Raw genomic sequence first — 57,671 nt, 5'->3', positions numbered from 1 at the left:
GTGCATAGTCGCCTCTACAATAATCACCGCCCCGTCTACAATCAAACCAAAGTCAATAGCCCCCAGACTCATCAGGTTTCCGGAAACGCCAAATACATTCATTAGTGAAATTGCAAACAGCATAGCCAGAGGAATCACTGATGCGACCACAATACCTGCTCTGAAATTACCCAGAAATAAGACCAGTACAAAAATGACGATCAAAGCACCTTCAATCAGATTCTTTGCTACAGTACCTATTGCACGGTCAACCAAAGCACTTCTATCCAGAAACGCCTCTATAACAATACCATTAGGGAGGGTTTTATTAATCCGCGCTATCTTCTCTTTGACCTGTTTAACAACATTATTAGCGTTTGAGCCTTTGAGCATCATCACAATCCCACCAACCGCTTCTCCCTGACTTTTAGCTGTTGCACGGGTCAATGCCCCATAACGTATCGCATTTCCAATTCTGACATTGGCAATATCCCGGATTAAAACAGGGATTCCTGTACTTGTATTCCTGACTACAATTTTGTTAATGTCTTCTATATTCCCAACTAACCCTTCACTACGGATAAAATAGGCATTAGGTTTTTTATCAATATAAGCACCTCCCGTATTTTGATTATTTCTTTCCAGCGCTTTAAAGACATCACTGATACTTAAATTATAACTATTCAGTTTATTGGGGTCCATTGCAATTTCATATTGCTTTAATAATCCACCAAAACTATTTACCTCGGCAATTCCGGGCGTGCCCAGCAGCTGGCGCCTGACAATCCAATCCTGAATACTGCGCAGTTCTCTGGCATCATAAGTCTTTTCAAATCCCGGTTTTGCATGAACTACATATTGATAAATTTCACCCAACCCGGTCGAAATAGGTGAAATTTCAGGATTTCCAATTCCCTGGGGGATATTATTTTTAGCTTCCGACAGTTTTTCATTCACCTGTTGTCTTGCCCAATAAATATCCACATCATCGTGAAAAACAATCGTTACTACAGATAATCCAAACCGGGAAATAGAACGTACCTGCTCAATTTCAGGGATGGTAGACATGGTTTGTTCAACAGGAAAAGTGATTAAGCGCTCTACTTCTTCTGAGGCCAGAGAGGGGCTTAACGTAATAACCTGTACCTGGTTATTGGTAATATCCGGTACAGCGTCAATCGGTAATTTTTTTAGCGAATATACCCCCCACGCAATCAGCGCAAGGGTAAACAGGCCAATCACCAATTTATTGTGAATAGAAAATTTTATGATCTTACTTAGCATATCATTTTTTATAATGAGATATCAAAAGATAATTCCCAAACGGAATAGCCTAATCCTTTGATAAAAGCATTGATAGAATTATTAAATAATAACAGAACTATATCATGCCGGAAGCATGTATAGAAAAATAGAAATGATTAAGAAAGTAATTGTGGTGGCTGCCAGATCGGAAGATCTACAGTAATAAACTTCCCGGCTAAATGTACAGGACGTACAGGTATGTGGTCAGCAAATGGAGTTGAAATCACTAATGCGTCTTTAATTACAGATGCTGTAGAACAGCAGGCACAATTACAAAATGGACTGCAATTATCATTGTTTCTTTCAGAATGATGAGCCTGTTCAATTTTAGTACTTCCATTCAAAGTGGATATAGCATCACCGCATGGAACTAAATTCAATGCCAGTACTAATATGATCCCTATGAATGCTAATAATCTCATATAATTGATGAGGCGAAGGTAATAAAGAAATCAGCTAATTGTATAAATTAATAAAACTATGCAATCAGATTGCAGAAGAATTAACCACAGATTACAGAAGAATAAGCCATATAAATATTATATTTATAAAATCTCAGGTCAGATATGGAGCTTTCGCAAAACCCGAAACCACGCAAAAAGAAATTCTGGAAATTTTTAACAGTACTAGGTCCGGGTTTAACTACAGGTGCCGCTGATGACGATCCATCAGGAATTGCAACCTATTCCCAGACAGGGGCACAATTTGGTTACGGACAATTATGGACTGCACTTTATATGCTTCCATTTATGATTGCTGTACAGGAAGCCTGTGCAAGAATAGGAATGGTTAAAGGGAAAGGAATTGCAGCCGTTGTAAAAGAACACTATAGCCGCCCCGTACTTTATGCTGTTGTAGGTCTGGTTGTGGTAGCCAACACCATAAATATTGGTGCAGATATTGGCGCAATGGCCTCAGCCGCGCAATTATTAATTCCTGTACATTTTGTGGTATTAACCCTGCTTTTTACCGCTATCATTCTCTTACTGGAAATATTTACAAATTATAAAACCTATTCCAGGATTCTTAAATGGCTTGCAATCTCTTTACTTGCCTATCCAATTACCGTATTTATTGTAGATCAGCCCTGGCCAACCGTATTAAGGGCTACTATAATTCCTCACTTTGAACTTAATTTCGCCTTTGTATTTATCATTACCGGTGTTTTGGGAACAACCATTTCACCTTATATGTTCTTCTGGCAGGCTTCCCAGGAAGTAGAAGAAGAAAACGGCAGGCATCCTATCAAAGACGGCAGACTGATTAGCTGGAAACGTATCAGAAATATGCGTATTGATAATACAGCGGGTATGCTCATCTCTGAATTTACGACCTGGTGTATTTTACTGGTGGGCGCAACAGTATTACATGGAAGCGGTGTAAGAGATATCAATACCGCAGCAGATGCAGCCAAAGCGCTGGAACCATTAGTGCATTCCTTTCCTAACTCTGGTTTTCTGGCCAAGCTTATCTTTTCTATCGGTATAATTGGTTTAGGACTACTAGCGGTACCAGTACTTTCCGGATCAGCAGCTTATGCAGTATCTGAAGCATTCAGCTGGAAAGCAAGTTTAAATCTAAAATTAGGAAAAGCCTACGGATTTTATGGCGTGATCATCGTAGCGACACTGATTGGTTTAGCCATAAATTTCATAGGTATTGACCCCGTTAAAGCATTGGTTTATGCAGCTGTATTAAATGGCGTTGCAGCAGTACCGCTCTTATTTCTCATTGGCAGAATTGCAATGAGTAAAGAAATAATGGGCGAATATAAAAGCGGTTTGCTTTCCAATATCCTGGTATGGATAACCTTCATTGCCATGGGGGCTGCCGCTGTTGCAATGTTTTACACTATTTAAGTATATTTATCCTATTGACATCCAACTTTATGATCAGAATTAAACTCTTCCTTTTTATTATTGCTTTATCTTTCTCTACCCATGCACAGAATATTCAGGATACGGCCAAAAAGGATCAGCAAAATATCAATGAGGCTTTACTATTAAAAGATCAGCAACAGCAAAAAATTGATTCACTAGTCAAGATCCAGTTAAAAAATGAACTCCAGTCCGCTGCAGGCAATAGTAAAAAAACCACAGAACTGGAAAATAAACTTCGTCAGATTGCCATTAGTGACTCTTTAAGAAAAATTCATCAGCTGGAAAAAATACAGGTCCTGAAGAAAAATGCAAAGGGATACCCTGTCATTCTCAATACAGACACTTTATTTTACATCTACGTCCGGACCGGTTCTTTTAATGCCATGGAAAGAGCAGATGCGATTTCAAAAAAGGTAGAAAAGCTTTATGAAGATCCTTTCTACAAAGCAGATTCGCTGGTTATCAGTCCAAATGAAGACAGTTATGACCTGGTTTATAAAAACAACGATATTTTAATGTCAGTAGCAAATCTCGATGGTTTATGGTTTGCCAAAAGTAACGAGGCTTTAGCTAAAGAATATCTGCAAACCATCAAACAAAGTATTGATGCCGAAAGGAAGGCAAACAGTCTGGTCAACTGGCTTAAAAGAATAGGACTTGTGCTGCTGATTATTGTTCTGCTGACAGTTATCATTTCCATCATCAACTTTCTTTTTAAAAGGACAGCTTCATTTTTATCTTCTAAACGAGAAAGTTACCTCAACGTCTTAAAGATTAAAAACATTAAAATATTTACACCAGAACATTTTGAGAAGGCCCTGCTCAGATTAAATAATATCATTCGCATTGCAGTAATTATCCTTATTATTTATCTTTCTCTGCCTTTACTGTTCAGTATTTTCCCCGAGACTGAGGCCTGGACAGGTACATTACTAGGCTGGATATTAAGCCCGATGAAGGCTGCTTTGAATGCAGTAGCACATTATCTTCCTAACCTGTTCACTGTAATTGTAATTTATTTAATCTTTAAATATGCAATCAGGGGAATCAAGTATTTCTTTTACGAAATCAAACTGGGTGAGATTCAGCTTCGTGGATTCCATGCCGACTGGGCAATACCAACATTTAATATTCTGAAATTTGTGCTTTATGCATTTATGCTCATTCTTATTTTCCCTTATTTACCGGGGTCTGGTTCTCCGGCATTTCAGGGTGTCTCTGTATTCTTAGGGATTTTGATTTCTCTGGGTTCATCGAGCGCAATAACCAATATCGTAGCAGGGCTAGTTATCACCTATATGCGCCCTTTCAGGATTGGAGACAGGGTAAAAATCGGAGATGTTACAGGCGATGTACTGGAAAAAACGATGCTGGTTACCAGAATCAAGACCATTAAAAATGAAGATATAACAGTTCCTAATTCTATGGTACTTTCCAGTAGTACCATAAACTATTCAAGCCATACCAAAAAAGAAAGCCAGGGCTTAATTGTACATCAGACGCTTACTTTAGGCTATGATATCCCATACAAGGATATATACGATATGTTAACCAGAGCTGCATTAAAAACTGAATATATCCTGGAAGACCCAAAACCTTTTGTATTACAAACCAGTCTGGATGATTTTTATATATCCTATCAGATCAATGCCTATACCAAAGAAGCAAATAAGCAGGCTGCGATATACAGCAAAATGTTTGAGAACATTCAAAATGAATTTAACGCTGCAGGCATAGAAATTATGTCTCCTCATTACCGCGCTACCAGAGATGGAAGTGCGCCTGCAATGCCACCTGCTACCAAATAAACAGCTATTTATTTAATGTATTTACTTAACACAGGATCTTGTGCCGGATTATGAAAACCAAAAATGATCCGGTCTTTAAAAGCCTGGATATTCATGGCCACTAAATCGTTGGCGATTGTCTTTGAGCCCCGGATAAAAGTGTATTGATAGATCATATCACCCTTTTTCCAGATATAATGACGTGGACAAGTGATATATTCACCGAACTCATCCTTAAATATCTTAAAATCAGTTGCAGGAAGTTTTTTTGATAATAATTGTGCAGTACCATCATTTAAAGAAAGTGTATCAGTGACTATTTCATCAGGCTTACCTAACATTTCCTTGAGTTTGCTCAGCACTTCAAAGGTCCTGGTTCTGTCCGGATGGCAATTATAAAAAGCTATTTTATCTTTATAACTGATAATTCTTCCACCAGCATCCGGTTCTAAAGAAAAGCCGGAGAAACGAATCTGCGCTGCATCGCCAGCTTCTCTCAAAGTATAAATCGTGCAGACTTCACCATTATCTTTAAGTTCAAGACGCACTTTATCCCCATTTTTCAGAATCTCAAAATGTCCCTTCTGCTGCTCAACAGCGGATATATTTAATTTGTCAAGATACTGCCCTGCAGGCCGGTTAAAATCTATTTGTGAAAGATCTAAACTTTGAGCACTACAACTCATTAGAATAGATGCAGTCAGCAGAACAAGAATATTCTTCATAAATATCTTTCTTACTTATAATAACTTTGAGTCTTTATCTGTTTGAATGGTACTTCACTATCCTTTAATTTCAGTTTAACAGTTACGTCCGATTTTTCCTTATCCACAGTAATCACCAGTTCACCCTGCTCATTTTCCTGAAGCTTAGAGAAAACTGCAAAAGCTTCACTTTCATCAAATTTAACCCCGGTCCGCAGCTCTCTGTTTTTATCATCAAGCCAGTAAACACTCAGTTCTTCAATCACGGCAGATGGTTTAAAAGTAATCTTAGCCAGATTTTCACCAAAAACAAAATCTCTTTCTTTATTAAAATAATCCAGATCAATACGTGTTACTTTGGCATTACCCTGAAATGAAGGTTTCCAGTTATAACGCTTACGTAATCCAGCCCAGTAATTAAAAGGAATACTGTGGTTTTTGATCTGATCTTTAACAGTATCAGAAAGATCTTTGATCACATCATTGATATAAGGATCAAAACTACCTTCCAAATCGGGGTAAACCTTTTTCCAATCCAGATCAGCAATTGTTTTAGCTTTATAATGACCTATCTCTACCTGTTTATTTCTAACCCCGCTTAGCCATAGCACAACATCCCCACCAGGGGCCATGCCAACTTTTATCATTTTATAAGTATCTTTTCCACCTTCAATATCACTGGGATAACCAGCAGCTAAAAGTGAATCAATTTTCCTGGTGTCCAATTCAAATTTACCAGTATAGTTCTTCTTTTCAGTGAAAGAAATCCAGGTAATTTCAAGGGTATGAGGTGCTTCTTTTAATTTATCACCTGCAATATTAACAGAACCTACTTCTCCCCAGCCAATATCAACCGCCCTGCCATCAGGGATGTAAATACTGCCTTTGTCACCATAATAGAAATTCCCTTTATAAACTTGTACCGGGTAATTTTCAGGAGCACACTCTGTAGGTATCCAATCGTATTTCTTCATCTTTTCCTGACATGAACTTATAGTAAATGAACTAATTGATAATAGCAACAAACATATTCTCTTCATATATTCAGCTTGATCTTTTATTAAAAACGTCTCTTTCCCTCTCTCCATTTTCATTGATATTCGGCTCCTTGCCGACACCATCCCAGCTGGATGAAAAATGAAGAAATTTATTCCTTAACTCATAAAGCATTTTAGCATCCTTTTCTGTCGCTGCGTATTTATCAGCCGGATAAAAGCCTCTGTCAACCATCCTTTTAATAGAATTCAGCTGATTCGCATCATTAAATACCATAGACGGCGCGGTATTAGCAGCATAAGCCTGCAGACGCTTATAAACATCTATCAAAGTCCATTTTGTATTTTTCAAAGGTATTGCAGGTATTTTATAGGTATTATTATTTATTAATTTTTGTACAAAATCACAGGTACTCAATCCCATTTCAAACATTAAATGCAATGGGATAAGACTATATTTATTACTTAACCTCCTATTACCTATCAATTTATAAGGCTGATCATTAGTCATTTGTTCTGACCTGTACCAACCCTGGCTGATCAACCTGCTTTTTTCAGCGTCAATCAATTTTTTCCGGTTGATAAAGGAAAGCATTTCTTCAGCCAGTGAAACCTCTTCAAGTTCATTATCTACATAACTTCCTCCAATATCCGAGTGAACACCTGGCAAGGAAAGTTCAGTCCCTTTAGTCACTGAGGTTAATTCGAATAACCGGCGATGCTCATCTGCAGCTGTTAAATGAACTATCTTTGAAGCCTTGTTAACTGCATTGAGGTCTAATTCAGTCACATCATTACTATGGACCAGGCCATAGGCAGAAACGGTATCAAACAGGCCGGCAAATCTGATATTTACAAAATTTACTTTGAGCCCTGCCTTCTCCATTTCAAGACCAAAGTGCCCTCTTGAAGGCAGTTCTTTCTTAGTTACAGGTTTTCTGTCAGCATCAAATATTCTAAAATCCTTTGGATTTCCATTTCTACGGGCTGTATAAGAAGCTTTTGTAATTTCATGTACAAAATTTCTTGCAGCCGCAGCCCCCCTGCTAAAACCAAACACATCAACCGTTAATGTTCCGATATTTTTCTGTGTTTTGGCCTGTATAGTTTTTACAAGATTCTCACATCCTACTCTTACTTTTCCTCTGACACCTTTATCACCGGTAGCAAATCCCATATCCGTAAGATCATCGTATTCACCATCCTCAGTTCCGATCCCTTCAATGTACAGCGAAAAATATAAAGTCTCCTGCTTGTACATTTTCTCCAGATTATCTACATTCGTTCTATCATTTTTGTAACTGGTATTATCCTGCCACTTAAACTTCCAACCTACAGATTTGTAATAATTTGACGACTTACTATCTGATGCATAATCGATATTTTTCCTGTTATTTCCTGTACCGTCAAAAAACATTCCAACAGTTATATTCACTAAATCATCTTTCGTAACTCCTTTTTTCGGCTCCCCATATACAATACCGTCTTTAGAATTTTCTACAATCTTATTCGACGCATTGGTATGGATATTATTAGCAAAGGCAGTATACTCCTGAGAAGCCGATTCCCTGATCGTTCCATTGGATATCTTAATGATATTACCTTTTTGAATCATCGTTAAAACAGGTTACTTTTTTCTCCACTATTGTTATTGATAGTTTTCGCTGCATGTTTAGTCACACTCCCGCCAGTACTGTTATAAGAAAGTTCTGCGGCGGCAGTTTTTGTAATATTTGTAGCCTCACTTTGATAAGCATCCAAAGCTATTTCTGTAATATTTGCTGCATTCAGTGAATAATCAGCTCCAACATTCGTATGGCTATTCACACCTACCTGAGTGCTCATATTACTTCCAACCATTGTGGACATGTCTTTACCCACCTGTACATCCAGGTTCTGGGCCACATTAATCTGCATATTCTTAGCATTCAGCGTCATATTTTCCAGCGCAGTAATGGTAATATTATTTCCTGCGGTATCGATATGAATAATATTCTTATTGATATCCGTAATTGTGATCCCATGCCCCGAAGGCCCGTCATTAAACTCCACTAAATGGCCGCTTCTGGTCGCAATCCTTTTTAAATGATTGGCATCAGAACCACCAGCTCCGGTAGCCCCATGAAAAAGGCTTCCCATTACAAAAGGTCTGTCCGGGTCATTGTATCTGAAACCAACAATCACCTGGTCGCCCACCTCCGGAATAAATACATATCCCCTGTTTTTAGAAAACGGTTCACTTGAGCCCCCATCCGGAGTCAATACCCTGATCCAGTCCGTAGTTGCATTATTTTGCTGCCATAACATCTGCACTTTAACCCTCCCCGTTTGAGAAGGATCATTGTTATCTGTCACAATAGCTACCTGCGACTCCGCCTGAGGCACCTGAACACGCTCTACTGTAAGCACCTCTGTATCTGCAGGGACCCCTTTAAACGAATTGGTATATCTGCTTAAACCATCAATATGGTGTGTAATTTCCGTGATCAAAAACTTACTCAGAGAATCCTGATTAAATACCCCCGAATCATTTTTACGGGAAACATAAACATCAGCTATGCTCCCTATATTCAATGCCGTATTGGTACTTTCACCAGTAATATCCGATAAATTAGAAGCCATTGCGGCCTTATGTTTCTCAGCAAGTTTACCCAGCTGACTTTTATTTTCTACCCTTGGTTTAACCGGATTATTTACATGATTATCAAAAACAGAAGAAGATTGCTGAAAAGCATGCTGAGAAAAACCATTCAGGCCTTCTACATGTCCCGGATCTTGTGCATCCAGCGTACTATTTTCTTCAGAACGATAAGAATAATAAGAGAAGCCCATAGGCAGGATACGAACCGCCATATTCATAACGTTCAGATTCTGACCATGTACCAGTTTAACAGACTTCTGTTCAGCTGGCTTACCAAAATGCAGTACACGGCCATCATAATAAAAGAACTCTCCGTATTCTGAACTTAGCCTGTTGATAAAGCTGAAATTACTCTCTTTAAATTGTGTTATATATTTTAGGTTCTCCTGATAAGAAGGTTTGATAGCAAAGTCCATATCATTCCCGGCAACACCAGAAGTAACTTTCTTTACGATATCATCCAGTTTCATATCACTAAAAGAAAGCATGTTTCCACCACTTTCCAGCAAAATAGTCGGAGAATATCCTTTGATGATCAGATTACCTCTTAAGCCATGACTCTGAGAAAGGTTTACTTCACAAACTATCCCTTTAAAAGCTGTATTACCATGATCGATACTCATAATAAAACTCTTACCAATCCACGATTTGGACTGGTCTATTTTGAAAGAACCTGTTTCTTCGATGACATCCTGGTTAATGATGAGTTCAAATTCGTGATGACGATTAAATGCCTGGGTGATCTTAAGAGAATTAAAATGAACAATCTCTTTATCATCAATATGTATTTCCAGATTAATTTTCTTTTCCATTACTTGGATACCTGTGGTTTTAAGGTTGATTATATTTTTGATCCCGATTCCAGAGAATCCTTATCTTTTGCCAGAATAAGATACCTTAATCCAAAAAATAATTTTATAATTAAGGCCGCAAAACAAGAAGATTTGCGGCCTTACAAGATTTAGGCTTTTGGCCAGTCGTTAGTATGTTCTGCATTGCCAAGCTTAAGCTTACGTGCAGATAATACAAAACTTAAAGTCATCGGTGTTTTATCATTTACAGCTATACCTTCATTGTACTGAATGATATAACCGTCTTCAAATGATAATTCTTTCATCTTTGCATCTTCCTCACCTTTTTTGAAAGTAATTGTTCCAGACAAAGGTTTATACTGGTTGTTCACCATTGATTCAATAACAGATGTATCTTCTGTTGATTCGATTTCAACATGAATTGTTCCGCCATACACACCTGATGATGGACGGCCTTTAGCGTCTACATCTCTATTTAATGAAAAACTGCATTGCAGCACATCAAACTCTTTTGATCCTAGAGTTAATCTGGTTTTAAAAGCCATGGTAATATTTTATTGTAAAAATTTGTTAATTGATTAACGCAATAAGATTAAATATCGGTAATATTTAGCTTTATACTAAAAAGGATATTAAAATTTTAAAGGCTAATTACGCTTTAGGCCAGTCATTTGTATGCTCTGCATTGCCAAGCTTTAATTTACGGGCTGAAATCTGAAATTTCAACGTCATTGGGTTATCCCCTGTGATTCTGATTCCTTCTGAATACTTAACGATGTATCCATCTTCAAAGTGAACTTCTTTCATCTTTGCATCTTCCTCAGATTTTTTAATCAGCAATACACCTGCAAGAGGTTTATACTGATTATTTACCATTGCTTCTACAACTGAAGTATCTTCAGTTGATTCGATTTCTACATCGATCGTACCGCCATACACTCCGGAAGAAGGTCTTCCTTTTGCATCTACATCGCGGTTTAGGGAATAAGCACAATGAAGTACGTCGTACTCCTTGCCCGAAAAGGTTAATCTTGCTTTGAAAGCCATAACTTTAATTTTTGGGTGAAATATTTATTTATTACTACACAGATAATAACAAAAAGTTTGCCATTATTGCCAAAAAGCCCTCAATACAGGGTCAGGGCCTATTTAGCCGGTCAAGAAATAATTAATTGCTGATGAAGCTTAAATCTGTCTGTAGATTGGTACAAATAAATAAGTCTGCCCAACAGGTATTACCTGTGGCAGACTTATCAATTAAAATACCTGATTAAGCTTTAGGCCAGTCGTTTGTATGCTCGGCATTACCGATTTTCAACTTACGCGCTGATATCACAAAACCTAAAGTCATTGGAGTATTGTCATTAACGGCAATCCCCTCATTGTACTGAATGATATAACCATCTTCGAAAGACAGTTCTTTCATTTTTGCATCTTCTTCACCCTTTTTGAAAACGATAGTTCCCGAAAGTGGTTTGTACTGGTTGTTCACCATTGATTCGATCACCGAAGTATCTTCAGTTGATTCTACTTCAAGATGAATAGTCCCACCATAAACTCCTGATGATGGACGACCTTTTGCATCTACATCTCTGTTTAATGAATAGCTGCACTGCAACACATCATACTCTTTTGAACCTAAGTTCAGTCTGGTTTTAAACGCCATGATAATTTTTTTTAATGTTAAACGGTCAATTACAATTAAGCCTTAGGCCAGTCATTAGTGTGTTCTGCATTACCCAGTTTTAATTTACGGGCAGAGATCTGGAACTTCAATGTCATTGGATTGTCTCCAGTGATATTGATTCCTTCTGAATACTTAACGATGTATCCATCTTCAAAATGAACCTCCTTCATCTTTGCATCTTCATCAGATTTTTTGATGAGCAAAGTGCCGGTTAAAGGTTTGTACTGATTGTTTACCATTGCTTCAACAACTGAAGTATCTTCGGTAGATTCGAGTTCAATATCGATCGTTCCACCATAAACTCCGGAAGAGGGTCTTCCTTTTGCATCCACATCACGGTTTAGAGAATAGGCACAGTGAAGCACATCGTACTCCTTGCCCGAAAAGTTTAATCTTGCTTTGAAAGCCATAACTTTTAGTTTTAGGGTTATTATTTATAATTATCAGGACAACAGCAAATACTTTGCCAAATCACCTTATAATCAATGAGATAAAATAAATCTGCCAAATAACTTTCAAAAAAGCTTTAATGCTTAAATAATCTTTGTTCCAAAGGCCTCCAGCTTCCTTAACCACTTCTTACTGTATTCGTTATCCAGCGAATAAAGCTGTCCGATAGTGTTCGTTAAGACTGGATGAAACCGGCAGTTTTCAAAAATGTTTCTTTTAATAGACAGGTAAGTAATTTTCTTGTCTTGTTTCCAGTACTCAAAAGTTTCCTGGTCAAGAATAGATACTATCCTGGCAGATTTACCACTAAAATTATTATTTATTCCTTGTTGTGCCGAATGGAAAACCTGGTTAGGCATAAACAGCCTGTCGAAAAACCCGGTAATCCTGGTAGGAATAGAAGATAAATAAACCGGGCAGAACAAGACCACATGATTTGCCCACATGATCAGCTCAAGTGCACGTTTCAAATCAGGCTCCAGTTCAGTTACCCTGTTATTAAATTGTTTATTAGAATTAAAGATCAGATCAACAATCGCAATTTCTTTAATATGCGCGCCGGCTTCTTTAGCCCCTTTAACATATGCCTGGATCAAATAACTTGTAGCAGCAGTCTTTTCAGGATCACCATTTATGATCAGTAGTTGTTTCATTTATTTGCGGGCCTATGTGAGTTGAGACGCTAAAATATGAAGAAATTGTTAAGCGAAGAAATGTGAGCTCACATATAAAAAAATATCCGGCTCAGATCTGTGTAATCTGTCCGGATATTTTTAGAAATTGTATTAACCAGGCTGTTTCTCAGCAGCAAAACAGGTGATTACTGTTGTGCGTATTCTGAACTCCAGGTCGTTTCCTCATCTTCACCTTTTTGTCCGTCAAGCTTCACAACAAAGCTTTTTGCAGGAAAATAAGGCGTAATATGGATATCTAAATGGATCTTATCTTTTTGCAGTTCATCACGCTCAAAACGCATGATTTTAAAACGCTCAATCAAACGCTCAGGCCCCTGGATACCATCCAGAAACTTAACAATCTGTCCACGCAGATCCTGTTCAGTTTTTGAAGTCCAGTTCTCAAAAGCTCTTCTGTTTAAGAAGTCAAAAAGCACTTTAGTAACATAATCAAATACACGTACAACAGAATAAGTCTGTAAACCAATATTATCTCCATTAAACAGCGTCTTGGCAGAGAAGGCCATTACTTTGCCATACTCATTCACCATTGGTACTAAACCAATACGCTCTAAATGCGAAATTTCACTCTTTTTAAGATCAAATTTGACCCCATCCACATCATTGATTGCACCATGTTTCTTACCAGCAGTTACCTGCGACATCAGCGTATAGTACATTTTCCCGGCCAGTGCAGCAGAACCCGGGATAGTCAAATCATCCTCTTCACCCACTTCACTCACCTTTCCCCTGCCTACTAACCAGTTACAAGTCATAATCACATTCGACCTGAAAGCGTCAGCGCCAGTTAAATTAGCCGCAGTAAATAAATCAATAACATCATCAGGCTGATCCAGATCGGCAAAATCCGTTACCAGCATTGCTTTATTTTCATAAGCTACCTTACCCCATTTCTCTACTACTTTATTAGAGCCCATATAACCCGGAATAACCATTAAAGAATAGTTTTCACGTAAGTCAAGACGGTCATATTTTTGTTTCAGCTCATCACTTACAAAATCTACAAATCTTGGATTGTCCAGGTCCTTAATCTGATCCATAGAAGCATTCAGCAACACTACATTTTTCAGTTTGTCTGCCTCAGTATTCTGATAGAACAGATTCACAGAACGGTAAGCCTGCTCCAGCTCTCTTGTACTTTCCAGTGCAGAAGCAATATTTTTATTCAGGTTTTCTTCTGCAGCCAATAACTTTTCTGTACTTTTTGTAGTCATCGATGCTACAGAATCAGAGTCTTCCAATACATCAATCCACAATTGAATTTTCTTCTTTAACTCTTCTCTTTCTTTTTTCTTTTCATCTCCGGTCAGGAAAATCTGTTTTCTGGCTTTTCTTTCAGGGTTTAAATTTTGTAAACCATCAACAGTTGCTTCCAATAAATCGAAACCACCAACTCTTGCTAATTTATCTAAACTCTCCTGGAGAGACAGTTTCCCCTTTTCTTCCTTTTCTGCGGTTTTAAAACCTGCAGCCTGGGAATTATCTTGTGCTATTTTTTGTTCTTCTGGAGTTGCCATAATATTTTTTATAATCTACCTATGTAATACCTGATCTATTTATTCTCTTCTAACTCCGCTACGAAATTTTTCAAAGCACTGATAAAAGCATGTTTTGTTTCTGCATCGTCCAGCGTAGACTTCAGCGTTTTGTTAGATTTAAGCTGTTTGATCACATTTAAAGACATCTCACGCTCAATATTGATATTATTAAGGTGCGTACTCTGATTAATGATACTTTTCACAGAAAAATCGCCAAGGTTATTAAAATGCAGCGTTTCTGATACTGGTAAACCATCCTGTCTTTCAAATCCGACGTTAACTTTAGGTTTATAATGATTAAAGACCTCCTGTACAGTTTTTAAACCCTCTACTTTTTCAGGCTTGATCGGTTCATTATCCGTTAATTTTTGTATAAACAGCGTTTTATTATGGGCGATATCTGCGAATGCTTCAGAAGTATCTATCTTTCTTTCGTTTCCGCCAATTTCATAGTTAAACATAGTATTGATATTTAAGGGTTTAAGATCTATTATTAATAAAAATATTGATTTAAATTTTAAAAAACAGTATTTGCCTATAAATTGTTTTCTAGTTCAGTAACAGGACTTTGCTCAATTATTTCCCATTCCAGCCTTTCTTCCGTCTGGTGCTTCTTAATCACGATTGTACTGCCCTTTTTTAATGCTCCAGAAATAATATATTTAGAGATAGGCCTTCTCAACTCATTACGGATCACGCCTGATAATTGTCTTGCACCATATTTAGGCGTAAATCCACTCAGTGCAAGCATTTTTGTCGCTTCTTCTTCAATCTCAAAAGTTATTCCCTGTTTATGTAAAGCATCAATCAGACTTTTCAGCTGAATTTCGAATATCCTCACCACATTACTTTCATTGATTGGAGCGAATGGTACAATCTCAGAAAGGCGTGCTAAAAACTCCGGCCTGAACTGACGGGACATAATCTCCATTAACTGCTGTGAAGTAGGGATTATACCCTGTGCCACCTGCTCAGCAATCCATTCACTTCCAATATTAGAAGTAAATAAAATCAGTGAATTAGAAAAATCCCCTTCCTTACCTAACCTGTCATGCATATGCCCTTCATCCAGAATCTGTAAGAAAGTATCAAATACAGAAGGATGTGCTTTTTCAATCTCATCAAACAACAGTACCGAATAAGGCTGTTCCCTGATCTTATTCACCAGCATCCCCCCTTCTTCATAACCCACATATCCCGGAGGCGCACCATATAACAATGCTGCAGAATGTTCTTCCTTAAACTCGGACATATCAAAACGGATCATTGCCTTTTCATCATTAAATAAGAATTCAGCAATAGATTTCGCAAGCTCCGTTTTTCCTGTTCCTGTAGGCCCTAATAAGAAAAACGAACCTATGGGCTGTCCTTTCTTGTTTAACCCGCTCCTGGATTCCAGAATAGCATCAGAAACAGCTTTCAAAGCCTGATCCTGTCCAACTACCCTTCTTTTCAGGAAAGCCTCCATATTCAGCAATTTCTCTTTCTCCTGTGCCTGTATTTTTCCCAAAGGAATACCTGTTTTATAAGACACAATAGAAGCGATATCCTGTTTGGTAACTTCATCCGATTTACGCTCAGACAAAACCTTCAGTGCATCCAGGTTTCTGGTGATATACTGATGATATTCATCGGCTGTCTCAAAAGCCTCAACCTGTGTTTCATCAGTCAGCTGACCTAATAACACCGGACTTACTTTATCCTGTAGCTGGTTATATAACCACTTATAATCCGTTAACTCAGTAATTTCATCAATATCAGACAACTCCAGTTCGGCGAGTGTTTGTGTTAACTCGTCCAATACTTTCTCTGAGGTATCGTTCATCATCTTCATGGCAGCCATAGAGCGGTCCAGCAGATCAAAAGCAGAATCCGGAAGCCTGCGGTCTTTCATATACCTTTTCGCTAACCTCACGCATTCAGGAATCGCATCCGGCTGAACCTTCAGCTGATGATGCTCTTCATACTTCACTGTCAGTTTCTCCAGCATTTTTATAGCTGAAGCCTCATTTGGCTCATTGACCTGCAAAACCTCAAACCTTCTGCTAAAAGCCTGCTCAGGTTCTATGATTTTCCGGTATTCATCAATCGTGGTTGCTCCGATAACAGTAATCTCCCCTCTGGCCAGTTCAGGTTTCAGTAAATTACCTACCCCTCCGCCTATCGGTCCTTTGTTATCCAGCAACGTATGAATCTCATCAATAAATAGTACAGCCTTATCAAAAGCTTTAATCTCTTTTAAGATATTCTTAAGACGGTCTTCAATCTCTCCCTTATAAGAGGCCCCTGCAATTAAAGATCCCAGATCCAGTTCAAAAAGCTGGACACCTTTTAACAGTTCAGGAACATTATCCGCAATGATATCCTGGGCAAAACCATCAACAAGGGCCGTTTTACCAACACCAGCGTCACCAGTTATAATCACATTAGGCTTAGTTCTGCGGCAGAGGATCTCCATAATCATCCTCGCTTCTTTATCCCTGCCAATAATCGGATCTGTTTTACCATCCCTGGCCAGTGCAATCCTGTCAATACAATATTTATGCAGAGAAGTAGTCCCGGTCCCTCCTTTACTTTTTCCCGGAGCTGAGGGAGGTGCGACAACCGATTGCAATTCTTCATCCTTGATATAAAGATCCAGCAATTCTCTTTCCTTAATCGGGAACGACTTCAGCTGATCTGGTTTAAAACCAACTGTAGGTTTACACAAAGCAGTCAGCACACAGATAGGCGTAATTAAATCCAGCCCGACCTTAATTCTGACCAGGTCAGCTTCTTCAAAAACCTTTGCAATTTCAGGGCTCCCTTTTACCTCATCTGCCGAAGAAGATGTTTTTTCCAGCTCTTCAATCCTTACCTCAGCCCATTCACTGATATATTCATCATCTTTCCCAATGGAAGACAAAAAAACTCTCAATCCAACGTCCTTATGCATCAACCCTTTTAAAAGGTGAGCAGCAGTAAATTCAGGATTACGGTATTCTTTAGCGAGGGATTGTGCAATCCGGATCGCCAGCTTTACTGATTCACTAATGTTTGTTAGACTCATAATATCTGATAATAAATTGTTTATTTTACTGCATTTTCATTAGCAGCTGTCTGCACAAAATTCTTTTCTGTGATATAGTAGTAAGTTTTCCCATTGGAATTAAACTGCTGACCAATCTGTGTACCTCTTTTAATCTGTTCATTTGAACTGATCAGGAATTTCAAATAAGCTTCAAAGTCAGCCTGAGGCATTTTGCTCTGGCTTCTTAAATCACCAACTGTATATTTAGTCAATAATTCATTAGACACTGGCAACCCCGTTACCGTCTTCAAATATTTAGCCAGTGTAAACTGTCTGATATTCCCTTTAGAAATATCCATATCCAGCAGGTTGCGCAGAATACTATAATAATTCTTCTGTAGTTTCTTTCTGAAAGAAGACTGATCCGGCTGTAAGTTTTGTCCGATCATCAGCGAAAATATATCACCGATCTGTTTATATTCCATTGTATTCAGAATCAGCGCATATTGGAGCAGATCTTTATTTTTGGATACAATATCAGAATGAACAGAAGAAGTCATATAATATTTGAACCCATTATGCGGCATTTTATCTGCCACCTCATCCCCTACAGGTGCATCTAAACGGCTCTCCACAACCGGCGATAAATTTTTACGTTCAATACCTGTTAACCTGAAAGCACTATCTAAAGAACTCACCTGATTATTAATATCCATATCCGTTTCTTTAATAAAACGGCGCATGGCTATATTCATAGATTCATTGGAGTTCACAGACCCTTTAGTCGGAAACACTACACCACCCTGTATTAAACTGTTTTTAGGATAATCCAGGTAATAAGAAATAGAATCCAGTCTGCTTGTATTATAAGCCTGTGTATTATTCAGCCCTTCACCTCTCACCAAAAATCTTTTCTTCTTATCTGCTGAATAAACAGCAGATTCTGATACCAGTTTTTTAGATTGCAATACAAAATTATTAAACAGCTGGTCATAATCACTATACAGCTGAATAGCCAGTAACCTTGCATCTGCACGCGCAAATTCTTCTGTTAACTGAGATAACCTGTAAGCAGAAGAAGTTTCATTTCCTGTACTTCCAATCAGTACAATCAGGTTAGTTTCATTCTTATGGTTTTTCAGCATATTTAATCCTGCCCTTACCCCATCAAAAACAGGTTCGGCAACAATTCTTCCATTATACCTTTCTGTTCTCTTTGCTTCTGCAGAAAGGAAACCCATTAGTTTTCTGTAATCAGGAGATATCTCAGGCGTACTTAAAATTCCTGCCGCTTCATTTCTGTAAACCACAGCACCATAGCTCACCTTATGTTTCTTACTATAATCATTGAAAATATTTTCGAAGGACTGAATAGTATTGGTTAATCCGGCAAAGTATCTCGACATCGGGCTGCCACCATCTACGACAAAAACCACGTTAATCTGATGAATATTTTTTCTTAAATCCAGATAGGTCAGATAAGACAAAGAAGATCCGTTGATCGTAATCAGCTTATTATTTGATTTATTATAAACATCAGTCGCAACACCCAAAGTATAATTTCCCGCACCATCATCATTCACCACAGGTGCGCTTCTGAGAATAATATCATTTGCAGATAAAAGCGGATCCATATGTACACCGCTCAGTGCTAATGCCACTGAATCACTTTGTTCATAAGAATCTATTTGTTTTGGCGTAATGTATAACCTGTCACCCCAGCTATGCACAGCATCAGCAGCTATCCAGCCATAAATACTTTTTCTTGCACTATCAGTAACCAGCTGATCTTCATTTCCAATCAGATATTTCTTACCATCCTCAGATTTTTTAAAAATATAACTGATCTCGTGCAGCCTGACTTTTGATACTTTCTTTTTAAGCTCAGGAGAACTGTAAACATAAGCTGAATCTGTATTATCATAATAGAACTTAGATTCAGTCATAGGGACTTTACCATTAATAATGGCAATAGATTTTTCAGGATAACCAGATTTGCCGTTAGAATATGACCTTTGCCATAACAGCATTTTTGATTTCGGGATCCATCCGTAGCTAATTGCACTTTTCTTATCATTAATCTTCCGCCCTCTGATCATTCCAGCCTTATACTTAATCAATTTCAGATACCCGTTTTCATCTTTGGAAACATAAAAGGGCTCCATAAAATTCAATTTCTTCATAATCAGGCTTCCACCCGGGGCTGTAGTCGTATAATTTTCGTCCCGGTCAGAGAAAACGATCCAGGGCAAACTGGTTTTACCACCATCATCACTAACATTGGTACTGGCAGATGGCTTAGCATAAGCCTTAGGCATGTATTTTACTTTTTTTCCAAATGCTGCAGGCGATTGTGCCATTACAAAGGCAGTTTGGGCGATGAGTATAGAGAGGGATATAATTCTTTTCATATGTAGTTATTTTTTTACTGTATTCGCCGAATGTTGTTTGATATTTACCAGAGTTGCACAGGTAGAATTTGGGCTGATAGTTAATTGTGCTTCATCAACAACAATTTCGCCCCCGAAAGTTAATCCCATACAGTAAGAATAAAAATCACTTGATTTCTTCACCCCGTCCTGGTCAACAGCAACAGTAACCTTCTCATTGTTACACATATACCTGCGAATCAGGTAATAATAATTTGAATTAAAATCTGCTCCGTTAGCAATGGCCTGTAAACGGGCCCGGATATCGTCAATAACCTTTTGCTCACCTTCACCAGGCACAATCATATCATTATCCAGTTCCGCATTTGGGTCTGTAATAAAAATAGTATGATAAATAGGTCTGTGGCTACGGTCCGTAGTTAATTTAACCATGAATTTCCCGGGGGTATGGAAAGTATATAAAGCAGTCCGGCCTTTTACATCTACCCTGTTTGTTTCTCCGAAAGACCATTCAAACTGATTGGCTTTTCCTTCAGCTTCAACCCTGACCTCTTCATTGACGATGCCAGAAGTTGGCCCGCTGATCGTGACCATCGTATCCAGGGCGGCAATCACAGTATCCCTTACAGTAACCGGAAATTGTTCCTTTAGTTCACCGTCAACTGTTAATCTGACAATATATGATCCTGATTTATTGTAACGGTAACTTCCGTTCTGGGTGGTTAATTTTGCACCATTACCAAATTCCCAAAGCCATTTTTTTGCATTTCTTGTATTATCAGTAAATACAAGATCTTCATTCAGATACATCTCATCTTTTAAAATCCTTGCATCTACATTGCGCTTATCAAAAAAAGAACTTTTAAGCAGGAAAATAAGTGCTGCAATAATCAGGATTGCAATAAAGATGTACAGGAAAATATATCCCTGTGAATTACTGCTTACTGATTTTCCATTAGTAGTATTCGTATCGGCCATATGTTTATATTTTGGTTTGATTTAATAGGTTGATTTATCTTTTTCATCTCACATTAGGCTGGCTGCCTATCGTTTGTCTAAGCTGGCGTGTAGATAGTTTACAATCTTCGAGCGATTTGCTTAACCGGTCTGCGTCTTTGTTATTTCCTTTCAGTTCTCTGCGGTTATAAAACAAATCACTATAAAGCTGGGAGGCCTGAATAAAAGTTTTATAACGTAAATCATAGGCTTTACGGTCATAATTTGATTTAATGGAAGCCATAGAATTTTTGATGTCATTTTCCAGAAAGACTGCCTGAACCCCGGGATCAAAAGTCATAATATCCTTATAGGTCGTATCAATAGTGGCCCTTTGCTCTTTAACAGTTGCTTCAAATTCTGCGTTCTGTTCCAGTTTATCGGCAAGATCCTGCTTGGAAACTACCCGGCCGTTATCATAGTCATAAAACAGCCCGAAACTTAATAATGCGGTGGTGAACAAGAATATCCCAATAAAAAAAAGGAATTGGTCTCTTCGTTCTTTTATACTTAGTTTAATCATAATTACCTGTTAAATCTTCCTCCTCTTATCTTTTTTGCGGCGTTACTATTTGTTTTAAAACAGTTATCCAGTTGAGTTTTCAAATTGTCTATCTGAAACCTGGTTGTAAACAGCGAATCTTGTATCGCTGCCATTTGCGAGACATCATCAGTCATTTTTTTATACAAGAGAAAACTACTTACCGCAGACTTCTCTTTTTTAATAACTTCTTTGATCTTGAAATTTGTATTCTGGATATCTTCAAGCATGATCGCCTGATTATTCATCTCTTCAGAATTAATAGAGGTGTACTTGGATAGCTGTTTAAATCTCAAAAGTATCATATCAAATTTGGTATTGATATCTTTTCTCTTAGCTAAAAGCTGATCGGTTTGTTTAACTTCTTTTTCCAAAAGCTGATACTCAAATCTGGAAGCTGCAAAAAAGAGATAGACACAGAGTACAGCGAATATGGTGAGGAAAATGAAATTAAGAATAAAAAGCCGGTAAGACTTATTCAGTTCCTGAGCGTTTATTGGTTTCATCAAAAATTCTTTAGATCTGAGAGGTGTAAAATTTTAATTATGGTAACATGTTATTTAGATTGCATTAAATGATATGTATCCAAATTCTAAATTTTGGACGCAATATTGATTACCATTAACCAATTATTGTTCCATTTAAGTATTATCATATGTCAGATTTCTTATATAACAAACCATTTCGATTAAAAAATATTCTCGAAAACAAGGATCTGATAGAAGCAGATCTGGGCAAATCCATCTCTCAGAACATAGAGTTAATTATTTTTACACGATTCGGAGAACACAGGCATAACAGGAATTTTGGATGTGAAATATGGGATTTAGACTTCGAGTTAATAGTGAGTGAGACCACATGGGAAGAAAAGTTCAGACAATCTTTGCTCAGATCAATTACAGAATATGAACACCGGTTATATCAGGTTGAAGTAGAAATAAATATGACTGAAGTAGAGAAAAAATTCTCTATGAGAAACGTAACCGAAATCAAGAAAAAAGTCGATATCTCTATCTGGGGAAAGATGAATATAACAGGAGAAAAATATTATTTTAACACAGGCTTATTCCTGAGCCCTCTATCCAGTTAAGGTGCAGTGTTCTATTTTAAGGAAACACTGAACTATTTTATATACAGCACAATAGATAACAAAACCGTTACAATACAATGTACGGCTTTAACAAATACAATTCTCAATTAAATTAGTTAAGTCCTTTCAGCAACAATTACAAATAAGATCATATATAAGCCAGATGAAGAATATATTTTACTCCTCCAAAGACGAAATAAGAAATAGAATTTTAAAAAATGCGCTCGACTATTGGGGTATAAAAAACACAAATGACTTTGATCCGCTGGTTAAATTATTAATTGAAGCCCTCAGTACGGAGCTTTTTAACGTCTCTAATGATGTAAAAAATCTGGAAAACAGAATCCTGGACCGCATTTCCCGTATTCTGGCCTCAGACACCTTAACTACCGCACTCCCTGCACATGCGATCCTGCATGCACGCGCCATTGAGGCCACTGAAATCATAGACACAAAAACCCAGTTCTTTTTCAGAAAAAGGCTTAAAGATAAAACCGAGAACAATGGGGAAAACACATCAGATATATTTTTCAGTCCACTAAAGCCTGTAAAAGTATTTCATTCAGAAATAAGTTACCTGGCCAACGGAAGTAATATATTTAAGATTGATGCTCAGCATAATAAATCTTTACTGACCCATAGTAATCCAGGCCAGGGCCTGGATAAAAACACCCTTTATATAGGTATAGAGAATCCACCTTTATTAACACAATTGCCAGGTCTGAGTTTCTATTTTGACTGGCGTAACTATGTGGTAAGCGACAGCGTTTATGATCTTCTAACTTTATCTCACTGGTCTTTAAATGACCTGCCGGTTAATCTTTCTCTGAACAAATTCTATATAGAATCAGAAAAAAGCATACAATCGCCTTTTGAGAACCAGGATGTTTTAAATCTCATCACAGAAGACGTTAACACCTTTTACACCAACAGGTTCCTCACTGTAGACGAAGAAAATATATTTCCTCAGCAGTCTTATTTACAACTTTACCCAAAAGAGTTTGACCCTGTTTTTCAGGCGGGAGGTTTGTCCAGCTTTAAGAAACCTATACTCTGGATCAAAGTGGTTTTTCCTGCTGCCATTACAGAATCCATGCTAGATGAACTGCATGTCTCCATCAATGCCTTCCCTGTAGTCAATAAAAGAATACATGATTTTAAACACCGCCTGAAAATGATGACTAATATTATGCCCATCAAATTGCAGGATCACGATCAGTTTTTATGTGTCGATTCACTAACAGACAAAGCAGGGAACTCCTATACTGAAATTCCGCACAGCCATGATGACGACGCTAACTCAGGCTCATTTTCAATCCGTTACGGAGGCTCAGAAAGATTTGACAACAGAAATGCCAAGGAGATTGTAGATTACCTCTTCGAGTTATTAAGAGATGAGAAAGCCGCATTTTCGGCTTATGGATCTGATTTCTTAAACAGTTCCTTAAAAGAACTGGAACAAAACATCTCCATTATTGAACAGAAAACCAAAGCGCAGCTGGTAACTATTAAAGAACTGCTCAATTATATTATTGTCAAACCTTTAAATAACGCAGACATCCTGTTTCTTGAATTCTGGTCAACAAATGCAGAAATGGGTAATCAGATCAAATCAGGTAGTCATTTACAATCTTTCGAAAGCAGTAAAACAATACCAGAAAGCCTTTTTCTCCTAAGCAATTCAAAAGGTGGAAGATCAAGGTTAAATGCAACAAACAGAGTTCAGGCCTACAAATATGGTCTGACTACAGGAAACAGGCTGGTCACACAATCAGATATTATTAATTTCTGTCATTTTGAATTAGGCAATAAAATAAAGGCAGTAAATATCAGGAAAGGGCTTATACCTGCGCTCAACCCAAAGGAAGGATTTCTTAGAACTACAGATATCATCATCACTCCTGCCCAGCAGAATGGGTTAAATGAAGAAGAATGGAAGTCTATGCTCAGTCTGACTAAATCAAAACTGGAAATCCGCAGCACCATGAACATACACTACAGACTTTTACTGGGCTGATCAAAGCTCAGCTAAAGATAAACCGTATATCCTAAATAGGAATTAGGACTTTCCTCTCCCAGAGATCCCACCTGGTTTTGCGGGGTGGCGACCAGATTTGTAGTCACCTCAGTTTCAACAGGTACAAGATAAGATACAGCAAGATCTATTAAATGGGCATGTGCAGTCCCAGGCATAAAATTGACTAATTTCCTGATATCGACAGGTCCTACATTGATATATACATGTTCTTCATCACTTAAAAAACTACTGCCAATAATAGAATTCAGGCCTAAAGCACCCGATCCCAATCTAAACTGTAATCCCTCATCAATTGGCAAAGACTTCACATTTGTACTTTTCAGAACAGCCTCAACAGGTACTTTAAAAAGTGCAGTCAATAATTGCCCAAGAAACTTCAGATCATTACGTTTTTGATGTATAACCGGCAGAAAATGCATCCAGATGATACTTTGTTCCTTATCAAGCAGCTCAAATTCTTTCCATTCTGCCGCAAAGATATTGGTCAGGTCATCATAGGTAGTTCTTTTATCCAGTCTGTTTTCATAAAGCTGCAATACGGTTTTAAGATAATTAATCTCTGCCTCAAAAGGCATAAAGAATTTTCTGGCATCTCTTTCTTCTATTCTTCTCAGTTGTACATCTTCAACCATTTCCTCTTCAGACATCCCCGCACTCCCTGTTGGAGGGGTATGGAACAGTCCTTCGGGAAGCATATCGTAAAAGCCTTCCTGATTAACCTCTATATTTAAACAATCCTTACGTTTACTATCAGAATAATAAAATGAATAATTACCAATATCTTTTGCATAAGCCCTTTGTTTCGCACCTATAGGGAGAACTGCAATCTGATCTGTATGAAAATCCCCATTTTCGATCAGCTCTGCAACTTTAGTGATAGCTTGAAAATCAGTATTCAAATCGTTCTTTAAATGCAGCCTCTGTTTCATATATTTATTTACGATATAATTAAACTAATATACACTAATAACTATACCATTCTTATTTTGATATATTTAAGGTATTATATTTGTTAAGAGTTAAACAAAAACATCAAGTAGAATTTAATGGACGTTCAATCATTCTTTATCCGATATTTATTATTCCCTTTAATTTTTATTGTATCCGCAGCTTTACTCTCAATTGTAAACAAGAAGAACCAGTTTCTTAATAACAAAAGATTGATTATCGGTATTCTGGTATTAAGCCTGGTACTCGCTTTACCTGGTTTCCTTGGATTTCTGAGCTTCGATTTTATGCCCTGGGGATATATTATCTGTCAGATTTATTATGTGATGGCCGGTACCCTTTTTGTTTACCTGTTCACCAAAAAATATCCAAAAGAATTACTGGATAGAAAGCTTTTTATCATCTTCGGTATACTGGTGGGCTCACTGCTGAGTTTTTACTTATTCCAGCTCGCTTTTAACTGGCTTAGTGAGATTCATTTCGGGTTATGGGCTGCAACAAGCATCCTGACTTTTATCGTTCCTTTACTATTCTGGTGGGCCTATGTAGCACTGATCAGCATCCCAACTGAAATCTATAAGATCTGGCAATATCCGTCAAGCCCTATCAATATTGATATGGATCATTTAGACTTTGACCGTATGCTTGTTCTGGAGCTTGAATTATATAAAAACACAGATGATCCTGAACCTTTACGTGTAAAAGCCAAAGCCCCTGAAAATATGGTATTCGGGAACTGGTTCTATAAATTCATTGAAGATTATAACCTCAAATTCCCTAAAAGCCCTGTGAAATATACCAGTGAAGACAGTGAGTCTTTCAAGTGGATATTTTTTATTAAAACTTCTTTTTTCAGAAAGAATATATTTATTGACCCGGACCATGATATCATGACCAACCGGATCACAGAGAAAGTTACAATTTATGCGAAAAGGGTATCTGAAAATGCCAATAAGCCTGAAACAGTCGGAGACGAATCTATTTTCATATAATTAAACTACTATGATTTCACCACTAAAATATAAACCCGTTAACTGGGTGGATGGGATGAAACTATCCAGCAGCCATTTTGTTGCTACAGATCAGTTTAACCAGGACTTTGTGAGAGATGCCAATTCAATATCTTTGAACAACTTTAACTACGGCCTTCTCCCTCCTTTTGTTGGTGAGCGTGTATCACATGATATAGAAATCTCAGAAAAGGCAACAAATCATATTGAGATTAAGGTAAGGCATTGTAATGCCATTACTGCCGAGGGATGCAGAATTGATATTGCAAATACCTCAAATTATGATAACCAGCTTTCTCACAGCCAGTTTTTCAGCAATGAAAACACGGATTATTCCAAAGTTTCGGTTTATAATATCCTGTTGCTGGTCAATCCTTTTGAAAGAGTACCTTCCGGAAGCCCCGATCCGCAGGATAACCCGCCAAGATACCCGGATATTTCAAAGAAATATAGTATTGCAATTCTGCCTGCATCAGAAATAACCCCGAATGCAACAGATAGTTATCATCTTACCATAGGCCAGTTTGTGGTGGAGAATGGCAGAATAGCCATTAATACCAATTATATCCCACCAAGCAGTTCTATTGTCAGCCACCCCGGCCTGATCAGATATTATGAACTGTTCAGCTCATTAATTAACGATCTGCAGCTGGCGGCCTTTAAAATTATCGATAAGACCTCTGCTAAAGATTCCATTACTCCTCTGGGAAGAAATATCCGTTTATTATCTGAAAAGCTGCTGGATTATATCGCACAGATATTTTTCAACTACAGGAATTTAGGTTATCAGCAGTCTCCTGTTCATATTGTAGGTTACTGTTCCAACCTGGCGCATGTATTTTTCACAGGGATCAAATTGATTGAACCCAGGGAAAGAGAAGAAATGCTTAAATATTTCTACGAGTGGCGTGATGTAACTCCGGGAAACTTCGAAGAACTGCTGGCACGTAATATTGAAATGATTTATGATCATCAGAATATCCATACATCAATGTCTGCAATTGAAGAGTTTTTAAAAGTAATGGTAGCGCTCTGGAATAAACTAAGCATGCTTGAATATATAGGTCAGCGTAAAGAAAACATCGTTGTTGCAGAGCAGCAAATGGTACAGCAGGTTCAAACCAAAAGAACCTGGACTTTACTGGATTAAAACTCAAAAAATAAAAGGAGATGAATAACCTTCATCTCCTTCTCAATTCTTATTCGTCTCTTAAACAAGCTATCGGATTTTTCAGCCCGGCCTTTATAGCCTGTATACTAACAGTAACCCATGAGATAAGCAGTGCAAGAAATCCCGCTCCGGCAAAATACCATAACTGCAATTCTATTCTATAGGCAAAAGTAGCCAGCCAGTACTTTGTCAAAATATAACTCAATGGCAATGCGATCAGTATCGATATGATGACCGGCTTTACAAAATCTTTAGATAAGCTATAAATGATTGCCCATTCACTTGCTCCCAAAACCTTTCTGACCCCAATTTCTTTCAGTTTGCGTGCTGCAGTAAAAGAAGCCAGTCCGAATAAACCAAGGCAGGATATCACAATAGCCAGAATGGCGAAATACCTTGATAACAGTGAAATTCTGTTCTCTGCAATATATTGCTCCTGAAAATCCTGATCTAAAAACTTATAGCTGGGATTACCTCCCTGATTAAAATCCCTGTAAAGGTGCAGAATTGCAGCAACGGTATTCTTTTCATGCCCCGCTTTAATCTTAACCATAATCCTGTTCGTATTCTTAGCATTGTATAAGAAAAACATAGGCTTGATTACCTCGTGCATAGATTCAAAATGAACATCCTTCATTACTCCTATAATTTGCAGTTCTTTACCCCATAAAGTAAAGATCTTCCCTATAGGATCTTTCAATCCCATCACTTTTATTCCAGCCTCATTAATGATAACTTTTGTACTATCAGCACCAAACTGACTGGAAAATGCACGGCCATCAGCCATTTCCATTCCCATAGTCTCGATCAGGCCACTATTAAGACCAGCAAACTGGAACTTAATTACCTGTTTCGGATCTCTGCCTTCCCAGTTAAAATCACCAACTGTACCTTTCAGGTCCCCAATAAACCGCTTATCCATACTCGAGGCATTCACTACATCAGGGATATTTTTCAATGCTGTAATGAAAGTTCCCGCATTAGTTTTAAGTTTTCCTTCTGCTTCAATATATAAAACATTATCCTTCTGATAACCAGCCTTCGTATGCTGTACAAATTCAATCTGTTTATAGACAACCAATACAGATACAATCAGGATAACTGAAAGCGTAAACTGAAAGACAACTAATCCCTGACGCGTCCATAATTCTCCTGCACTATGACTTATTTTCCCTTTTAAGGCGGCGGCAGGATTAAAACCAGATAAATACAGGGCCGGATAACTACCTGAGATCAGTCCGGTGAAAATTGTTATCCCCATTAATGCAAGAATAAGCTTCAGATCAAAATGTAAAAACAAATGTTTTCCGGTAACTTCATTGAACTGAGGAAGCAGCAATTCCACAAAAAGTAAAGAGAAAAACAAAGAAAGAAAAGCCAGGAAAATAGCTTCTCCCATATATTGCATCATCAGTGACCCACGGCTGGCCCCCATCACCTTTTTAATACCAACCTCTTTCATCCTGACCGAAGCCCTGGCAGTTGCCAGATTCATAAAATTGACACAGGCAATAATCAGGATAAATACAGCAATCAGAGAAAACAATTTTACGTATTCAATTCTGCCACCGGCCTGTTTCCCATTTTCATATTTATCATATAAATAACTATCTGTATATGCCCTGATGAATAACTCCCTTCTATCCACTCCTTTTGACTGCATAAAATTCTTAATCCTTGAATTAAAAACCTCAACATCTGCACCTTTTTTCAGCACTACAAAGGTATTAGGGCCATGACTTTCCCATTTGCGCAATCCAGATTCCGGCACCATCAGCGGATCTATAGAAACTATAAAATCAAACTTACCTGAAGAATTAGCAGGTATATCTTTAAACACACCCGAAATCAGTGTATGGTTTTCGTTGACCATATCTGAATTTTCCCATGTAACTTCTTTTCCTACTACATCTGTACTATGGAATAATTTCATTGCCATTTGCGCTGAAATAACAATCGAATTCTTGTTATTCAGTACCTGATCAGCATTACCTGAAATTAAAGGATACGAAAACACCTTAAAAAAATTCTTTCCGGCAAAAAGTCCTCCCCCCTGAATACCTGTATTATTTTTCACAGAGAGTTTGCTTGATGCAATCCAATAAGCAGGCGAAACCATAACTGCATCCTCTACCTCTGGCATTTCTTTTAAGAGAGCTTCAGCTAACAGGCCGGCAGTCAGATCGGTAGTATTGATCCCTGCTTCAGTCTTTTCATTCTCCATCACCTGGTAAAGCTGACTTCCTTTCTCCTGAAACTTATCCATTCTGAGCTCATCATTTACCCATAAATAAATCAGTAAAGTACAGGTAAGCCCGGCAGTTAGCCCTACAAGATTAATAAAGAACGAACTCTTATATTTTTTAAAATTTCTATAAATCAGTAACAGATGATGTTGGAACATAATTAATTTAATTTACTGATCTCGTTATAGCCATACTGATGCCATCCTTTAAAAATGACTCAACACAACAAATAGCGCATTTTTAAATATTCAGCTGATCGGAAATGAACAGTTAGTGTCCGGTAATGTTCAAAATCCAAGTTAATCACAAAATCAACACTAAACGATTTTAATCGTTATTTAATGTCGGATTTTTCAAATAAATTTTACCTTTAGTTTTCCTACAGTATTAAGTATTATCATTGTTTAGGTTAAGAAATAAATTCATTAATAATACCCGCATGAATACGATATCATCCATGTTAAAAGATCATGGAACCCTTATACAGATCATTTTATATCTTGTTGTAATTATCTCGATCTGGCTTGCAGAATTTAGTGTTGCACTACACTCCCTGAAAAAAAAGTGGCAGCATACCTGGGGTAACCTGAAATTTATCATGACTGCTCTTCCTATACAACTCACCATGACAGTGATCGTTATATTTGTTTCCGGATGGGTCAGCATTCACCATTGGGGAATTTTATACTTATTGCCTCATAGCCATAGCCCATGGGTAAAATATGTTGCTGGTTTCTTCCTGATGGACTTTTTCGAATATATTTATCATGTAATTATGCATAAAGCGGGGCCTTTATGGAATTTCCATCTGGTACACCATACAGATATCGAAATGGATGTCTCTACTACAGTAAGAGAACATCCCGGTGAAACTTTTGTCAGAGTTTGTTTCCAGATTGTCTGGGTATTTTTAGCCGGTGCTTCCATAGGATTGCTTTTATTAAGACAAACCGTACAGACATTTGCCAATTTAATTGCGCACACCTATTTAAAGCTCCCAAAACGGACGGAGAAAATATGCGGGTTATTATTCATCACCCCTAACCTGCACCACGTACATCATCATTTCGAATTGCCGTATACAGATTGTAATTATGGCGATGTATTTAGTATCTGGGACAGGATGTTTGGTACTTATAAAGAAATGGAAGCCTCAGAGATCCGGTTTGGGCTGGACGTATATCATGGTCACCCGCCTTCCAACTTTTTTCATCTGATTAAATTTCCCTTTTTTAAAAGGAATAAACCTGAATAAATATGTGGTGGATCTATGCTTTATTATCGGCCTTCTTTGCAGCATTAACAGCAATACTGGCAAAAATCGGGATTAAAGGTATAGATTCCAATCTGGCCACAGCCATCAGAACCGTGGTGATTTTATTACTGGCCTGGGCGATTGTATTTTTCAGAAATGATCATCACGGTATTGCCAGTTTGACCAGACAAAACTGGACATTTCTGCTTTTATCAGGATTAGCGACAGGCTTATCCTGGATCTTTTATTTTAAGGCACTGCAAATGGGAAAGGTTTCACAGGTTGCCCCTGTAGATAAGGCAAGTGTAGCCATTGCAATTCTATTATCGGTTATCTTTCTTGGCGAACCGCTCACTGTTAAAACAGGTCTTGCGGTATTATTAATTATTGGCGGAACTCTTATATTGATCTTCTAAATAAGTATTTAAAACCTTTCCATACCAATATTTCCTTTCCTCCAGAATTACTACAGAGTCTATGTGTTTTTTTGCATCAAAAACATCATGAAAAAGACGGCCACCTTAGCCATACTTCTACTCAATTTCTGTGCAGCAGCAGCTTTACAGGCACAAACAAAAACAGGAATCCATTTATTAAACAGCCATAAAGTAAGTGGTGATGAAAGCTGGGATTACCTGCTTGCTGATCATACACAAAACAAATTGTACCTCTCTCATGGTATACAGGTGAATATTATCAATGCGACCACAGGAGATTCAGTCGGTATCATTAAAAATACACCAGGAGTACATGGTATAGCCATTGTTCCGGCCTTAAAAAAAGGATATACTAGTAATGGAAAATCGGGTGATTGTACAGTTTTTGACCTCCATACCAATACGGTATTGAAAAAGATAAAAGTTGGGGATAACCCTGATGCAATTTTCTATGATGATTTTTCAAAAAAGCTATTTGTCTTTAATGGGCATAGCCTGGACGCCAGTATCATTGATCCTGTAAAAGATGAAGTAATTGCAACTATTCCATTGGGTGGTAAACCAGAAACTGGTGTATCTGATGGAAAAGGCAATGTTTATGTCAATCTGGAAGATAAAAATGAAGTTGTATGTATCAATACCCATAATTTTAAAGTGACCGGACGTCACAAACTGGCGGGTGGTGATGAGCCATCTGGTTTAGCTATAGACGGGTTAACATCCCGTTTATTTGTTGGCTGTGCGAACAAAATATTATTTGTTCTGGATGCTGCTACTGGTCAGAAAATAGCTGCTTTACCTATTGGTGAGGGCAGTGATGGCGTTGCTTTCGATCCACAGTTAAAACTTATTTACAGTGCTAATGGAGAAGGTACACTAACAGTAATTAAAGAAATAAATGCCAATAAATTCACTGTACTTGAAAATGTTAAAACCCAAAAAGGTGCGCGGACATTAGCATTGGATTACGAAAGCCATCACATCTTTTTGCCTACGGCAGATTTGAAGCCTGGTGAAGGTAAAAAATCAGGACGTTTTCCAGGAACATTCAGGGTATTGACTTACGGAAAATAAAACAGGTTAAAAGATAAAGAGCGGCAGAAAATCCGGCCGCTCTTTTTACGTTAAACAAAAAATCTATTTAACCCTATAAAACCTTCTGACCATACTTGGTAAAATAATCAATAATAAAGGCAGTGCAATTATAAAACCACCAATCACAGCTATGGCTAATGGCTGATGCATCTGTGCCCCCGCGCCAATCCCTAAAGCCAGTGGCATCAGTGCAATAATAGCTCCCAGTGCGGTCATCAGTTTAGGTCTTAACCTGGTCGATATAGAATAAACAATAGCCTCATCCACAGTTTTATCCTGTAAAGACTCTTTAAACTGTAAAAAAGTGAAGATTGCATTTTCTCCTATAATCCCTACAATCATAATCAGCCCCGTATAACTACCTACATTCAAAGGTGTATGTGTCAGGAATAAAGCCAGGTAACTTCCTGAAATCCCCAGTAAAGAAATCGTAAGGATAATAAATGCGATCCTAAAGTCCTTAAAAAGAAACAAAATCACACTGAACACCAATAAACTTGAAGCTACCAGGATCGTTAACAGTTCTTTGAATGACTGTTGCTGCTCTGCATAGGCTCCCCCATATTCAATATGATAACCAGCAGGCAAATTAACCTTAGATCCGATCACTTTTTGAATATCTGTCATCACACTTCCCAGGTCTCTGGATTCCAATCTGGCGGTTACCACACCTATAGATTGTAAATTCTCTCTCTTAATTTCAGCATCTCCCGCTTTGATGCCCACCTGTGCAAGATTCTGAATAGGTACAACACCACCACCAGGTAAAAACAATTGCAGCTTACTGACATCTGTTATACCAAACTGCTTCGCACCGGGATAAATCATCCGGATCGGCGTAAGCTGTTGCTGATCATACACATTACCAATAACATTTCCCTGTAAAGCATTCTGGACCTGAAACTGAAAATCTCCCGGTGTAATTCCGTATTGTGCAAGCAGTGCGAAATCAGGCTGTATATTTAAAGAAGGCCCCGCGTTAACAATTCCGTTAAACACATCTGCAGTCCCGGTAACCTTTGCTACCAGTTCGGCAACCTGCTTTGATAAAGCTTTTAACTTATCCTGTTCATTACCAAATATCTTAACCTCAATAGGTTGGGTAGAACTCATTAAATCACCCAGCATATCCCCTATTACCTGCCCAAAATCAACTTTTAACGCTGGTTGAGAAGCCAGTATTTTAGATCTGATATCACTAATCACCTCATCTGTACTTCTTTTCCTGTCTGGTTTCAACTGGATCAGATAATCACCAGTATTAGGTTCAGTAATAAAAAAGCCCATTTGTGTACCCGTTCTACGGGAATAAGTCTGTACTTCTGGTATTTTGACAATTAGTTTCTCTACCTCCCTGAGCATTCTGTCAGTTTCAGCAAGAGAAGTACCCGGAGGGGAATTATAATCAACTACGACACTTCCCTCATCCATTTCCGGTAAAAATCCAGTTTCCAGCCCTGGAAGGATTAAAAAGATAATCACCGCTAAAACAACCATTGAAAGATAACTTATCCATGGTTTTTTAATAAAATAATAAACCCAGTTCTGCTGATGAACCTGATGGGTAACCGCTTTTACCGAATTAGCTGAAGTATCTTTCGTTAATAACAAGTATACAACTGGTAAACCAATCCAGGTGACAAAGAAAGAACAGACTAAAGTAATGATCATCGTATTAGTCATCACCTGAAAATATGATCCTGCCACCCCGGTCATCAGCACAAAAGGCACAAAGATCACAATGGTACTGATCGAAGAACCCAGCATAGCCGGAAACAGATAATCGATAGCTTTTTTCAGCAGGTTTACCGTAGGTTCTTCGGGATGCTCCTCATGCGTACGGTGAATCTGTTCCACCACTACAATCGCATCATCTATAATCAAGCCTATAGCAGCTGCAATAGCCCCTAAAGTCATAATATTCAAAGAATATCCAATTCCATAGAGTACAATTACAGTTAAACATAAAGTAATTGGAATGGTAATCAATATCGTTGCACTCGCTTTTAAAGACCTTAAAAAGATAATCGCAACGATAATGGCTAAAGCCAGTCCAATCAATAAACTATCACTTACACTTCTTACCGACTCTTCTACAAAGTCAGATTGCTGATAATAAGGTTTTATAGTTACTCCTTTAGGCAATATTTTTCTAAGTGCTACAATTTTTTCCTGCATCTGCGTGGACAGATCTACCAGATTCGCATTAGGCTGTTTAATGACCGCAACCAGAATTGCGTCTTTACCATTCGCATTAATCCTGGTATAAGCTACACCCTCCTGAATTTTAACCTCACCTACATCTTTTACCCTGACTATCCGGTTATTCTTTTTACTGATAATCAGGTTTTCAAGATCTGTCTTTGTTTTGATAGTGGCATCCGTAATTGATAAATACAAATAATTATAATCTGATAAATACCCGTTAGACTTAATAAAATTTGTCTGTGTTAAAACTGTATTCAACAGATCAGGACTGATTGACAAAGCACTCATTTTTTGTCTGTCCAGCTGAATCCAGTATTCTTTATCCTTCCCTCCGATTACCCTGATTTCAGACACACCGTCAACCTGTGACAAGAATGGCTTAATGGTATAAGTAGCTAATTTTTTTAAGGCAATAGGTGACTGTGTATGACTTTCTAAAGTATAACCACTTACCGGCAAAATCGAAGGATTCATCTTCTCTACCGACAAATTCACCCCTGGCGGTAAGCTATTCCTGATTTTTTCTATTTGAGACTCAATTCTTTGCTGACTTAAATCAATATCAGCGTTCCAGTTCATATACGCAGAAATCTCACAACTTCCTCTGCTGGTTGTGCTCCTGATCAAATGAAGATCAGGCACTTGTTTAACTGCATTTTCCAGAGGCCGCGTTACCGTAATCATCATTTGATCTACGGGCTGCAATTCAGCATCTGCAATAATCTTTATTTTAGGAAAAGTAATCTCCGGGAACAGCGAAGTTTTTAAATGCTGATAGGAAAACAAGCCACCCGCCAGGATAAGGATCAGTACAACAACGAGCGGATTTCTATGAGAAATAAAAAAGTTCTTCATTATTTAGTGATTTTAACTTTTGCCGTGTCTGCAAGTCCGTAATTGCCTATAGTAATCAGGCGGTCTTTCACTGCAAAAACAGGAGATAATATCTGAATCGACTTCCCATCCTCCATTCCTTTTTTCACAACCGTTTTCACTGCCGTAGAATCATTGATCATCTTCATCACCCAAAATTCATCTTCTGTTTCATTAGTTAGCACAGCCGATTTAGGCAATACCTGTACATTGGAAACTGCAGACTTGACAACCCTTACTTTTGCAATCAGATTTTCGGGGATCGGATGTGAAGCATTGACCTTAATAACCATGCGCTGGGTTTGCGCTAAAGAATCAACTGCAGGCAAGGCCGATGTAACTGTTCCTTTTAGTTTTTCGCCATCAGGCAGAGTCAGCTCCAAAGTTTTATTCTGAACCAGGACACTGCGCATTTCATAAGGCAGGTCCAGCAAAAACACCAGACTGGATTGATTGATAATCGTGGCTAAAGCCTCACCGTCCTGTACATAATCACCCTTTTGATGATTAACCAGTATAACGTAGCCGCTTTTTTCTGCACGGATAGTAGAAATCCCGGAGAACTTAAACCCAGGATCAAGCTGGTTAATTGAATTGCCAATTGCGCGTGCTTCTTTAGTAATCAGCTTAAATAAAACCTGGTTACTGCCTACTACCGTACCCGCCTGTACAGCTGCGCTTTGTAAGTAACCATTAGTATTCGCTTTCACAAAGCTTTTTTCAAGATAAGCGGAAGTAGCGTTTAATACCACGTCTTCACTCAAAGCAGAATTACTGATCGTAACTACTTGTACCGGGGTTTCCGGTGTTACAGTTTCCTCGGCTGCTGGTTTAGCACCCTGCTGACAGGACACCAGTAATGCTGCAGATACAGTAAGGAGCAAAACGTTAATTATCATCTTTTTCATTCGGTATATATTTCTTTGCAGGATGTACATCTTTTATCGGTTCCAGTAATTTAGCTGATTAACCAGTTTCAAACGGGTTATATTGGTCTGTCTCATCAGGTTTTGCGCCGCCAGGTAATTGTTAATGGCAATCACAAAATCAGCTATTCTGATATCTCCGGTTTGCAATAACCTGCTGTCCACCTGAATCAGGCTTTTAGTGAACTTAATCTGTTCTGAAACCTGTTTATATAATCCTGTCTGATCAGAGATCTGTTGCCGGAGCAGATTGAGCTGCTGCATATGCTGATTTTGAAAAAACTCTTTATATCCATTGATAGTCCGCTGCGCAATAGCGAGTTTGTTATATTGCATTTTGCGCTGATGTCCGTCAAAAATGGGTACAGAGACCGTGAAACCAACACTGGTCCCGAAATTCCGGTAAGGCTGAAATGCAAAAGAAGAATTATAGCCCCCATTGGCATATACACTTGCTTTAGGTTTATAATTGAAATCAATAGCTTTCCTTTGATTGATCAGCTTTAAACTGTCAATGCCAAACCTCCGGCCAAAAAAGTCAATGCCAGTATTTGAGCTTACCGGTTCAATTCCAGGATCTTCTAATTCATGGGCCGTCGTATCAGCAATACCTGTTAAGTAATTTAAAGTTGAGTAATCATTTTTCAATTGCAGTTCTGCCTGTTTCCATTGCAATTGCTGCTGCTGAAAAGTAACTAAGAAAGTCAGATAATCTACCTGTTTATAGACATTTGCCCTGGTCAGTTTTTTAAGTACAGTTTCTTCCTCATGCAGCAGCTGATAAACCTCCCGGTTAAATGCAGCCTGCTGCTGACTGGCAAATGCAGTGATATACTGATCAGTAATCGCTTTTTGCAGATCCAGTGTAGAAATACCGGTCGCAAACCTGATAGAATCTGATTGTAAATGAATACTTTCCAGCTGGTTATTGATATTCCTTTTACTGACAAGATTATAATTGACATTCAGTGCTGCTTCAAGTGCTTTTCCGTTAGTCAGCACCTCATCAAAACCATAACCATTAATTACAGGCGCATACATTCCGTTGGCAATTCCGGTCACCTGCGGAAGATATCCCGCCTTCACCCGCATGCTATCGATTCTGTTTGACTGCAGCTGATTTTTATAATCCTTTAACAAAGGACTGCGTTTAACAGCCTCCTGATAAAAATAATCAAGATTTCTTACCGGCTGCTGTGCCTTAGCCGGACACAGTGCAAAACTGCTCAGTGCCAGTATGAGTATATATGATTTAAAATGTTCCACTGAATGCAAGCCCCGCCGCTTTTTGCTGATACATAGGTACTAATGAATATTTCATGGTTTGCTTACCCATCACTAATTTTTTAAGATGCGGATAAATCAAATAAGCCAGTTTCGTAGAAGCAATACCAAAGCCGGCACCAGCCACCACATCACTGAGCCAATGTTTATTGTTATACATTCTTAAAACCCCTGTTGCTGTTGCTACTGTATAACCCGCATAACCAATCCACGGAGAAACATCTCTGTACTCCTGATTTAAAAATTCGGCAGCCGCAAATGCATTCGCTGTATGTCCTGAAGGAAATGAATAATTATCAGAGCCATTAGGACGCTCGCGGCCAACAATATGTTTGACAGAAAAAGTAGAAACACCCATAATAGCCTCCGATAACACATAAAGTGCTGTTCCATCAACAATTCCATGTTTACTTTTCACACCAGCCAGATTTAGCGCATAAAAAGCAACTCCCGGAGCAAACTGAAGAAAGTTATCAGCATGTACAGCAAATGCCGGATGATCTTCCTGTAACTCAGCTTTGGTACTAAAATCCAGTCTTCGAACGGCATTATTTCCTAAAGAAAGCAGCCCATAACTAATTAAAACTGCCGGAACGATAAATGATTTTACCTGAGGTGGATTTAGTCCGCGTCTCTTCATCACCGGCACCTTCAGGACGCTCTGGCTTGAATCTCTTTTAGATGTATCTGTTTGCTGAGCGAAAATCATCCCTGGTAAACATAACATGAATATAAGGCTAAAAAATCTCATTCAATAATTTCTTTAAATTGATAGTACTCAGCAAAGAAACAATTGAATATTGGAGGAAATTTGTAGCTGCTGGTGCCTGCCTTCGTTTTTAAATAATACATGGATAAACCTTATGTATCATGAAACCGGCACTCAGACGCTCAGCTATAATCATAAAAGCCATAAGCCAAAGACAAAGAAAGGTTAACGTCTATAATAGCTCGTAGTTGAAAGGGGGTTGGAAGGGTCCTGTACCCTTCCAACCCCCTTTCAACTACGAGCACAATACGACCTGTCTTATACTGAAATTAGCCTGCAGTATATACATTACTGAAAATACCTGGAAAGCTAAAGGAGTAAAAGACATCCGGGTAAATATTATTTTACACAAATTATATAAGTACTTATATAATTACTTATATATTTAGCTATGAATTACTATCAGTCATTAGGGTACTTAGTTTTAGGCAGCCGGTTAAAACGGTTGAGTGAACTTTTTCTTTCAGAAATTAATAAATCATACAAAGCAGAAGGCATTGTATTTGAGACCACCTGGTTTCCCGTATTTTATTTACTCTCTGAAAACAAGACCCTGACCATTCAGGAATTATGCGAGCAGATCGAAGTTTCTCATCCTGCAGCAAGCCAGTTGGTTACCAATCTTAAAAACAAAGGTTTAGTGATCAGCACCACCAGTCCTGATGATGCACGCAAACAATTAGTCACATTGAGTGAAGAAGGTAAAACTCTTTTAGCGCGTATCCTTCCGGTTTGGGATGCCATTACAGCAACCATGGAAGAAGTAGCCGGCAGCAGCGCCATATTAGATACACTGACTAAACTCGAAACTGCCTTCAAATCAGTAGATATTGTCAAGAATATTCAAAACGAAATACATCATCCCGTTAAATCCCAATCAAATGCATAACGATTTTTTTTATGGAACTGACCACCTGACCAGTGGAATCTGTCTTGCCATTGCAGCAGGCAAAACAAAAGGTCAGATTAGTCCTGAAGCAGCAGCAAATATTCAATCCTCCTGGGAAGAAGTGCAGAAAATTGTTCGCAGCCAGAAACCTGTTTACGGTGTAAACACAGGATTCGGCCCTTTATGTGACACGCATATTTCTGAGAAAGACACTTCTCTTTTGCAAAGTAACATCCTTAAAAGCCACAGTGTTGGCGTAGGTAAACCTATCCCTTTGGAAATCGCCAAAATTATGATGATTACCAAGGTACAGGCCCTGGCAAAAGGCTTTTCTGGTATCGCACCACAAACCCTGGATCGTATTATCTGGCATATTGACAATGACATCATTCCTTTTGTGCCCGAAAAAGGCTCTGTAGGTGCTTCTGGTGACCTTGCTCCCCTATCTCACTTATTCCTTCCTTTAATTGGTTTAGGTGAAGTGTTTATCAATGGAGAGAAAGTTTCTGCTGCAAAAATGCTGGAGCAATATCAGCTGGAACCTATTGTTCTGGGGCCAAAAGAAGGATTAGCATTGATAAACGGTACTCAATTTATTCTTGCTTTCGCTGTTAAGGCGGTTCAGCGTTTAAATGACGCATTGGATCTGGCAGATTTAAGCGGGGCAATGTCATTGGAAGGATTGACAGGTTCTACGCGTCCATTCGATGAACGTTTACACAATTTAAGACCTTATAAAGGTACTAAACTGGTTGCTCACCGTTTATCGGCTATCCTGGAAGGATCAGAAATAGGTACTTCACATATCAATTGCAGTCGTGTACAGGACCCTTATTCTATCCGTTGTATGCCGCAGGTACATGGTGCTTCGCGTAATGCCTGGTTACATCTCAAAGAATTAACTGAAATAGAACTGAATTCGGTTACAGATAATCCGGTTATTTTCAGTGCCGAAGATACGATCAGCGGCGGAAATTTCCACGGCCAGCCTTTAGCCATGGTTCTTGATTATGCAACTGTTGCAGCCGCAGAATTAGGAAATATTGCTGATCGCCGCTGTTACCTGATGAATGAAGGTAAATATGATTTGCCCAAACTTTTAATTGCTGATGCAGGATTAAACTCTGGTTTAATGATCCCGCAGTACACCACAGCTGCATTGGTAACAGAGAACAAAACTTTATGCTTTCCGGCAAGTGCAGATAGTGTACCTACTTCTTTAGGACAGGAAGACCATGTTTCCATGGGCTCTATCAGCGGCAGAAAATTACATATGGTTATTGATAACCTTGAATTTATCCAGGCTATTGAACTTTTATACGCTTCGCAGGCTATAGAATTCAGACGTCCTTTGAAATCAACTCCGGTTATTGAAGCCTGCCACGATTTAATCAGAAAACACATACCCTATATTAAAGAAGATCGCCTGTTTGCAGACGATATTAATCAGTTACATCAATTGATAACAAACGGTTCATTATTGCAAACCGCTAATGAAACTGCTATTTCTAACCATATTAACCTATTCAGCGATGACGACTTCAGAATTTATTAATACCTACGCCAAACATCCATTTTATAAAGCACCAAGAGGTATGCAATTGCATGCTAAAAGCTGGCAAACAGAATCTGTATTGCGTATGCTTTTGAACAATCTGGATGGTGAAGTAGCAGAAAACCCAGAAGAACTGGTTGTTTATGGTGGTATCGGCCAGGCTGCACGTAATCCGGAATCTTTACGTAAAATCATTGAAATCCTGTTAGAACTGGATGAACATCACTCTTTGTTAGTACAATCAGGTAAACCTGTAGGTATGATCAGAAGTCATCCTCAGGCGCCACGCGTGTTGATTGCTAACAGTAACCTCGTACCTGCATGGGCAAACTGGGAACATTTCAATGAATTGCGCAGTAAAGGATTAATGATGTATGGCCAGATGACAGCGGGAAGCTGGATTTATATCGGTACGCAGGGTATTTTACAAGGTACCTACGAAACTTTTGTAGAATGCGGCCGTCAGCATTTTGACCATAACTTAACTGGTAAACTGATTGTAAGTGCTGGTATTGGCGGTATGGGTGGTGCACAACCACTGGCTGCAACTATGGCTGGTGCCATCTTTTTAGGGGCCGATGTAGATGAGACAAGAATTCAAAAAAGAGTAGACACGCAATATATTGACCGCATAACGCATTCTTATGAAGAAGCAATCAAATGGGTTAACGAGGCTAAAACTACCGGAGAAGCTATTTCTATTGGTATAGTTATGGATGCAGGAGATTTACTGGAACGTTTAACTGCCGATGGTGTAATTCCTGATATCCTGACCGACCAGACTTCTGCCCATGATCCTTTGAATGGTTATGTTCCCAATGGTCTGTCTTTACCTGAGGCGCTTGCCTTAAGAAAAAGTGACCCTGAAAAATACAAAGCATTATCACTGAAAAGTATGGCGCGTCACGTAGGTTTCATGCTTGAATTGCAGAAACTGGGTGCGGTTACTTTTGATTATGGAAATAACTTAAGAGAATTTGCAAAACAAGGCGGAGAGCAGGATGCTTTCAACTTCCCTGGTTTTACACCTGCTTATATCAGGCCCTTATTCTGTGAAGGTAAAGGTCCTTTCAGGTGGGTAGCTTTATCAGGCGATCCTGAAGATATTTATGTAACCGACCGTGCTTTGATGGAAGCATTTCCAGAAAACACGCATTTAATTAACTGGCTGCAAAAAGCACAGGATAAGATCAGTTTCCAGGGCTTACCTGCACGTATTTGCTGGTTAGGAATGGGCGAACGCGAAAAAGCTGGTTTGATTTTCAATGAACTGGTAGCCAGCGGTAAAGTAAAAGGCCCGATTGTTATTGGCCGTGATCACCTGGATTGTGGTTCTGTAGCTTCTCCTAACCGCGAAACCGAAGCGATGAAAGATGGCTCTGATGCAGTTTCTGACTGGCCATTACTGAACCTGATGGCAAACACTTCGGGTGGGGCTACCTGGGTTTCTTTCCATCATGGAGGTGGCGTAGGAATGGGTTATTCGCAGCATGCGGGTATGGTGGTACTGGCAGACGGAACTGAGCGCGCTGCAAGCTGCATTAGCCGTGTATTGTACAATGACCCTGCTATGGGTATATTCCGTCATGCTGATGCAGGATATGAGCAGGCAGAAATATGGGCTGAAAAATTCGGTTTAAAAATAGGATAATGATGAAAAAATTAATCGGACCATTCAGCGAGATCGTGACTTTGTCATCTTTAGCGCTGAATGGTGCTATAGATGATAGCCAGCTACAGGTTATCCGCAACGGCGGGGTAATCGTTGAAGATGGGGTTATCCGGGAAACCGGTGATTTTGATGCTTTGTATAACGCAAATCCGGGGCTTGAAATTGAAGAGGTTGAAGGGGAACAGGTATTACTTCCCGGTTTTATTGATTGCCATACACATATCTGCTTCGCAGGAAGCAGGGCAAAAGACTATAGTCTTCGTATCCAGGGAAAAACTTACCTGGAGATTGCTAAAAGTGGTGGCGGAATATGGGATTCTGTGACGCAAACCCGCGCAGCAGAGGAATCCATATTGGTCAGTTTACTGGAACAAAGGGTGCAGCGGCATCTGGCAGATGGGATTACGACCATAGAAATCAAAAGTGGTTACGGACTGGATATAGCTAATGAGCTGAAAATGCTGAGAGCGATAAAAACAGTTTCCTTAACCACCAAAGCCGATCTTGTACCGACCTGTTTAGCAGCACATCTTTTACCAAAGGATTTTAACGGTTCACAAACTGAGTATCTGAATCATATAGTGACCGATTTACTTCCGTTGGTTAAGGCAGAAAATCTGGCCGGTCGTGTTGACATTTTTATTGAAGAAAGTGCTTTTGACAGGACTGCTGCTGTTCCTTATTTACTGGCTGCTAAAGCTATGGGCTTTGAAATTACTGTTCATGCCGATCAGTTTACAACCAGCGGACTGGAAGTAGCTATCGAAGTGGGCGCTGTTTCGGCAGATCATCTGGAAGCGGGTACAGCCTATGAGGCTGCCTTGTTAAAAGGTTCAGAAACTGTCGCTGTTGTTCTTCCTGGCGCATCTTTAGGTTTAGGTATGCAGTATGCTCCTGCCAGAAAGTTACTGGATGCAGGTGCTTGCCTGGCTATTGCCAGTGACTGGAATCCGGGATCTGCCCCTATGGGAGATCTGTTGATGCAGGCTGCCGTGATGAGTGCTGCCGAAAAACTAAGTACTGCTGAAGTTTTCGCAGGACTGACTTTCAGAGCCGCTAAAGCTTTAAATATTAAAGACAGAGGCAGATTAGCTGAAGGCATGATGGCCGATATGCAGGCTTATCCCTGCCATGATTACAGGGAGATTTTGTATCATCAGGGAAAAATCAAACCTGGTATAGTTTGGAAAAACGGAACAAGAATATAAAAAGATATGATCGATTCTTCATTTTATCGCAAAACATCAATTGATACCTGGACCGGACGTAATGACGGGACAGACCTTGCTGTTCAACGCTGGCATCAGCGGGTTATTTTAGTGGATCTGGAAAAAGAAAATTTAACAGCATTATCAGCTGGCCAGAAAGGAATTGCGCTGATTGGCTTTTCCTGTGATGAAGGGGTAAGACGTAATGGTGGCAGGGTTGGCGCTAAAGATGGTCCGGCTCATTTCCGCAAAGCTTGCTGCAATTTACCAGTTCATTTCGCTGAAAATGCCGTTTTTCTTGATTTAGGAGATGTTATTTGTCCGGGTCAGGATATGGAAGGTACTCAGCGTTCCCTGGCACGGGTTGTTGCCTGTGCTTTAGCCAATGGTTACCAGCCTTTCGTGATAGGCGGTGGACATGAAGTGGCCTATGGCCATTATTCAGGGATAAATGATTTTGTACAGGATCATGCATCAGCCGATGAGAAAAATATTGGTATCATTAATTTTGACGCTCATTTTGATTTGCGTGAACCTAATGAGAACGGTACAAATTCTGGTACAGGATTCTTCCAGATCGCTAATGATTGTAAATCGGCAGGTAAACCTTTCAGGTATATGCCTGTTGGGATTCAGTTGAACAGCAATACGAAATATCTTTTTGATACCGCAGCAGGATTAGATGTCAAACATATTCCTGCAGAGCAGTTTATGGTTTCCAGACAGGAGGAAATCCGTCTTCAGACCGAAGAGTTTATCGCAGGCTCGACACATATCTACCTGACTATTTGTATGGACGTATTTTCATCTTCATTTGCTCCCGGAGTAAGCGCCGCAGCTTTTAGCGGACTGATCCCTGATGCATTTTTCTTCGCCTGCCTGAAATCGGTGATTGCAAGCGGCAAAGTAATCAGTATGGATATTGCAGAATGTAACCCTGTTTTTGATCAAGACCAGCGCACCGCCAAATTAGCTGCCGCGCTGGCCTTTAGCATGATCACCTAACCAAAAGATTATTCAGCAGCGGGAAGGAAGAAGCAAAAGCGGCTTCCTTCCCCTATTTCACTTTCTACCCATATTTTACCATTCTCGGCTTCTATAAAATCTTTAGAGATAGCCAGCCCCAGACCAGAGCCCGATTTATTATTACCATCTGTAGGTACCTGGAAATAACGGTCAAACAGACGTTTTTGATACTGTTCGTCAATCCCTTTTCCAAAATCACGTACAGAGAATTCTATTCCACTTTTTTTCTCTTGTACCTCTATTTGTACTTTTGATTTCTCTGCGCTATAACGTAAAGCATTGGACAGGAAGTTAATGAGCACCCAGGCTGTTTTTTCTACATCGGCATTAACTACCGGCAACTTTTCTTTACTGATCAGTTCAAGCTGGATATTTTTCTGTTCTGCCTGAAACCTGACAGCATTCAATGCATAATTTACAATTTCCAATGGGGCCGCTTTGACAAAGTTAAGCTGGAGATTTCCTGTTTCTACCTGTGCCAGATCGAGCAGTTCACTGGTAATCTTTAACAAGCGGCTGCAATCATCTTTTATATGGGCTACTAATTGTTTTTGCTCTTCATTCATCGATCCGATCCTTTCATCATCCATCAGTTTTAAACTCATTTTGATGGAAGATATCGGGGTTTTAAGCTCATGTGAAACTGTAGCAATGAAGTTAGTTTTAGCCTCATCGAGTTCTTTGAACTGGGTAATATTATTTAAGATATAAACTGTTCCTGCTGTTTTACCGGTTTGTAAAATCGGCGACTCCTGATCTTCAAATACAGGGACAATGATTTCTCTTTTCTGTAACTGGAAATAGGATTCTTTCTGATCTGCGTAAATTTTGATCGGCTGATCATTTCTTTCATTAGTCATAATACGGGCCAGCAGATCATTCTTCTTCATGAGCTCTTTAACATTCAGACCATTGACTTTCTTTTCATCTAAATTCATGAGCTGAGCAGCTACTTTATTCATAAAAAGGATTTCCTGCTTTTCATTGAGCCCTATAATTGCATCCTGCATCTGCTCAATAATAGCTTCGATACGAAGTTTTTCTGATTGAATTTTCGCAAGGTTACTGTTCTCCCATTTATTTAACTGCTCTACCATTTCATTGAATGATTTGGCCAGTTCCGAGAATTCATCTGTTCCGTCAAATTCAAGTCTTTGCTTATAATTTTTACGCCCGATTTCCTGAATTGCTTCAGAAAATTCTCTTAATGGATTGGCTACAAATCCAGGGAAGTTGACTATAAATGAGAATAAAACAAGGAAACAAAGACAAGCTGTAGTGACAAGGTATAAACTGGCTTTTTCTACTGATTTCTGTGCCGCATCGTTCTTTCTGACAATTCCATCCATGTTGAGCTGGTCAATGAGCATCAGTTGGGCCCTGACCCTGGATAAGGCCGCTTTTTGCTGCGCAGGATTAGAGGATGGGGCTGTCATTTCAAGAAATGCAGTAGTCAGAGAGGCAACAGCTTCTCCTTCTCCTTTTTCAGTTACGTTTTTCCCCTCCAAGGCAAGCTTTGATAAGAATTTCGCCTTGTTTTGTGGTGATAAAGGCAGGTCATTCTGATCAAGAATTAATCTCATTTCCCTGGTGTAACTTAGTGTCTCATAGTTATCCTTCAATATCACTTTTGCACTGACCGAAATCTGGTTCATGTAGTAAAGTGAAATTGTACCGAATAAGAGTACCACCACAAATAGGAATCCGAATCCGAGGCGGAGTTTTGTTTTTATCTTCATTGTTTTAGCTTGTAAAGTTGGTCTCAACGCTCATCTGGCTTCGAAAAAAAACATTCAGCTATGTTCGGTGGGCATTACCTTTTCCTGAAGAAGGAAAAAGAACGCTATTCCCTCACATTAGCGGAATGTTTTTTTTTCATCCTCCAGGCCTGGCATGGAGGACAGTTTAAAGCGCAGACAATTCATATAAAAATTATTGGTTTGTTTGTTTATTTGTTAGATAATGCCTTTGTTAGATGCTTATTTTGTTAGAGAACACTTTCCTTAGATGCTTATTTTGTTAGATGGTTTATTGTTAGATTATTCCTTTGCGTTTACCTTTCCATTGGCCATTACTTTTTTCTCTCAGGACAAGATCACAAGATCTGTTTCGGTCGAGGAAATGTTTCGCAGAAGCTCATTAAAAATAGCAGTTCTCATGATCACCTGAAAGAGGTTTAAATGAGGTTTGCCGATGCATATGGTTGTAATTTCTTTTTCGTGCGCAACCTTCATAATAGTCTTTGTGACCTCATCGCTTTTTACTTTGATAACCTCAGCCCCGAGTTCTGTGGCCAGCTTAAAGTTATTGATGAGATGCCGCTGTAAATCTAGCTTAATCCTATCACTACTTTCGTTATTATTCTGCACATAAAGTACTACCCAGGGGGATCTGTAGTAGGAAGCCAGCCTCGCGGTTTTTCTGATTACGATCTTCGCTGTGACGTTATTGGTAGAGATACAGGCCATAAAACGCTCCGGTCTGAGTTTAATTTGCTTAGGGATTTCCACACTGATTTTCCGCTCTACGTGATGGGCAACTTCTCTTAAAGCCAACTCCCTTAATTGCAGAATCCGCTCAGACTGGAAGAAGTTTCCTAAAGCCCTTTCTATTTTTGTTTTATCATATATTTTACCCGATTTCAGGCGGTCGATTAACTCATCTGCCGTCAGGTCAATGTTTACAATCTCATCTGCAATATCCAATACCCTGTCTGGGATACGCTCGGTAATCGGGATACCCGTAATTTTTTCAATTTCTTCATTCATGCTCTCCAGATGCTGGATATTCACCGCAGAGATAACACTGATGCCAGCCTCCAGTATGTCCATGACGTCCTGCCAGCGTTTTGTATTTTTACTCCCTTCTATGTTGGAATGTGCAAGCTCATCCACAATAACAACTTCAGGGTTCCGGCTTACAATCGCCTGTACATCCATCTCCTCCATTTCTTTCCCCTTGTAAAAAAGCTTACGCCTTGGGATCAAAGGGATACCCGCCAATAATGCATGGGTTTCTTCACGGTTATGCGTTTCAATATAGCCAATCTGTATATCTATTCCATTTTTGAGCAGGGCATGCGCCTCCTGCAGCATTCTGTAGGTCTTACCCACACCTGCGCTCATTCCGATATATACCTTGAACTTTCCCCGACGCGATTTCTTCACCAGATCAAGGAACTGACGTACAGATTGTTCTTTACTATTATCTTCCACAATGTGACCCGTTTACCATTTAATGATTACATAACCAATATCTACGAGGTAAAATACGCCTGTAAACAGGCTCGCCCCTATCAATATCAGTATAAATTTAGCTGAATAATTCCAGTAATTTTCTTTTAAAATAATTGCCTTTTGAGGCTGATTAAACCCACCTGCTCTGGCTAATTTCAACCTGTCAATTCTAGCTCTTTTCTTTGTTTTAGGGCCATGTTTAAGACATAAAAACCCTGCAAATACAGTGAGTGATGCAGTCAATAAAAATTCTAAAAATGTTTCCATGTTTATAGCTTTTAAAACCGGGGATACACTCCCCGGCAAATCAATTTATTTAAAATGAAACCGCTACGCTCGCAGTTACAGCAGCATTGCAATTCACGGCATTCATATCTCTTTTAAAAATTTTGTCTTTGCTATCATAAACTTTCCCCTCCAGTCTGACAACAGCATTGGGTACTGGTGAGTAATCAATATTTAAAGAATATCCCCTGGTTTTGAAACCATTAGGGGTATCTGTAACAATCAGCACTCCATTTTTATCCTGGTAGTATTCAAATCTGCCTGCCATAGCCCATTGAGGGTTGATCGTATAACGGGCAATAACTACTGGAGATAATACTTCGTTTTTTCTATGATCTGTTTTGGATTTCTGCTGTGTAGCATAATCAAAGCCTACAGTTATACCAAAAGCATCAGCCAACTGGAAAACCCCGTATACATTATGGTAAAAACGGGTTACACGTACAGAGTCTACACCTTCGGTCCCAAGGTAATTACTGTAGTTCACGGTAATTTTGTCTGAAGGTTTCCAGGTCAATTGTACCCCACCCGCAGGCTGTCTGTTTCCATCCTGACGGGCAATCCGCTGCCAGCCATTTAAATATAAGGCCGAAGCTGTGAATTTATTGTCATCTGTGCTGTAGGTAACTTTAGCCCCCGACTCGAAATAAGGCGTATTCTCTGAAGAAATGTTTCTTGTCAATACCCAGCAGTCTTTTGATATCGCACTTTCAAAACCTATATGCGAAGAAAATACTCCTGCATCTACCCATAGATTTGCTTTGTTGGATATTTTAAAACCAACGTTTGCCTCCAGTATGTTTTTGGATACACCAGACTCTGCCGCCAAATTTGCATTGGCATAGGTTCCAGCCATTAATGCCAAATTAGCCCTGATTTTCCCGGAGTCATAGGCAGCCTTAATATAGCCCAGGTTCAGGTTTACTTCATTACTTCTATTGTGTGAATAAATAAAGCCGGGCCTGTTGTTATTCTCTGGTTTATTAAAATCATGTCCGTAATATACTTCTGCATATCCGGAAATTTTAATCTTCGGATCTTCCTGTGCACTTGCACCTAAACCTATACAAACAGTGGCAGCTGTCATCAAAAATTTGTTCATTGTTTTTCTCTTATTATTGGTAAGGTGTTTTATAATTTGGTAAGGGCTTATCAAAGCCTGTTTAAAATTCATCTGCCTTTGGTCTGGGTTTCTGAATTCTAAACAGGCTTCAAATTATTTTTTCAGGTTGTCTAACGCAACGTTCAGCTCTAATACGTTTACTGTACCTGGGCCAAAAAGACCCAAAAATGGTCCATGGGCTGTTTTTTTAACCAGATCAGCAACTTCTTGTTCATTTAGTTTTCTATTCATCGCAACTCTTTTAACCTGAATAGCTGCTCCTTCTACAGAGATATCAGGATCGAGCCCGCTACCTGAAGCAGTAACCATATCGGCAGGAATATCGCTGCGTTTCAGGTAAGGATGATATTTAAGCAGAGAGTCTATACGACCGTTTACTTCTTTCAGATAATCAGGGTTTGAAGGGCCTTTGTTTGAGCCACCAGATCCATCTGCTTTATAACCAACTGCTGATGGCCTGCCCCAGAAATATTGAGGCTTGGTGAAGGATTGACCGATTAAGGCATAACCGACTACTTTACCATTTTTAGTGATCTTTTCACCTCCCCCGTTACCTTTAGCAAAACCGCCGGCAAAGGCAACCACTAAAGGATAGATTACGCATAGCAGAACTAATAAAACTGCAGTAAGACGTATAGACTGTAAAATGTACTTTTTCATGATTTCTTATTGTTAATATTTTAAACGAATAACCCAACTAGTATATCAATCAGCTTGATCCCTATAAATGGCGCTATTACACCACCAAGGCCATAAATAAGCAGGTTTCTACGCAACAATGCACTAGCCCCGATTGGTTTATAAGCCACACCTCTTAAGGCAAGAGGGATCAGGATCGGAATGATAATCGCATTGAAAATCACTGCAGACATAATCGCACTCTCAGGGGAATGTAAACCCATGATATTCAAGGCTTGTAAAGCTGGTATCGAACCAATAAACAAGGCTGGAACAATAGCGAAATATTTAGCTACGTCATTGGCAATAGAGAAGGTGGTTAATGTACCACGGGTAATTAATAACTGTTTACCGATCTCTACAATCTCAATTAGCTTGGTTGGATCGTTGTCTAAATCGACCATGTTTCCAGCTTCTTTTGCAGCTTGCGTTCCACTGTTCATCGCTACACCAACATCTGCCTGTGCTAAGGCCGGAGCATCGTTTGTACCGTCGCCCATCATCGCAACCAGCTTACCTAAAGCCTGCTCGTCTTTGATATAGTTCATTTTATCCTCAGGTTTTGCCTCAGCAATAAAATCATCGACACCTGCTTTTTCAGCGATAAATTTAGCAGTCAACGGGTTATCACCTGTCACCATCACCGTTTTTACGCCCATTTTACGCAGACGGTCAAAACGTTCGCTGATACCTGGTTTGATAATATCCTGTAATTCAATTACACCCAGGGCTTTTTCATTTTCTGAAACAACCAGCGGTGTTCCTCCGTTAGAAGCAATCTTTTTAACTTCGTCTTCGATATCTTTAGGGAAGATATTTCCTGCTTTCTGAACGATATTACGGATAGAATCAAACGCTCCTTTACGGATACGTCTTCCATCAGGTGTGTCAATACCGCTAGATCTGGTTTCGGCAGTGAATTTGATAAATACTGCCCCCTCTGGGGTAGCTGGCAAAGCAAAATTATGCTGTGCATTGGCCAGCTCAATAATCGACTTACCTTCTGGGGTTTCATCAGCCAGCGAACTCAGTACGCAGGCATTGGTAAATAGTTTAGCGTCTACAGCTGCCGTTGGATAGAAATTAGTAGCCTTACGGTTACCGATAGTGATTGTTCCGGTTTTATCTAATAACAATACGTCAATATCACCAGCGGTTTCTACCGCTTTACCAGATTTGGTGATTACGTTTGCACGTAAGGCACGGTCCATTCCGGCAATCCCGATTGCTGATAACAACCCACCGATTGTGGTAGGGATCAGACAGACAAACAGGGAGATTAAGGCCGCAATAGTGATTGGCGTATTTGCGTAATCTGCAAAAGGTTTTAAAGTCACACAGACAATCACGAATACTAAGGTGAAACTTGCTAAAAGGATTGTTAAAGCAATCTCATTTGGTGTTTTCTGACGCGAAGCTCCTTCTACCAAGGCAATCATTTTATCCAGAAAGCTTTCTCCCGGCTCAGTACTTACCATGACTTTGATTTCGTCCGAAAGTACTTTTGTACCACCTGTCACAGATGATTTATCACCACCCGATTCTCTGATTACTGGTGCCGATTCTCCGGTGATAGCCGATTCATCTATGGTAGCTATACCCTGAATGATTTCTCCGTCTGTTGGAATAGTATCGCCGGTTTCACAAAAGAAAACGTCGCCTTTTTTCAACTGACTTGAAGAACGCATCTCAATGCTTCCATTAGCCAGCACAACTTTAGCAGGGGTTTCTTCTCTTGTTTTCCTTAAGCTGTCTGCCTGTGCTTTACCTCTGGCTTCTGCAATAGCTTCTGCGAAATTGGCAAATAGCACAGTTAAGAACAGGATTAAGAAAATGAAAAAGTTATATAGTGGTGATCCTTGTCCGGCATGGCTGATAGAATAAACCGTAACATAGGCCATCACAATTGTGCCTACCTCAACGGTAAACATAACCGGATTGCGCACCATTACCCTTGGATCAAGTTTTATAAAGGATTGTTTTAATGCGCTTTGAACCAGTGCAGGTTCAAATAATTTATTAGAAGACTTCATGATATTCTATTTAATCAGGGTAAAATATTCTGCCAGCGGACCTAAAGTCAGGGCAGGGAAATAAGAAAGGGCATTCAACACAATGATCACCGCAAAAGTCATCAGACTGAAAGTCAGCGTGTCTGCTTTTAAAGTACCAGCCGATTCAGGGATATATTTTTTAGCACCCAGTAATCCAGCGATAGCTATAGGACCGATAATTGGTAAGAACCTGCCCAGGAACAATACAAATCCTGTAGATACATTCCAGAACACATTGTTATCACCCAGACCTTCAAAACCAGAACCGTTGTTTGCATTAGAAGAAGTCATTTCGTATAACATTTCTGAGAAACCATGGAAGCCTGGGTTATTTAACCATGATTTTGGTTGCACTGCCCATGCTGCATCGGCATGATTAACGACAATAAAACTTGATAATGCTGTACCTGCCAGAATCAGAAAAGGACTCAATAAGGTAATCAGTGCGGCAATTTTTATCTCTCTTGCTTCTACTTTATGTCCCAGGAATTCTGGTGTACGCCCTACCATTAAACCAGATATAAATACGGCAATGATCAGATAGATGAAATAATTGAGTACCCCTACCCCACAACCTCCGTAAAATGAGTTGATCATCATCCCAAGCAGTTGCCAGAAACCTGTCAGTGGCATTGTACTGTCATGCATACTGTTTACAGATCCTGTAGAGATAATGGTAGTAACTGTACTCCAGTAACCACTGATTGCTGGTCCGAACCGTACTTCTTTACCTTCCATAGCACCGGATAACTGCGATACGCCCATTTTCGCGATTGCAGGATTACCGCCCAGCTCACTGCTTACTGTTGGAATAAGCAGTAATAACATACCAATAGTCATTACACCGAATATCATCCATGATAATTTTCTGCGTCTGATAAAAATACCAAAGGCAATAACCATTGCTATAGGAATAATTACCTGTGCAATCAGCTCTACCGAGTTAGTAAAATAGGATGGATTTTCTAAAGGGTGTGCAGAGTTTGTACCAAACCAGCCACCACCGTTTGTGCCTAAGTGTTTAATAGCTACAAATGCAGCTGCAGGACCTCTTGATACGTTTACGGTATCGCCCTGAAGTGATATAAATTTGTCTTTCCCTTCATAACTGGTCGGTGTACCTGAGAAAGCAAGTATGATTGCCATTACTAATGAAAGTGGCAATAATAACCTGGTAATTGATTTAACAAAGAATTCCCAGAAGTTCCCCAGGTTAGTAGATGTTTTATCTCTGAAGGCTTTAAAAAAGACTACAGCAGCTGCAATACCAGTTGCGGCACTTACAAACTGCAAAAACATCATGATAAAGTGCTGTGTAAGATAAGTCACACCACTTTCTCCAGAATAATGCTGCAGGTTACAGTTAACAACGAAACTAATAATAGAGTTAAAGGCCAGATCAGGGCTCATGCCCGGATTGCCGTCAGGATTAAGTGGCAGCTTGTCCTGATACATTAAAACAAAAAATCCGTAAACTAACCAAACCAGGTTGATGGTCATCAGCGCTTTCATGTGCTGTTTCCAATTCATCTGCTCGTTTGGGTTAATCCCGGAAAGTTTGTAGATACCGGATTCAATAGGTTTTAGAAAGTCTGTCCAGACTTTTTCACCAGCGAATACCTTTGCAAGGTATTTACCTAAAGGAATAGCTATAACCAGGGTAAGCAGGTAGGTAGCGAAGATTCCAAATAATTCAGTGTTCATAGCGTTCAATTAAAATTTTTCGGGTTTAATCAGCACGTAAATCATATAGATAAATACTGCGATTGCGATAATAAATAGTGCGATCATAATGTTAGATTTTTTCGAACCAGTCGATTGATTTGTAGCAGATCCATGTCAGGACCAGGAGGGCGATTAAAAGTAGTACAGTCATCATTGTCTTTATTTTTCATGGCCTTATCCAATAGGTATACCAAAGAAAAACACACAGCTGTAAATAGCTATTTTTCAACATTTTAAGCTATTAATTGGGTTTTTCATGAAAATGAGGTATCAGAAAACCCTTCCATAATGGAAGGGTTTATTCCCAATATGGAAGATTAGTTCGGGGCAAAGACTGTTTAAATTATCTGCAGAGGGTTCTGATATTATGTTCGTGACAATAGGGTTACTTAACAGGCTATAACTGTATTAAGGGAAACCTCTAATTCTTAATATGATGAAGAAATATTTGATTTATGGAATACTAAGTTTAACTGTGCTGAGTTGCAACAGTGAAAAAAAATCAGGTGCTTATGAAACTGCTGATAGTCAAAAACAGAGTTCTACCTCGTCATCAGATACCCCGATGGCCGAAAAGATTGTTAAAACGGCGGATATGAGATTCAGGGTAAAGGATGTGCAGTCTACTAAAGAAAAATTAGGAAGTATACTGAGGGCTGAAGGCGGGACAATTGCTGAATTTAATACGCATAGCCAGATCAGACAAAATGAAAAAGTAAAATACTCTGCTGATTCTTTACTGGAACTGATTTCTTACCGCGTAGAAGGTTTGGTTGTAGCTAAAATCCCCGCAGAGAAACTGGATGATTTTACAAATCAGATAGCTAAAATGGCGGTGTTTATTGATGATCAGTCTTTAAAACAAGATGATCAGAGCATCAATTACCTGAGTAATCAATTGAAAAACAGAAATAAACTGGAAGCCGTAACTCAATTGAACAATTCTGTTTCAGGGAAAAAGACTGGTGTCGCTGAAAGATCTTTAGCACTAAAAGATGAATATGTAGATAATAAGGCCAATAATCTGCTTACCGACAGGAATGTGCGGTACAGTACGATTACTTTAAATTTCTATCAGGATAATACCGTAAAAAAAATGATCGTGGTCAATGATGAATTAGCCGATTATCGCCCCGACTTTTTCAAACGTTTCTGGCTGAGTTTTGAAAATGGCTGGAGTTTATTCAAAGAATTCATTCTGATACTGGCTAATTTATGGGCCATATTATTGGTTATAGCTGCCGGATATTTTATTTTCAGACATTATCGGAGAAAAAAACTGATGGCATAGCCTGGTTTAGGCTATAACGGCATCTTACTTGAAATTTTTTCTCCTTGAAAAGCAACACATTAAGAGTTTTTTACGTTTTAAATAGTTGTGAGCAGTAAAAATGTCAATTCTTTACTTACCTTTGTTGCACACCAAATCAGAAAAATCATTTATGATTAATCGAAATTGGTTTCTGCAAATAAGTAATTATCAGCAGATCCTTCGCAAGAGGAATAATAAAGGTGATACCATTTTTTCGGGGTGTAGCGTAGCCCGGTATCGCGCCTGCTTTGGGAGCAGGAGGTCGTAGGTTCGAATCCTGCCACCCCGACAAAATCGATACTAATCGAGTCAAAAAACCTTAAATCATATGATTTAAGGTTTTTTTGTTTTATTTCAACCCTATCTATCTCAATCGAAATCAAGAAAAACGTGCCCTATTCGGTGCCCCATTTTATTTGTGAGTATTCCTCAGTAGCCACTATGGCATCCAGCACAATGATATTGTAAAAAAAGCACTACAATCTGATAGGTAGCTAATTACATTTGCTAAAAAGGATTAGTTTTCTCTAACTTTATGATAATTAATATCATCACCATGTTATGTCATTTAAAAAATACTCGTTTTTTGTTTTTGGCATTATTTCTTCTTGCTGCCAGGAACACTTCATCTGCTCAATCCATTGAAGCAGCCGATATGTTTAATCAGCAGGTAGCCATCCAGCAACAGATTAATTTTCAGCAGTTCAACACGCAAAACACCATTAACCAGCAACTCACAACTATGTCATTGACAGGCATGAACAATGGTATTCCTGTTTATAATGGTCAATATCCGTTTGAAGTTACTTTAAAGAAAGACAGTTCAAAAATAACGGTTCATTCAAAAATTTATAACGATACTGTTTTACATAAAACTTACTTGTTGGCAATTGATAAAAAATTTCCAAAATCAGATAGCCGTCGTCAACAAAAAATTTATCCCGACCAAACCATTAGTATTTCCCGTCCTGAAATAAGAAAAGCTTTTACACGGGCGGTGCACATTAATGGCGTACCAACAGATAGTTGCTGGATGTTTAAAATGATAACAGGGCCAATAAGTGCCTATTCCTTCCTGAGCGATTCAGAACCTAATTTCAACCCGGCAACAATTGTAGCCATACAATTAAATGATGGCCCTATCGTAAAGTTAAACGAAGAAAATCTCGAAGCTATAGTTGGACGGGACAAAGATGCTTTGGAGATTGTTAAAAAAAACCGTTTTTATAGTGCAATAAGGAAATATAATAAAGACGCAGAGAATAAAAACAATTAGCTACAAAAATTTTTTATTCAAACCCTCAAACATTCCTTTTGTAATTTATGAACAGATAAAAATTTAATGGTCTATTTTGCCTCTTTTTGAAGTTTTAGTAATCTTTGGAATGAAAACTAAATAGTCGTAACCTTTTATAATTCTTTCCATCTCCAAATTCTCTACTTTAAGCTTCTTTTTAGAGATTGCCTGTTTAAGGGGTCTTAAGTCATAGGCATACCAATTGTCATCTTTTACCACGGTTAAGAAAGATTTATATTCATCTAAATCAGCCAGTGTTTCACCTTCTTCCTTTCCAAAGACCATAATGTGTAATGACTTCCGGTAATTTGCCTCTTCAATATTGGAAACCAGGTTGCCAATATCGAATACTTCCATTAGACTCTCTCCTTTAGGCATGTGATTAGCACCAAATTTGAAAAGATTCTTTTTGTCTTTCCATTCGGGGAATTTTTCAAAAACAAGATGTTTTATGTATTGAACTCTTAAACGATGAATTCGATTTAAATATAGTTCCCTGCTTAATTTTAGCGCTTCAAGCTGCTCTTTTTCGTTGGCTGATAAATTCAGCGCACTCAATGCGTTCATTTTTGCCAGACAATCGTCAGAGAACAAATAGAATGTGGTATTATTTTTTGTGTCATAAGCAGCGGAATTAGCAATCATCTGCTTATAAATTTCTTTTGCTTTAGCATTTTTGGATTGGTTACTTAATTCAGAAAGCAGTAACCGGTCTGAAAATAAACTAATTTGCTCAGTTCCATATGGTTTGATATTCTGCTGAACTATGTTTTTGAATAAATCAAACTCAGCTTCACCTTGTAAAAAAGATAAAGCTGAACCTGATTCATTACGGAATTTGTCCAGTTCAG

49 protein-coding genes and 1 tRNA gene (2 of these 50 only partly in view) are annotated in these 57,671 nt (G+C 38.8%); 17 read left to right on the top strand and 33 right to left on the bottom strand.

The features are described from left to right. Positions 1-1,263: the 5' portion of a CusA/CzcA family heavy metal efflux RND transporter gene (locus tag HDE68_RS17575; protein ID WP_183883515.1), read on the bottom strand. 3,117 nt of this gene lie to the left of the window's left edge; 1,263 of the gene's 4,380 nt are visible here — the first part of the coding sequence; the start codon lies at positions 1,261-1,263; its stop codon lies beyond the left edge, outside the window. Positions 1,264-1,400: 137 nt separating this feature from the next. After that, entirely contained in the window at positions 1,401-1,706 is a 306-nt protein-coding gene (locus HDE68_RS17570) for a DUF6660 family protein (RefSeq protein ID WP_183883514.1), read from the bottom strand. Between the two features lie 144 nt (positions 1,707-1,850). Between HDE68_RS17570 and HDE68_RS17565 the strand changes: the two genes are divergently transcribed. Both HDE68_RS17565 and HDE68_RS17560 read left to right on the top strand, forming a co-directional pair. Continuing rightward, positions 1,851-3,143, top strand: coding sequence for an NRAMP family divalent metal transporter (locus HDE68_RS17565; protein WP_183883513.1), 1,293 nt, complete (start codon positions 1,851-1,853; stop codon positions 3,141-3,143). 29 nt (positions 3,144-3,172) lie between these two features. After that, complete coding sequence (locus HDE68_RS17560) at positions 3,173-4,972, top strand: mechanosensitive ion channel family protein (protein ID WP_183883512.1); 1,800 nt, start codon at positions 3,173-3,175, stop codon at positions 4,970-4,972. Between the two features lie 8 nt (positions 4,973-4,980). Here the strand turns inward: HDE68_RS17560 and HDE68_RS17555 are convergent, their stop codons facing one another. From HDE68_RS17555 to HDE68_RS17480, 16 genes are all read right to left on the bottom strand, one after another. Beyond that, complete coding sequence (locus tag HDE68_RS17555; protein ID WP_183883511.1) at positions 4,981-5,676, bottom strand: hypothetical protein; 696 nt, start codon at positions 5,674-5,676, stop codon at positions 4,981-4,983. A gap of 11 nt (positions 5,677-5,687) precedes the next feature. Continuing rightward, complete coding sequence (locus HDE68_RS17550) at positions 5,688-6,629, bottom strand: DUF2931 family protein (protein WP_183883510.1); 942 nt, start codon at positions 6,627-6,629, stop codon at positions 5,688-5,690. A gap of 70 nt (positions 6,630-6,699) precedes the next feature. Further along, positions 6,700-8,265, bottom strand: coding sequence for a T6SS phospholipase effector Tle1-like catalytic domain-containing protein (locus HDE68_RS17545; protein ID WP_183883509.1), 1,566 nt, complete (start codon positions 8,263-8,265; stop codon positions 6,700-6,702). 2 nt (positions 8,266-8,267) lie between these two features. Then, on the bottom strand, positions 8,268-10,103 hold the full coding sequence (locus HDE68_RS17540; protein WP_183883508.1) for a type VI secretion system Vgr family protein: 1,836 nt from the start codon (positions 10,101-10,103) through the stop codon (positions 8,268-8,270). A gap of 149 nt (positions 10,104-10,252) precedes the next feature. Beyond that, positions 10,253-10,648, bottom strand: a complete 396-nt coding sequence (gene tssD, locus HDE68_RS17535; protein ID WP_041883122.1) for a type VI secretion system tube protein TssD — start codon at positions 10,646-10,648, stop codon at positions 10,253-10,255. 106 nt (positions 10,649-10,754) lie between these two features. Continuing rightward, positions 10,755-11,150 (bottom strand): type VI secretion system tube protein TssD, encoded by a 396-nt coding sequence (gene tssD, locus HDE68_RS17530; RefSeq protein WP_183883507.1) that lies wholly within the window; start codon positions 11,148-11,150, stop codon positions 10,755-10,757. Positions 11,151-11,373: 223 nt separating this feature from the next. After that, on the bottom strand, positions 11,374-11,769 hold the full coding sequence (tssD, locus tag HDE68_RS17525; RefSeq protein WP_084359035.1) for a type VI secretion system tube protein TssD: 396 nt from the start codon (positions 11,767-11,769) through the stop codon (positions 11,374-11,376). Positions 11,770-11,804: 35 nt separating this feature from the next. Beyond that, complete coding sequence (gene tssD / locus HDE68_RS17520; protein ID WP_183868191.1) at positions 11,805-12,200, bottom strand: type VI secretion system tube protein TssD; 396 nt, start codon at positions 12,198-12,200, stop codon at positions 11,805-11,807. Between the two features lie 123 nt (positions 12,201-12,323). Beyond that, on the bottom strand, positions 12,324-12,893 hold the full coding sequence (locus tag HDE68_RS17515) for an NAD(P)H-dependent oxidoreductase (protein WP_183883506.1): 570 nt from the start codon (positions 12,891-12,893) through the stop codon (positions 12,324-12,326). Between the two features lie 167 nt (positions 12,894-13,060). Further along, on the bottom strand, positions 13,061-14,452 hold the full coding sequence (locus HDE68_RS17510; protein WP_183883505.1) for a DUF5458 family protein: 1,392 nt from the start codon (positions 14,450-14,452) through the stop codon (positions 13,061-13,063). Between the two features lie 35 nt (positions 14,453-14,487). Beyond that, the gene (locus HDE68_RS17505) at positions 14,488-14,934 is read right to left on the bottom strand and encodes a hypothetical protein (RefSeq protein ID WP_183883504.1); all 447 of its coding nucleotides are present in this window, start codon (positions 14,932-14,934) and stop codon (positions 14,488-14,490) included. 74 nt (positions 14,935-15,008) lie between these two features. Next, positions 15,009-17,522, bottom strand: coding sequence for an ATP-dependent Clp protease ATP-binding subunit (locus HDE68_RS17500; RefSeq protein ID WP_183883503.1), 2,514 nt, complete (start codon positions 17,520-17,522; stop codon positions 15,009-15,011). A gap of 20 nt (positions 17,523-17,542) precedes the next feature. Continuing rightward, a complete protein-coding gene (gene tssR / locus HDE68_RS17495) occupies positions 17,543-19,894 on the bottom strand; it encodes a type VI secretion system protein TssR (RefSeq protein ID WP_183883502.1) in 2,352 nt (783 codons plus the stop codon). Between the two features lie 6 nt (positions 19,895-19,900). Further along, entirely contained in the window at positions 19,901-20,851 is a 951-nt protein-coding gene (locus tag HDE68_RS17490; protein WP_183883501.1) for a PKD domain-containing protein, read from the bottom strand. A 43-nt stretch (positions 20,852-20,894) separates the two neighbouring features. Then, the gene (locus HDE68_RS17485) at positions 20,895-21,392 is read right to left on the bottom strand and encodes a type VI secretion system transmembrane protein TssO (protein WP_183883500.1); all 498 of its coding nucleotides are present in this window, start codon (positions 21,390-21,392) and stop codon (positions 20,895-20,897) included. 2 nt (positions 21,393-21,394) lie between these two features. After that, positions 21,395-21,916: a type VI secretion system TssO gene (locus HDE68_RS17480; protein ID WP_183883499.1), complete on the bottom strand. Its 522-nt coding sequence runs from the start codon at positions 21,914-21,916 to the stop codon at positions 21,395-21,397. Positions 21,917-22,065: 149 nt separating this feature from the next. Here HDE68_RS17480 and HDE68_RS17475 point away from each other — a divergent pair, with 149 nt between their 5' ends. After that, the gene (locus tag HDE68_RS17475) at positions 22,066-22,500 is read left to right on the top strand and encodes a GPW/gp25 family protein (RefSeq protein ID WP_183883498.1); all 435 of its coding nucleotides are present in this window, start codon (positions 22,066-22,068) and stop codon (positions 22,498-22,500) included. 163 nt (positions 22,501-22,663) lie between these two features. Next, on the top strand, positions 22,664-24,517 hold the full coding sequence (locus HDE68_RS17470; RefSeq protein WP_183883497.1) for a type VI secretion system baseplate subunit TssF: 1,854 nt from the start codon (positions 22,664-22,666) through the stop codon (positions 24,515-24,517). A gap of 11 nt (positions 24,518-24,528) precedes the next feature. Here the strand turns inward: HDE68_RS17470 and HDE68_RS17465 are convergent, their stop codons facing one another. After that, positions 24,529-25,467, bottom strand: a complete 939-nt coding sequence (locus HDE68_RS17465; protein ID WP_183883496.1) for a type VI secretion system baseplate subunit TssG — start codon at positions 25,465-25,467, stop codon at positions 24,529-24,531. Positions 25,468-25,584: 117 nt separating this feature from the next. Between HDE68_RS17465 and HDE68_RS17460 the strand changes: the two genes are divergently transcribed. Further along, a complete protein-coding gene (locus HDE68_RS17460; RefSeq protein ID WP_183883495.1) occupies positions 25,585-26,478 on the top strand; it encodes a TssN family type VI secretion system protein in 894 nt (297 codons plus the stop codon). Between the two features lie 10 nt (positions 26,479-26,488). Beyond that, positions 26,489-27,646, top strand: a complete 1,158-nt coding sequence (locus HDE68_RS17455; RefSeq protein ID WP_183883494.1) for a hypothetical protein — start codon at positions 26,489-26,491, stop codon at positions 27,644-27,646. Positions 27,647-27,695: 49 nt separating this feature from the next. Here the strand turns inward: HDE68_RS17455 and HDE68_RS17450 are convergent, their stop codons facing one another. Then, positions 27,696-30,071, bottom strand: coding sequence for an ABC transporter permease (locus tag HDE68_RS17450; RefSeq protein WP_183883493.1), 2,376 nt, complete (start codon positions 30,069-30,071; stop codon positions 27,696-27,698). Between the two features lie 281 nt (positions 30,072-30,352). Between HDE68_RS17450 and HDE68_RS17445 the strand changes: the two genes are divergently transcribed. The 3 genes from HDE68_RS17445 (at position 30,353) to HDE68_RS17435 (ending at position 32,679) form a co-directional block, all read left to right on the top strand. Beyond that, a complete protein-coding gene (locus HDE68_RS17445) occupies positions 30,353-31,168 on the top strand; it encodes a sterol desaturase family protein (RefSeq protein ID WP_183883492.1) in 816 nt (271 codons plus the stop codon). 2 nt (positions 31,169-31,170) lie between these two features. After that, positions 31,171-31,584 (top strand): EamA family transporter, encoded by a 414-nt coding sequence (locus HDE68_RS17440; RefSeq protein WP_183883491.1) that lies wholly within the window; start codon positions 31,171-31,173, stop codon positions 31,582-31,584. An 87-nt stretch (positions 31,585-31,671) separates the two neighbouring features. Then, positions 31,672-32,679 carry a YncE family protein gene (locus tag HDE68_RS17435; RefSeq protein ID WP_183883490.1) on the top strand — a complete coding sequence of 336 codons (1,008 nt, stop codon included), beginning with the start codon at positions 31,672-31,674 and terminating at the stop codon, positions 32,677-32,679. Between the two features lie 63 nt (positions 32,680-32,742). On the opposite strand, the gene HDE68_RS17430 is transcribed toward HDE68_RS17435, so the two are convergent. The 4 genes from HDE68_RS17430 to HDE68_RS17415 are packed head-to-tail and all read right to left on the bottom strand — an operon-like array spanning position 32,743 to position 38,742. Next, on the bottom strand, positions 32,743-35,763 hold the full coding sequence (locus HDE68_RS17430; protein WP_183883489.1) for an efflux RND transporter permease subunit: 3,021 nt from the start codon (positions 35,761-35,763) through the stop codon (positions 32,743-32,745). Further along, positions 35,763-36,689, bottom strand: coding sequence for an efflux RND transporter periplasmic adaptor subunit (locus tag HDE68_RS17425; protein WP_221300778.1), 927 nt, complete (start codon positions 36,687-36,689; stop codon positions 35,763-35,765). The genes HDE68_RS17430 and HDE68_RS17425 overlap by 1 nt, the downstream gene beginning before the upstream one ends. A gap of 33 nt (positions 36,690-36,722) precedes the next feature. Beyond that, positions 36,723-37,973 carry a TolC family protein gene (locus tag HDE68_RS17420; RefSeq protein WP_317617709.1) on the bottom strand — a complete coding sequence of 417 codons (1,251 nt, stop codon included), beginning with the start codon at positions 37,971-37,973 and terminating at the stop codon, positions 36,723-36,725. Continuing rightward, a complete protein-coding gene (locus HDE68_RS17415; protein ID WP_260171799.1) occupies positions 37,960-38,742 on the bottom strand; it encodes a phosphatase PAP2 family protein in 783 nt (260 codons plus the stop codon). The genes HDE68_RS17420 and HDE68_RS17415 overlap by 14 nt, the downstream gene beginning before the upstream one ends. Before the next feature lie 409 nt (positions 38,743-39,151). Between HDE68_RS17415 and HDE68_RS17410 the strand changes: the two genes are divergently transcribed. From HDE68_RS17410 to hutG, 5 genes are read left to right on the top strand one after another with little or no spacing between them, the layout of a single operon-like run. Beyond that, positions 39,152-39,649, top strand: coding sequence for a MarR family winged helix-turn-helix transcriptional regulator (locus HDE68_RS17410; protein WP_183883487.1), 498 nt, complete (start codon positions 39,152-39,154; stop codon positions 39,647-39,649). Continuing rightward, positions 39,642-41,204, top strand: coding sequence for a histidine ammonia-lyase (gene hutH / locus HDE68_RS17405; RefSeq protein WP_183883486.1), 1,563 nt, complete (start codon positions 39,642-39,644; stop codon positions 41,202-41,204). The genes HDE68_RS17410 and hutH overlap by 8 nt, the downstream gene beginning before the upstream one ends. Continuing rightward, positions 41,182-42,855 (top strand): urocanate hydratase, encoded by a 1,674-nt coding sequence (hutU, locus tag HDE68_RS17400; protein ID WP_183883485.1) that lies wholly within the window; start codon positions 41,182-41,184, stop codon positions 42,853-42,855. Before hutH ends, hutU begins: the two co-directional genes overlap by 23 nt. Beyond that, entirely contained in the window at positions 42,855-44,084 is a 1,230-nt protein-coding gene (gene hutI / locus HDE68_RS17395; protein ID WP_221300777.1) for an imidazolonepropionase, read from the top strand. The genes hutU and hutI overlap by 1 nt, the downstream gene beginning before the upstream one ends. 6 nt (positions 44,085-44,090) lie before the next feature. Next, the gene (gene hutG / locus HDE68_RS17390; protein ID WP_183883484.1) at positions 44,091-45,089 is read left to right on the top strand and encodes a formimidoylglutamase; all 999 of its coding nucleotides are present in this window, start codon (positions 44,091-44,093) and stop codon (positions 45,087-45,089) included. Between the two features lie 8 nt (positions 45,090-45,097). On the opposite strand, the gene HDE68_RS17385 is transcribed toward hutG, so the two are convergent. The 8 genes from HDE68_RS17385 to HDE68_RS17350 form a co-directional block, all read right to left on the bottom strand. After that, complete coding sequence (locus tag HDE68_RS17385) at positions 45,098-46,849, bottom strand: ATP-binding protein (protein WP_183883483.1); 1,752 nt, start codon at positions 46,847-46,849, stop codon at positions 45,098-45,100. A 345-nt stretch (positions 46,850-47,194) separates the two neighbouring features. Further along, the gene (locus tag HDE68_RS17380; RefSeq protein WP_183883482.1) at positions 47,195-48,325 is read right to left on the bottom strand and encodes a sensor protein KdpD; all 1,131 of its coding nucleotides are present in this window, start codon (positions 48,323-48,325) and stop codon (positions 47,195-47,197) included. A gap of 12 nt (positions 48,326-48,337) precedes the next feature. Beyond that, positions 48,338-48,613, bottom strand: a complete 276-nt coding sequence (locus HDE68_RS17375) for a hypothetical protein (protein WP_183883481.1) — start codon at positions 48,611-48,613, stop codon at positions 48,338-48,340. Between the two features lie 49 nt (positions 48,614-48,662). Next, on the bottom strand, positions 48,663-49,733 hold the full coding sequence (locus HDE68_RS17370) for a porin (protein ID WP_183883480.1): 1,071 nt from the start codon (positions 49,731-49,733) through the stop codon (positions 48,663-48,665). Positions 49,734-49,847: 114 nt separating this feature from the next. Further along, positions 49,848-50,414: a K(+)-transporting ATPase subunit C gene (locus tag HDE68_RS17365; RefSeq protein ID WP_183883479.1), complete on the bottom strand. Its 567-nt coding sequence runs from the start codon at positions 50,412-50,414 to the stop codon at positions 49,848-49,850. A gap of 20 nt (positions 50,415-50,434) precedes the next feature. Then, complete coding sequence (kdpB, locus tag HDE68_RS17360; RefSeq protein WP_183883478.1) at positions 50,435-52,465, bottom strand: potassium-transporting ATPase subunit KdpB; 2,031 nt, start codon at positions 52,463-52,465, stop codon at positions 50,435-50,437. Positions 52,466-52,471: 6 nt separating this feature from the next. Beyond that, positions 52,472-54,190 (bottom strand): potassium-transporting ATPase subunit KdpA, encoded by a 1,719-nt coding sequence (gene kdpA / locus HDE68_RS17355; protein ID WP_183883477.1) that lies wholly within the window; start codon positions 54,188-54,190, stop codon positions 52,472-52,474. Between the two features lie 9 nt (positions 54,191-54,199). Continuing rightward, positions 54,200-54,277, bottom strand: coding sequence for a potassium-transporting ATPase subunit F (locus HDE68_RS17350; protein WP_082035969.1), 78 nt, complete (start codon positions 54,275-54,277; stop codon positions 54,200-54,202). 367 nt (positions 54,278-54,644) lie between these two features. Here HDE68_RS17350 and HDE68_RS17345 point away from each other — a divergent pair, with 367 nt between their 5' ends. The 3 genes from HDE68_RS17345 to HDE68_RS17335 all read left to right on the top strand — a co-directional run bounded on the left by HDE68_RS17345 (position 54,645) and on the right by HDE68_RS17335 (position 56,799). Continuing rightward, positions 54,645-55,502, top strand: coding sequence for a DUF4349 domain-containing protein (locus HDE68_RS17345; RefSeq protein WP_260171798.1), 858 nt, complete (start codon positions 54,645-54,647; stop codon positions 55,500-55,502). A 236-nt stretch (positions 55,503-55,738) separates the two neighbouring features. Continuing rightward, positions 55,739-55,812, top strand: a tRNA-Pro gene (locus tag HDE68_RS17340). A 246-nt stretch (positions 55,813-56,058) separates the two neighbouring features. Continuing rightward, positions 56,059-56,799, top strand: coding sequence for a hypothetical protein (locus HDE68_RS17335; protein ID WP_183883476.1), 741 nt, complete (start codon positions 56,059-56,061; stop codon positions 56,797-56,799). A gap of 63 nt (positions 56,800-56,862) precedes the next feature. Here the strand turns inward: HDE68_RS17335 and HDE68_RS17330 are convergent, their stop codons facing one another. Next, positions 56,863-57,671, bottom strand: partial view of a hypothetical protein gene (locus tag HDE68_RS17330; protein WP_183883475.1) — the 3' portion only. It continues 328 nt past the right edge of the window; only the last 809 of its 1,137 coding nucleotides appear in the window; its start codon lies off the right edge, out of view; the stop codon is at positions 56,863-56,865.

The sequence above is a fragment of the Pedobacter cryoconitis genome (assembly GCF_014200605.1).
GTDB classification, from domain to species: Bacteria; Bacteroidota; Bacteroidia; order Sphingobacteriales; family Sphingobacteriaceae; genus Pedobacter; species Pedobacter cryoconitis_B.
Note: the sequence above shows the minus strand (reverse complement) of the source record. Positions and strands in the feature narration are given on the sequence as shown.

Bases quoted from the DNA above. Each gene is read 5' to 3' on its own strand.
- HDE68_RS17475 (WP_183883498.1), top strand. From the start codon at position 22,066: ATGTCAGATTTCTTATATAACAAACCATTTCGATTAAAAAATATTCTC.
- HDE68_RS17375 (WP_183883481.1), bottom strand. From the start codon at position 48,613: ATGGAAACATTTTTAGAATTTTTATTGACTGCATCACTCACTGTATTT.
- HDE68_RS17385 (WP_183883483.1), bottom strand. From the start codon at position 46,849: ATGAAGATAAAAACAAAACTCCGCCTCGGATTCGGATTCCTATTTGTG.
- HDE68_RS17445 (WP_183883492.1), top strand. From the start codon at position 30,353: ATGAATACGATATCATCCATGTTAAAAGATCATGGAACCCTTATACAG.
- HDE68_RS17515 (WP_183883506.1), bottom strand. From the start codon at position 12,893: ATGAAACAACTACTGATCATAAATGGTGATCCTGAAAAGACTGCTGCT.
- hutG (WP_183883484.1), top strand. From the start codon at position 44,091: ATGATCGATTCTTCATTTTATCGCAAAACATCAATTGATACCTGGACC.
- HDE68_RS17485 (WP_183883500.1), bottom strand. From the start codon at position 21,392: ATGATTAAACTAAGTATAAAAGAACGAAGAGACCAATTCCTTTTTTTT.
- HDE68_RS17480 (WP_183883499.1), bottom strand. From the start codon at position 21,916: ATGAAACCAATAAACGCTCAGGAACTGAATAAGTCTTACCGGCTTTTT.
- HDE68_RS17370 (WP_183883480.1), bottom strand. From the start codon at position 49,733: ATGAACAAATTTTTGATGACAGCTGCCACTGTTTGTATAGGTTTAGGT.
- HDE68_RS17435 (WP_183883490.1), top strand. From the start codon at position 31,672: ATGAAAAAGACGGCCACCTTAGCCATACTTCTACTCAATTTCTGTGCA.
- HDE68_RS17365 (WP_183883479.1), bottom strand. From the start codon at position 50,414: ATGAAAAAGTACATTTTACAGTCTATACGTCTTACTGCAGTTTTATTA.
- HDE68_RS17425 (WP_221300778.1), bottom strand. From the start codon at position 36,689: ATGAAAAAGATGATAATTAACGTTTTGCTCCTTACTGTATCTGCAGCA.
- HDE68_RS17440 (WP_183883491.1), top strand. From the start codon at position 31,171: ATGTGGTGGATCTATGCTTTATTATCGGCCTTCTTTGCAGCATTAACA.
- HDE68_RS17430 (WP_183883489.1), bottom strand. From the start codon at position 35,763: ATGAAGAACTTTTTTATTTCTCATAGAAATCCGCTCGTTGTTGTACTG.
- HDE68_RS17540 (WP_183883508.1), bottom strand. From the start codon at position 10,103: ATGGAAAAGAAAATTAATCTGGAAATACATATTGATGATAAAGAGATT.
- HDE68_RS17565 (WP_183883513.1), top strand. From the start codon at position 1,851: ATGGAGCTTTCGCAAAACCCGAAACCACGCAAAAAGAAATTCTGGAAA.
- kdpB (WP_183883478.1), bottom strand. From the start codon at position 52,465: ATGAAGTCTTCTAATAAATTATTTGAACCTGCACTGGTTCAAAGCGCA.
- tssD (WP_041883122.1), bottom strand. From the start codon at position 10,648: ATGGCTTTTAAAACCAGATTAACTCTAGGATCAAAAGAGTTTGATGTG.
- hutI (WP_221300777.1), top strand. From the start codon at position 42,855: ATGATGAAAAAATTAATCGGACCATTCAGCGAGATCGTGACTTTGTCA.
- HDE68_RS17455 (WP_183883494.1), top strand. From the start codon at position 26,489: ATGATTTCACCACTAAAATATAAACCCGTTAACTGGGTGGATGGGATG.
- tssD (WP_084359035.1), bottom strand. From the start codon at position 11,769: ATGGCGTTTAAAACCAGACTGAACTTAGGTTCAAAAGAGTATGATGTG.
- HDE68_RS17460 (WP_183883495.1), top strand. From the start codon at position 25,585: ATGGACGTTCAATCATTCTTTATCCGATATTTATTATTCCCTTTAATT.
- HDE68_RS17350 (WP_082035969.1), bottom strand. From the start codon at position 54,277: ATGATCGCACTATTTATTATCGCAATCGCAGTATTTATCTATATGATT.
- HDE68_RS17500 (WP_183883503.1), bottom strand. From the start codon at position 17,522: ATGAGTCTAACAAACATTAGTGAATCAGTAAAGCTGGCGATCCGGATT.
- HDE68_RS17555 (WP_183883511.1), bottom strand. From the start codon at position 5,676: ATGAAGAATATTCTTGTTCTGCTGACTGCATCTATTCTAATGAGTTGT.
- tssR (WP_183883502.1), bottom strand. From the start codon at position 19,894: ATGAAAAGAATTATATCCCTCTCTATACTCATCGCCCAAACTGCCTTT.
- HDE68_RS17550 (WP_183883510.1), bottom strand. From the start codon at position 6,629: ATGAAGAAATACGATTGGATACCTACAGAGTGTGCTCCTGAAAATTAC.
- HDE68_RS17410 (WP_183883487.1), top strand. From the start codon at position 39,152: ATGAATTACTATCAGTCATTAGGGTACTTAGTTTTAGGCAGCCGGTTA.
- HDE68_RS17345 (WP_260171798.1), top strand. From the start codon at position 54,645: ATGATGAAGAAATATTTGATTTATGGAATACTAAGTTTAACTGTGCTG.
- HDE68_RS17415 (WP_260171799.1), bottom strand. From the start codon at position 38,742: ATGAGATTTTTTAGCCTTATATTCATGTTATGTTTACCAGGGATGATT.
- HDE68_RS17545 (WP_183883509.1), bottom strand. From the start codon at position 8,265: ATGATTCAAAAAGGTAATATCATTAAGATATCCAATGGAACGATCAGG.
- HDE68_RS17490 (WP_183883501.1), bottom strand. From the start codon at position 20,851: ATGGCCGATACGAATACTACTAATGGAAAATCAGTAAGCAGTAATTCA.
- kdpA (WP_183883477.1), bottom strand. From the start codon at position 54,190: ATGAACACTGAATTATTTGGAATCTTCGCTACCTACCTGCTTACCCTG.
- HDE68_RS17510 (WP_183883505.1), bottom strand. From the start codon at position 14,452: ATGGCAACTCCAGAAGAACAAAAAATAGCACAAGATAATTCCCAGGCT.
- hutU (WP_183883485.1), top strand. From the start codon at position 41,182: ATGACGACTTCAGAATTTATTAATACCTACGCCAAACATCCATTTTAT.
- tssD (WP_183883507.1), bottom strand. From the start codon at position 11,150: ATGGCTTTCAAAGCAAGATTAACCTTTTCGGGCAAGGAGTACGACGTA.
- HDE68_RS17465 (WP_183883496.1), bottom strand. From the start codon at position 25,467: ATGAAACAGAGGCTGCATTTAAAGAACGATTTGAATACTGATTTTCAA.
- tssD (WP_183868191.1), bottom strand. From the start codon at position 12,200: ATGGCTTTCAAAGCAAGATTAAACTTTTCGGGCAAGGAGTACGATGTG.
- hutH (WP_183883486.1), top strand. From the start codon at position 39,642: ATGCATAACGATTTTTTTTATGGAACTGACCACCTGACCAGTGGAATC.
- HDE68_RS17560 (WP_183883512.1), top strand. From the start codon at position 3,173: ATGATCAGAATTAAACTCTTCCTTTTTATTATTGCTTTATCTTTCTCT.
- HDE68_RS17450 (WP_183883493.1), bottom strand. From the start codon at position 30,071: ATGTTCCAACATCATCTGTTACTGATTTATAGAAATTTTAAAAAATAT.
- HDE68_RS17570 (WP_183883514.1), bottom strand. From the start codon at position 1,706: ATGAGATTATTAGCATTCATAGGGATCATATTAGTACTGGCATTGAAT.
- HDE68_RS17470 (WP_183883497.1), top strand. From the start codon at position 22,664: ATGAAGAATATATTTTACTCCTCCAAAGACGAAATAAGAAATAGAATT.
- HDE68_RS17505 (WP_183883504.1), bottom strand. From the start codon at position 14,934: ATGTTTAACTATGAAATTGGCGGAAACGAAAGAAAGATAGATACTTCT.
- HDE68_RS17335 (WP_183883476.1), top strand. From the start codon at position 56,059: ATGATAATTAATATCATCACCATGTTATGTCATTTAAAAAATACTCGT.